Annotated in this window: 65 protein-coding genes; 5 read left to right on the forward strand and 60 right to left on the reverse strand. The window is 69.4% G+C overall.

Annotated features, from left to right (window positions below; all coding sequences use genetic code 11):
• Positions 1 to 579 precede the first annotated feature (579 nt).
• Complete coding sequence (locus ACFWP5_RS32315) at positions 580 to 813, forward strand: helix-turn-helix domain-containing protein (protein WP_384164510.1); 234 nt, start codon at positions 580 to 582, stop codon at positions 811 to 813.
• Positions 814 to 1,220: 407 nt separating this feature from the next.
• Here the strand turns inward: ACFWP5_RS32315 and ACFWP5_RS32320 are convergent, their stop codons facing one another.
• Positions 1,221 to 1,424 carry a hypothetical protein gene (locus ACFWP5_RS32320; RefSeq protein ID WP_384164513.1) on the reverse strand — a complete coding sequence of 68 codons (204 nt, stop codon included), beginning with the start codon at positions 1,422 to 1,424 and terminating at the stop codon, positions 1,221 to 1,223.
• Between the two features lie 339 nt (positions 1,425 to 1,763).
• Here ACFWP5_RS32320 and ACFWP5_RS32325 point away from each other — a divergent pair, with 339 nt between their 5' ends.
• Complete coding sequence (locus tag ACFWP5_RS32325) at positions 1,764 to 2,519, forward strand: GntR family transcriptional regulator (protein ID WP_384164516.1); 756 nt, start codon at positions 1,764 to 1,766, stop codon at positions 2,517 to 2,519.
• On the opposite strand, the gene ACFWP5_RS32330 is transcribed toward ACFWP5_RS32325, so the two are convergent.
• The 34 genes from ACFWP5_RS32330 to ACFWP5_RS32495 all read right to left on the reverse strand — a co-directional run bounded on the left by ACFWP5_RS32330 (position 2,516) and on the right by ACFWP5_RS32495 (position 27,577).
• Positions 2,516 to 4,300 carry a hypothetical protein gene (locus tag ACFWP5_RS32330; protein ID WP_384164519.1) on the reverse strand — a complete coding sequence of 595 codons (1,785 nt, stop codon included), beginning with the start codon at positions 4,298 to 4,300 and terminating at the stop codon, positions 2,516 to 2,518. The genes ACFWP5_RS32325 and ACFWP5_RS32330 overlap by 4 nt on opposite strands.
• 6 nt (positions 4,301 to 4,306) lie before the next feature.
• Complete coding sequence (locus ACFWP5_RS32335) at positions 4,307 to 4,666, reverse strand: hypothetical protein (protein ID WP_384164522.1); 360 nt, start codon at positions 4,664 to 4,666, stop codon at positions 4,307 to 4,309.
• On the reverse strand, positions 4,663 to 5,103 hold the full coding sequence (locus tag ACFWP5_RS32340) for a hypothetical protein (RefSeq protein ID WP_384164525.1): 441 nt from the start codon (positions 5,101 to 5,103) through the stop codon (positions 4,663 to 4,665). The genes ACFWP5_RS32335 and ACFWP5_RS32340 overlap by 4 nt, the downstream gene beginning before the upstream one ends.
• Positions 5,103 to 5,360 (reverse strand): hypothetical protein, encoded by a 258-nt coding sequence (locus tag ACFWP5_RS32345; RefSeq protein ID WP_384164528.1) that lies wholly within the window; start codon positions 5,358 to 5,360, stop codon positions 5,103 to 5,105. The genes ACFWP5_RS32340 and ACFWP5_RS32345 overlap by 1 nt, the downstream gene beginning before the upstream one ends.
• 21 nt (positions 5,361 to 5,381) lie before the next feature.
• Entirely contained in the window at positions 5,382 to 6,302 is a 921-nt protein-coding gene (locus tag ACFWP5_RS32350; RefSeq protein ID WP_384164531.1) for an N-acetylmuramoyl-L-alanine amidase, read from the reverse strand.
• Between the two features lie 13 nt (positions 6,303 to 6,315).
• On the reverse strand, positions 6,316 to 6,795 hold the full coding sequence (locus ACFWP5_RS32355; RefSeq protein ID WP_384164534.1) for a hypothetical protein: 480 nt from the start codon (positions 6,793 to 6,795) through the stop codon (positions 6,316 to 6,318).
• A complete protein-coding gene (locus ACFWP5_RS32360) occupies positions 6,795 to 8,000 on the reverse strand; it encodes a hypothetical protein (protein ID WP_384164537.1) in 1,206 nt (401 codons plus the stop codon). The genes ACFWP5_RS32355 and ACFWP5_RS32360 overlap by 1 nt, the downstream gene beginning before the upstream one ends.
• The gene (locus tag ACFWP5_RS32365; protein WP_384164540.1) at positions 7,997 to 9,091 is read right to left on the reverse strand and encodes a hypothetical protein; all 1,095 of its coding nucleotides are present in this window, start codon (positions 9,089 to 9,091) and stop codon (positions 7,997 to 7,999) included. Before ACFWP5_RS32365 ends, ACFWP5_RS32360 begins: the two co-directional genes overlap by 4 nt.
• Before the next feature lie 17 nt (positions 9,092 to 9,108).
• Positions 9,109 to 9,957 carry a phage distal tail protein gene (locus tag ACFWP5_RS32370; RefSeq protein WP_384164543.1) on the reverse strand — a complete coding sequence of 283 codons (849 nt, stop codon included), beginning with the start codon at positions 9,955 to 9,957 and terminating at the stop codon, positions 9,109 to 9,111.
• Between the two features lie 2 nt (positions 9,958 to 9,959).
• Entirely contained in the window at positions 9,960 to 13,436 is a 3,477-nt protein-coding gene (locus ACFWP5_RS32375; RefSeq protein ID WP_384164546.1) for a hypothetical protein, read from the reverse strand.
• A 27-nt stretch (positions 13,437 to 13,463) separates the two neighbouring features.
• Positions 13,464 to 13,604, reverse strand: a complete 141-nt coding sequence (locus ACFWP5_RS32380) for a hypothetical protein (protein WP_384164697.1) — start codon at positions 13,602 to 13,604, stop codon at positions 13,464 to 13,466.
• Positions 13,577 to 14,089 carry a hypothetical protein gene (locus ACFWP5_RS32385; RefSeq protein ID WP_384164549.1) on the reverse strand — a complete coding sequence of 171 codons (513 nt, stop codon included), beginning with the start codon at positions 14,087 to 14,089 and terminating at the stop codon, positions 13,577 to 13,579. Before ACFWP5_RS32385 ends, ACFWP5_RS32380 begins: the two co-directional genes overlap by 28 nt.
• A gap of 93 nt (positions 14,090 to 14,182) precedes the next feature.
• Positions 14,183 to 14,749: a phage tail protein gene (locus ACFWP5_RS32390; RefSeq protein ID WP_384164552.1), complete on the reverse strand. Its 567-nt coding sequence runs from the start codon at positions 14,747 to 14,749 to the stop codon at positions 14,183 to 14,185.
• Positions 14,750 to 14,786: 37 nt separating this feature from the next.
• A complete protein-coding gene (locus ACFWP5_RS32395; protein ID WP_384164555.1) occupies positions 14,787 to 15,071 on the reverse strand; it encodes a hypothetical protein in 285 nt (94 codons plus the stop codon).
• Positions 15,068 to 15,517, reverse strand: coding sequence for a hypothetical protein (locus tag ACFWP5_RS32400; protein ID WP_384164558.1), 450 nt, complete (start codon positions 15,515 to 15,517; stop codon positions 15,068 to 15,070). Before ACFWP5_RS32400 ends, ACFWP5_RS32395 begins: the two co-directional genes overlap by 4 nt.
• Positions 15,517 to 15,987 carry an HK97 gp10 family phage protein gene (locus ACFWP5_RS32405; protein WP_384164561.1) on the reverse strand — a complete coding sequence of 157 codons (471 nt, stop codon included), beginning with the start codon at positions 15,985 to 15,987 and terminating at the stop codon, positions 15,517 to 15,519. The genes ACFWP5_RS32400 and ACFWP5_RS32405 overlap by 1 nt, the downstream gene beginning before the upstream one ends.
• Positions 15,987 to 16,673: a hypothetical protein gene (locus ACFWP5_RS32410; protein WP_384164564.1), complete on the reverse strand. Its 687-nt coding sequence runs from the start codon at positions 16,671 to 16,673 to the stop codon at positions 15,987 to 15,989. Before ACFWP5_RS32410 ends, ACFWP5_RS32405 begins: the two co-directional genes overlap by 1 nt.
• 3 nt (positions 16,674 to 16,676) lie before the next feature.
• A complete protein-coding gene (locus ACFWP5_RS32415; RefSeq protein WP_384164567.1) occupies positions 16,677 to 16,964 on the reverse strand; it encodes a hypothetical protein in 288 nt (95 codons plus the stop codon).
• A 13-nt stretch (positions 16,965 to 16,977) separates the two neighbouring features.
• On the reverse strand, positions 16,978 to 17,202 hold the full coding sequence (locus ACFWP5_RS32420; protein ID WP_384164570.1) for a hypothetical protein: 225 nt from the start codon (positions 17,200 to 17,202) through the stop codon (positions 16,978 to 16,980).
• A complete protein-coding gene (locus ACFWP5_RS32425) occupies positions 17,202 to 18,494 on the reverse strand; it encodes a phage major capsid protein (RefSeq protein WP_384164573.1) in 1,293 nt (430 codons plus the stop codon). The genes ACFWP5_RS32420 and ACFWP5_RS32425 overlap by 1 nt, the downstream gene beginning before the upstream one ends.
• Positions 18,495 to 18,692: 198 nt before the next feature.
• Positions 18,693 to 19,349 carry an HK97 family phage prohead protease gene (locus ACFWP5_RS32430; RefSeq protein WP_384164576.1) on the reverse strand — a complete coding sequence of 219 codons (657 nt, stop codon included), beginning with the start codon at positions 19,347 to 19,349 and terminating at the stop codon, positions 18,693 to 18,695.
• Positions 19,349 to 19,531 (reverse strand): hypothetical protein, encoded by a 183-nt coding sequence (locus tag ACFWP5_RS32435; RefSeq protein ID WP_384164579.1) that lies wholly within the window; start codon positions 19,529 to 19,531, stop codon positions 19,349 to 19,351. The genes ACFWP5_RS32430 and ACFWP5_RS32435 overlap by 1 nt, the downstream gene beginning before the upstream one ends.
• A 190-nt stretch (positions 19,532 to 19,721) precedes the next feature.
• Positions 19,722 to 20,060: a hypothetical protein gene (locus ACFWP5_RS32440; protein WP_384164582.1), complete on the reverse strand. Its 339-nt coding sequence runs from the start codon at positions 20,058 to 20,060 to the stop codon at positions 19,722 to 19,724.
• Between the two features lie 2 nt (positions 20,061 to 20,062).
• The gene (locus ACFWP5_RS32445; RefSeq protein ID WP_384164585.1) at positions 20,063 to 20,353 is read right to left on the reverse strand and encodes a hypothetical protein; all 291 of its coding nucleotides are present in this window, start codon (positions 20,351 to 20,353) and stop codon (positions 20,063 to 20,065) included.
• Between the two features lie 2 nt (positions 20,354 to 20,355).
• On the reverse strand, positions 20,356 to 22,683 hold the full coding sequence (locus ACFWP5_RS32450) for a phage portal protein (RefSeq protein ID WP_384164588.1): 2,328 nt from the start codon (positions 22,681 to 22,683) through the stop codon (positions 20,356 to 20,358).
• A 9-nt stretch (positions 22,684 to 22,692) separates the two neighbouring features.
• Entirely contained in the window at positions 22,693 to 24,039 is a 1,347-nt protein-coding gene (locus tag ACFWP5_RS32455) for a terminase large subunit domain-containing protein (RefSeq protein WP_384164591.1), read from the reverse strand.
• A gap of 7 nt (positions 24,040 to 24,046) precedes the next feature.
• Positions 24,047 to 24,259 carry a hypothetical protein gene (locus ACFWP5_RS32460; protein ID WP_384164594.1) on the reverse strand — a complete coding sequence of 71 codons (213 nt, stop codon included), beginning with the start codon at positions 24,257 to 24,259 and terminating at the stop codon, positions 24,047 to 24,049.
• Positions 24,256 to 24,681: a hypothetical protein gene (locus ACFWP5_RS32465; RefSeq protein WP_384164597.1), complete on the reverse strand. Its 426-nt coding sequence runs from the start codon at positions 24,679 to 24,681 to the stop codon at positions 24,256 to 24,258. Before ACFWP5_RS32465 ends, ACFWP5_RS32460 begins: the two co-directional genes overlap by 4 nt.
• A 155-nt stretch (positions 24,682 to 24,836) precedes the next feature.
• Complete coding sequence (locus tag ACFWP5_RS32470) at positions 24,837 to 25,286, reverse strand: hypothetical protein (protein ID WP_384164600.1); 450 nt, start codon at positions 25,284 to 25,286, stop codon at positions 24,837 to 24,839.
• 147 nt (positions 25,287 to 25,433) lie between these two features.
• On the reverse strand, positions 25,434 to 25,607 hold the full coding sequence (locus ACFWP5_RS32475; protein WP_384164602.1) for a hypothetical protein: 174 nt from the start codon (positions 25,605 to 25,607) through the stop codon (positions 25,434 to 25,436).
• Positions 25,608 to 25,749: 142 nt separating this feature from the next.
• On the reverse strand, positions 25,750 to 26,106 hold the full coding sequence (locus ACFWP5_RS32480) for a hypothetical protein (RefSeq protein WP_384164605.1): 357 nt from the start codon (positions 26,104 to 26,106) through the stop codon (positions 25,750 to 25,752).
• Positions 26,103 to 26,612 (reverse strand): hypothetical protein, encoded by a 510-nt coding sequence (locus ACFWP5_RS32485; RefSeq protein ID WP_384164608.1) that lies wholly within the window; start codon positions 26,610 to 26,612, stop codon positions 26,103 to 26,105. Before ACFWP5_RS32485 ends, ACFWP5_RS32480 begins: the two co-directional genes overlap by 4 nt.
• Before the next feature lie 8 nt (positions 26,613 to 26,620).
• Positions 26,621 to 26,767 (reverse strand): hypothetical protein, encoded by a 147-nt coding sequence (locus ACFWP5_RS32490; protein ID WP_384164611.1) that lies wholly within the window; start codon positions 26,765 to 26,767, stop codon positions 26,621 to 26,623.
• 3 nt (positions 26,768 to 26,770) lie between these two features.
• Positions 26,771 to 27,577, reverse strand: coding sequence for a DUF2637 domain-containing protein (locus ACFWP5_RS32495; RefSeq protein ID WP_384164614.1), 807 nt, complete (start codon positions 27,575 to 27,577; stop codon positions 26,771 to 26,773).
• Between the two features lie 171 nt (positions 27,578 to 27,748).
• Here ACFWP5_RS32495 and ACFWP5_RS32500 point away from each other — a divergent pair, with 171 nt between their 5' ends.
• The gene (locus ACFWP5_RS32500) at positions 27,749 to 28,030 is read left to right on the forward strand and encodes a hypothetical protein (RefSeq protein ID WP_384164617.1); all 282 of its coding nucleotides are present in this window, start codon (positions 27,749 to 27,751) and stop codon (positions 28,028 to 28,030) included.
• A gap of 58 nt (positions 28,031 to 28,088) precedes the next feature.
• Here ACFWP5_RS32500 and ACFWP5_RS32505 read toward each other — a convergent pair whose 3' ends face one another.
• The 25 genes from ACFWP5_RS32505 to ACFWP5_RS32625 all read right to left on the reverse strand — a co-directional run bounded on the left by ACFWP5_RS32505 (position 28,089) and on the right by ACFWP5_RS32625 (position 39,743).
• Positions 28,089 to 28,235, reverse strand: coding sequence for a hypothetical protein (locus tag ACFWP5_RS32505; RefSeq protein WP_384164620.1), 147 nt, complete (start codon positions 28,233 to 28,235; stop codon positions 28,089 to 28,091).
• 59 nt (positions 28,236 to 28,294) lie between these two features.
• Complete coding sequence (locus ACFWP5_RS32510) at positions 28,295 to 29,464, reverse strand: hypothetical protein (protein ID WP_384164623.1); 1,170 nt, start codon at positions 29,462 to 29,464, stop codon at positions 28,295 to 28,297.
• Complete coding sequence (locus ACFWP5_RS32515) at positions 29,461 to 29,679, reverse strand: hypothetical protein (protein WP_384164626.1); 219 nt, start codon at positions 29,677 to 29,679, stop codon at positions 29,461 to 29,463. Before ACFWP5_RS32515 ends, ACFWP5_RS32510 begins: the two co-directional genes overlap by 4 nt.
• On the reverse strand, positions 29,676 to 30,026 hold the full coding sequence (locus tag ACFWP5_RS32520) for a hypothetical protein (protein WP_384164629.1): 351 nt from the start codon (positions 30,024 to 30,026) through the stop codon (positions 29,676 to 29,678). Before ACFWP5_RS32520 ends, ACFWP5_RS32515 begins: the two co-directional genes overlap by 4 nt.
• Positions 30,023 to 30,220 (reverse strand): hypothetical protein, encoded by a 198-nt coding sequence (locus ACFWP5_RS32525; RefSeq protein WP_384164632.1) that lies wholly within the window; start codon positions 30,218 to 30,220, stop codon positions 30,023 to 30,025. Before ACFWP5_RS32525 ends, ACFWP5_RS32520 begins: the two co-directional genes overlap by 4 nt.
• On the reverse strand, positions 30,217 to 30,348 hold the full coding sequence (locus ACFWP5_RS32530; RefSeq protein ID WP_384164635.1) for a hypothetical protein: 132 nt from the start codon (positions 30,346 to 30,348) through the stop codon (positions 30,217 to 30,219). Before ACFWP5_RS32530 ends, ACFWP5_RS32525 begins: the two co-directional genes overlap by 4 nt.
• Positions 30,345 to 30,710, reverse strand: coding sequence for a hypothetical protein (locus tag ACFWP5_RS32535; protein WP_384164638.1), 366 nt, complete (start codon positions 30,708 to 30,710; stop codon positions 30,345 to 30,347). Before ACFWP5_RS32535 ends, ACFWP5_RS32530 begins: the two co-directional genes overlap by 4 nt.
• Positions 30,711 to 30,734: 24 nt before the next feature.
• On the reverse strand, positions 30,735 to 31,292 hold the full coding sequence (locus ACFWP5_RS32540) for a WhiB family transcriptional regulator (protein ID WP_384164641.1): 558 nt from the start codon (positions 31,290 to 31,292) through the stop codon (positions 30,735 to 30,737).
• 50 nt (positions 31,293 to 31,342) lie between these two features.
• Positions 31,343 to 31,714 carry a hypothetical protein gene (locus ACFWP5_RS32545; RefSeq protein WP_384164644.1) on the reverse strand — a complete coding sequence of 124 codons (372 nt, stop codon included), beginning with the start codon at positions 31,712 to 31,714 and terminating at the stop codon, positions 31,343 to 31,345.
• Positions 31,711 to 32,556 (reverse strand): hypothetical protein, encoded by an 846-nt coding sequence (locus ACFWP5_RS32550; RefSeq protein ID WP_384164647.1) that lies wholly within the window; start codon positions 32,554 to 32,556, stop codon positions 31,711 to 31,713. The genes ACFWP5_RS32545 and ACFWP5_RS32550 overlap by 4 nt, the downstream gene beginning before the upstream one ends.
• 47 nt (positions 32,557 to 32,603) lie before the next feature.
• On the reverse strand, positions 32,604 to 32,954 hold the full coding sequence (locus tag ACFWP5_RS32555) for a hypothetical protein (protein WP_384164650.1): 351 nt from the start codon (positions 32,952 to 32,954) through the stop codon (positions 32,604 to 32,606).
• Positions 32,955 to 33,040: 86 nt separating this feature from the next.
• A complete protein-coding gene (locus ACFWP5_RS32560; RefSeq protein ID WP_384164653.1) occupies positions 33,041 to 33,478 on the reverse strand; it encodes a hypothetical protein in 438 nt (145 codons plus the stop codon).
• 125 nt (positions 33,479 to 33,603) lie between these two features.
• The gene (locus ACFWP5_RS32565) at positions 33,604 to 34,002 is read right to left on the reverse strand and encodes a hypothetical protein (protein WP_384164656.1); all 399 of its coding nucleotides are present in this window, start codon (positions 34,000 to 34,002) and stop codon (positions 33,604 to 33,606) included.
• Complete coding sequence (locus ACFWP5_RS32570; RefSeq protein WP_384164659.1) at positions 33,999 to 34,247, reverse strand: hypothetical protein; 249 nt, start codon at positions 34,245 to 34,247, stop codon at positions 33,999 to 34,001. Before ACFWP5_RS32570 ends, ACFWP5_RS32565 begins: the two co-directional genes overlap by 4 nt.
• A complete protein-coding gene (locus tag ACFWP5_RS32575; RefSeq protein WP_384164662.1) occupies positions 34,244 to 34,687 on the reverse strand; it encodes a hypothetical protein in 444 nt (147 codons plus the stop codon). The genes ACFWP5_RS32570 and ACFWP5_RS32575 overlap by 4 nt, the downstream gene beginning before the upstream one ends.
• Positions 34,684 to 35,184, reverse strand: coding sequence for a hypothetical protein (locus ACFWP5_RS32580; protein WP_384164665.1), 501 nt, complete (start codon positions 35,182 to 35,184; stop codon positions 34,684 to 34,686). Before ACFWP5_RS32580 ends, ACFWP5_RS32575 begins: the two co-directional genes overlap by 4 nt.
• Positions 35,181 to 35,444 (reverse strand): hypothetical protein, encoded by a 264-nt coding sequence (locus ACFWP5_RS32585; RefSeq protein ID WP_384164668.1) that lies wholly within the window; start codon positions 35,442 to 35,444, stop codon positions 35,181 to 35,183. The genes ACFWP5_RS32580 and ACFWP5_RS32585 overlap by 4 nt, the downstream gene beginning before the upstream one ends.
• Entirely contained in the window at positions 35,441 to 36,349 is a 909-nt protein-coding gene (locus ACFWP5_RS32590) for a hypothetical protein (protein ID WP_384164670.1), read from the reverse strand. Before ACFWP5_RS32590 ends, ACFWP5_RS32585 begins: the two co-directional genes overlap by 4 nt.
• Positions 36,346 to 37,236 (reverse strand): PD-(D/E)XK nuclease-like domain-containing protein, encoded by an 891-nt coding sequence (locus ACFWP5_RS32595; protein WP_384164672.1) that lies wholly within the window; start codon positions 37,234 to 37,236, stop codon positions 36,346 to 36,348. Before ACFWP5_RS32595 ends, ACFWP5_RS32590 begins: the two co-directional genes overlap by 4 nt.
• Entirely contained in the window at positions 37,233 to 37,697 is a 465-nt protein-coding gene (locus ACFWP5_RS32600) for a hypothetical protein (protein ID WP_384164674.1), read from the reverse strand. Before ACFWP5_RS32600 ends, ACFWP5_RS32595 begins: the two co-directional genes overlap by 4 nt.
• Positions 37,697 to 38,131, reverse strand: a complete 435-nt coding sequence (locus tag ACFWP5_RS32605) for a hypothetical protein (protein ID WP_384164677.1) — start codon at positions 38,129 to 38,131, stop codon at positions 37,697 to 37,699. Before ACFWP5_RS32605 ends, ACFWP5_RS32600 begins: the two co-directional genes overlap by 1 nt.
• A 192-nt stretch (positions 38,132 to 38,323) precedes the next feature.
• Positions 38,324 to 38,725: a hypothetical protein gene (locus ACFWP5_RS32610; protein ID WP_384164680.1), complete on the reverse strand. Its 402-nt coding sequence runs from the start codon at positions 38,723 to 38,725 to the stop codon at positions 38,324 to 38,326.
• On the reverse strand, positions 38,722 to 39,111 hold the full coding sequence (locus ACFWP5_RS32615; RefSeq protein WP_384164683.1) for a hypothetical protein: 390 nt from the start codon (positions 39,109 to 39,111) through the stop codon (positions 38,722 to 38,724). Before ACFWP5_RS32615 ends, ACFWP5_RS32610 begins: the two co-directional genes overlap by 4 nt.
• A 98-nt stretch (positions 39,112 to 39,209) precedes the next feature.
• Positions 39,210 to 39,458 carry a helix-turn-helix transcriptional regulator gene (locus ACFWP5_RS32620; RefSeq protein ID WP_384164686.1) on the reverse strand — a complete coding sequence of 83 codons (249 nt, stop codon included), beginning with the start codon at positions 39,456 to 39,458 and terminating at the stop codon, positions 39,210 to 39,212.
• A 6-nt stretch (positions 39,459 to 39,464) separates the two neighbouring features.
• Entirely contained in the window at positions 39,465 to 39,743 is a 279-nt protein-coding gene (locus tag ACFWP5_RS32625; protein WP_384164689.1) for an XRE family transcriptional regulator, read from the reverse strand.
• A 256-nt stretch (positions 39,744 to 39,999) separates the two neighbouring features.
• Here ACFWP5_RS32625 and ACFWP5_RS32630 point away from each other — a divergent pair, with 256 nt between their 5' ends.
• Complete coding sequence (locus tag ACFWP5_RS32630) at positions 40,000 to 40,371, forward strand: helix-turn-helix domain-containing protein (protein WP_384164692.1); 372 nt, start codon at positions 40,000 to 40,002, stop codon at positions 40,369 to 40,371.
• Between the two features lie 494 nt (positions 40,372 to 40,865).
• Entirely contained in the window at positions 40,866 to 42,083 is a 1,218-nt protein-coding gene (locus tag ACFWP5_RS32635) for a tyrosine-type recombinase/integrase (RefSeq protein ID WP_384164694.1), read from the forward strand.
• The last annotated feature ends 192 nt before the right edge of the window (positions 42,084 to 42,275 follow it).

Raw genomic sequence — 42,275 nt, forward strand, 5'->3', positions numbered from 1 at the left:
TCTCCTAAAGCCGGTGTCGCAGGTTCGAATCCTGCCGAGGGCACCGCTTGCACAGCAGGTCAGAGTGGGTACGGGCCCCTCGTTCCATTCGAACGGGGGGCCTCTCTCATGATCAGAGTCCACTAAAAGTCCACACGCCCACGTGATCATGCTTGTCACTCACCCATACGGGGGACTGGACTAAGTTCAACAGACACGTAGAGTGTCGGCACGAGAGGGGCAGGTACGTCTCCCCGCGCGCGCCTGAGACACGCCTCTCGCGTACCTGTGTGATGCCGCTGGGGAGAGTGACCCACACAGGCAGAAGGCCCCCACCGCTGTAGTCGGTGGGGGCTTTCTGATGCCCAAGGTAGACCGCCCCGGCACCGATGGGTGCCGGGGCGGGACGCTTTGACTGAGTCGTAGCGTCTAACGACCGGATAGGGCGGAGACACGTACGCCGTCCGGCCGCTTCGTTACCGCGCGCCTGCCGGGGTCTAGGGCCGCAAGCGGTGTACATGGGGTTCCCCTCCCCCAAGATCATTAAATTTGCCTGGCTGGGCAAAGACAACAAGTCATGATCACTAGACCGTTGGGCGGGTGCCCCTTGACCCGATGCCCGACTGGGTACTCCCCCGCCGCAGGGAGATCGGGGCACGCATCCGTACCGCCCGCGAACACGCCGGCCTCACCCAACTCCAGCTCGGCAACCTCATCGGCCGCGACCACCGGACCATCCACCGCTGGGAGTACGCGATCCGAATCCCAACCCTCGAAGACCTTCTACTCCTCGCGGACGCCATGGGTATCCCGCTCTCGGAGTTGGTGAAGTGACCCGCCGCAGGCCTCGGGGGTGGGCGCTGCGGCGGGTCGGCGGCCAGCCCGCAGGGGCCGGGCCGACCGCGTCATCCCGTCTCCGACCTGCTCCGGCTGGAGGCGGAAGTCAGTGCCAGTCGATACAAGGCGCGCGCGTCCATGCAGTAAGAGGTCGGCGTGCAGTACGCACAGGTGCGTATATGGCTGTCGAACACCTTCGCCGCCTCTTGCCGTATGCACTGGGCGCAGGCCCGCGGGTGCCATCGCAGCAGGGCCCGGTCGACAACGCTGATCCGCGGCCCCAACTCGGCCGCCGCCTTGCCGCCACACCAGACGCACCGGTCGCCGTCGATCCGCTCGCTCGGCAGGTCGGCAGCGCACGGCATGGGGAGCATCGCAATGGGGTCCGCGAAGTCCGGATGCACTTACTCGTCCGGGAGATCAGCGAGGGGGACGAGGTGGTGTGTCTCCCGGCAGGGGGCGCACGCGAACAGGCTGCCACCGGGTCCAGACCCCTGCTCCTGGACCTGGATGAGGCGAATCGTTCGGCTCATCCCGTCGTGCCAACTGCACCAGCCGTACCCGGTCGTCGGTTCCTGCTCGGCGTCCGTTGCTTCGGCGTGCGTCACGTGCTCACCTCGTCTTTGATGTCGGCCCAGACCTCGGGGCCCTGCGGCGTGTACGAGCCGCCCCATCGATCGGCCGTGCGTAGGGCGTCGAACGTCTGTTTCCAGCGCTCAACCTCGTTGGGGGGCGGGGCGCTGGCGTGCAGGCGTATGCCGTCGCCAGTGCGGAGCAGGTGCACCGGTCCGGCGAGTGCGCGCTCTAACGCGGTCCGTAAAGCCGCAGCTCTCAGACTTATGGGCATACCCGTTCCCCGCTCTCGTGCGAGAGAGTAACTCTCGTACGAGACTAGACCGAGCGGCACTACTCTGTCACGTAAGTCACATGGAAGGAGGCGCACGGTAGTGAGCACCGAGACGCCGCTGTACCTGCGGGTAGCCGAAGAGCTGCGCGCCCGCATCGAGGGCGGCGAACTGGTCGCAGGCGACCGCCTTCCATCCGTGGCCGAACTCATCAAGGAGTACGGCGGCAGCAACAGCGTTGCGAGCGCCGCCTACAAACTCCTCGTCGACGAAGGCCTCGTCGTCTCACGCCACGGCGCCGGCCACTACGTCCGAGGACAGGACACACCCAGCCTTCTGGTCCGCCAGCATCGGAGGCACAACGAGGACTCGCCCTTCGCGGAAGGCGCGGCCCAGCAGGGCGCGGTGGGAACGTGGCGTCCCGAATCGACGACTGAGCAGGCGAGTGAGACGGTGGCCGCACGGCTGGGCATCACCACGGGCGACGGCGTCATGCACACTTCGTACGTCTACCTCGCAGACGACCGGCCGGTGCAGCTCGCCGAGTCGTGGGAGCCTCTCGCCCTCACCGGGCAGTCTCTGATCGCGCTCCCGGAGCTCGGCCCGTACGCAGGTATCGGCGTGGCCGCGCGGATGCGGGTCATCTCAATCGAGGTAGGCGATCCGGTCGAGCGGGTGCGTGCCCGGCAGGCGAGCAGGCAGGAGGCGCAGGCCCTCGGCATGAACCCGCCCGGCCCGGTCCTCGCCGTTGAGCGCACGTTCTACGACCAGGCCACCGGGCGCCCGGTCGAGACGGCGGACATTGTGATGCGTGGCGACCGGTGGGTGGCCGTGTACGGGCAGGCTCCGCAGGTCTAACTCGCGGCGGCCCACACGTTGTTAGCGTCGGGCGTGTACCCGGACAGCGTGATCGACGTAGGCAACGCCGTCTGCCCCGACGCGCTCCGGCAGAACCGGTACCCGGACGCGGCCAAGTTGGCGTTGCCCGGGGTGAACGCCGCCCCGAGAGTCGACCCGCACGCGAACGTCGGGCTCGTCGTCCCCGCGAACAAGAACGCCGCGTACAACTTCCCGGCCGGCGCCGAGTACGAGGAGAGCAGGTTCATCGCCTTGTAGCCCGCGCTAGTCCACACGGTCGATTGGTCCGCGGTGATGCCGACTCGGTTGCCTGCGGTGTCGTAGTACCCGGCGAGGCACTGGGCTGCGGTCAGCCCCGATCCTGCGGCGCCGAGCACCGCGTGAATCTTGCTGATGGTGGCAGCCTGCCTGAGCACCAGCTCGACGAGGTAGATGAACCCAGCGGACAACGGTGTACCCGAGGTCGATGAGGCTGCCGGGTCGAACGCCCACGCAGTCAGCCCGTGGTCCGAGGGAACCCACTGGTTGCCGTACGAGGCGAGGCTCAGGGCGCCGATCGCCGCGGGGGTGACCGGGTCGGAGCCGCCTGATGCGTGGCTCGCCGCGTGCGCGGTGGGCGTCCTCGCGTCCGTAAACCGGCCGTCGTTGCCCGCGGCCACCGTGCCCGATCCCGTGCCCACGCTGAGCGTGGCCGCGCCACCGAGCCCGAGGCTCGTGCGTGCGGTTCCCGGGTTCGGGAGGTCGCTGAGGTTCGAGGCCTTCGCGAGCTTGCTGCTGTCCGCGTACGCCCTGTCTCCGTGTGGATCAGCGGCCCCCGTGTGGGTGGTCAGCGCGGCCGTTGCGGCGGCCCTATCGCCGTGCGGGTCCGCGGCGCCGGTGTGCGTGGTGAGCGCTGTGGTGGCTGCGGCGCGGTCTCCGTGTGGGTCGCTCGCCGCCGTGTGCGCCGAGACCTTCGCCGTGGCGTCGGCCGCCGCCGCGGTGGTTGCAGCGGACTGCGCGGCGGTCGCCTTCGACTGCGCGCCGGTCACGGTCTCAAGCACGGCCGTGTCCGCGATGCCGTGCACGGTGGTCGTCTGCCCGGCATGCGTGGCGAGCGCGGTGGATGCGGCGGCGCGATCCCCATGCGGGTCCGTGGCGGCAACGTGCCCGGACAGTGCGGACGTTGCGGCAGCACGGTCGCCGTGCGGATCGGTGGCAGCGACATGCGCGGCCACCTTCCCCGTGGCGTCCGATGCCGCGGCGCTGATCGCTGCGACCTGAGCGGCAGTGGCTGCGCCAGCAGCATCGGCCCCCACATCGGCCGCGTCCAGCACGACAACGCCCTGCTCCCCGTTGACCGAGGTGACCAGCCCTGCGCCGCCGTCGCCCGGGTCGCCCTTGTCGCCCTTCGGGCCGGCCGGTCCCTGAGGTCCGGGCGGGCCGGGCACAAGGACGTACTCGCCGTCGTCCGAGCCCGCGTCGATCAGCTCGGACAGGTCGACCGTGCCAAGCGAGTGCGGCAGCGACACGTACAGGGCCTCGCCGCCGCCCGTCTCGACGCGGTACGTCCAGCCCGTCGGGTCGAACCCTGCGGCGTCGGTCGCGACGAGCGCCTTACTCCACTGACCAGCGGCGTCGGGCTGGACGACGACGGGGTCACGTTCGACGACGACGCCCCACTCCGCACCGACGACGCGGTCAGGTACGGGCCGGATCTTCACGGGCAGCGGGCGGCCGTTGCCATCGGCCAGCGTCTGGTGTCCGGTCAGGGTGACGGTCTGCACCCCATCGGGGAACGGCATGGTGGGTCACACTCCAGTTCGGTTGTACTCGTCCACCAACGGGTGCGCAGGATCAGGGTCGATCCCGGCCCGGTGCATCTGCGCGGCCCACCGGTCCGTCGTCCACGAGAACGCCCGGAGGATCGACTCCAAGCGGGACATGCGCCCACGCAACTGCCCGTTCTCCTCGTCCACGCGGGTCACGGTTGCCTGCAACACGGCCAGATCCGCCGACCGCAGCGCGGGTGCCGCCTGTACCTGAGCGGCCGCCTGCGTCGCCTCGGCCGTAGCCGCCGCCGCCCGCGTCGTAGCCCGTGCCGCGAACAGACCAGCGAGCACCATGCCGACCGTGCCGAACGCGGCGACAATCCCAGCCCACAGACTCACGGCGCCTTGCCTTTCCGGGCGGGTCTCGGCAGGTGGGGGACCGAGTATTCGGGCACCGTTGCCGCCCACAAGATGACCCCGACGTGCGAGGTGAGGTACCAGACAGCGACGTACGCGCCGCGCGAGTAGTCGCCGTTGAGGACGGCAGACGCATAGGCGACCGCCCACACGGTGGGGGGAGGAAGCGCGGCCAGGAACCCCAGCCCGTCACGACCGACCCGCAGGAAAGCCGAGCCCGTAGTGACGAGACCACACAAGATCCACAGCCACGCCCAATGACGCAGCGAGCACCAGTGCGTGAGGAGTTCAAGGCCGTGAGGGCTCGGGGGGTCGAAGAGGAAGCTGAGGCCCCAGCACGTCTTACCCACGCCGAGGATCAACAGGAAGATGCCGCGGCGGCCCAGCCGCGCCTTGAGCCGCCGGGCCGCCGCGCACATCAGACGCCGCCGGCAGTCTGCTTCGGGTACTGCGGCGGCCGGGCCAGCCCGAGGAACCAGCCCCACGCCTTCCCTGCTCTCTGCTCCAACAGCCGGAACAGGGCGTAGTAGACGGTGCCGAACCCGGCCGTGAGTGCGGCCGTCAGCGTGGCGTCGTTCATGGTGATGCCGAGCCGGGCCAACTGCACGGCGGCGAACCCCACGAAGTAGGGCACGAGGGTGCGCCACAGGGAGGCGAGCCAGTCGTAGAGGGTCATGATGCCGAGTCCTTCCAGAGGTCAGGCGACGACGGTGAACAGCCCGGTGTTCTTACCGAGCTGGCTGAGGGATGTGGTGCCGGGGATGCCGTTGGCGTCCGTGCCGGTGTAGCCGAGGTGGCGCTGCCACGCGGCGTAGGCCTTGACCGTGGTCGAGCCGAACGAGCCGTCCCCCGCATACGTCTTGGCGAGGTAGCCGAGCCTCACGAGCGCGGCTTCGGCGAGGTTCGTGCCGGCCATGTAGGTGACGTGGCCCTGCTTCGCGCTCGGGTCGGTCTTGGCCGCGGTGATGAGCTGCGACAGGTCCACGCGCGGCTTGGCGGGCGTCGGCGTGCCCGTGCCGCCACCGGGCTTGGTGGCGAGCTGCTTCTTCACGTCGGCGCGGAAGTCGTCCATGTCGAAGCTGGGGTCGATCTTGCCGGGCTGGACTTCCTTGTGCCCGGCGACGGACTTCTCCGTCCACCCGTGCGCCCGGCACAGGGCCGCCGCCCACAGCACCGCCTGGTGGTACTGCGCCTCCGGGTACGGGTCCTTGCCGTTGCCGAGGTTCTCTATCTCCAGCCCGTACAGCACGTCGTTGCCGTCCGCGTTGGCCTGGTTGTCCACGGGCAGCGGCGACTTCTCGGCGCGCAGCGCGTTGAGGACGTCGAGATCGACGGATCCGGCGTGGTTGGTGCGGCCGTGGCCGATCATCCACAGGCCCTCGGTCTTGCCGAGCCAGGAGTGGCAGAGCGGGCCGGGCAGGTCGGAGCGGCCGTTGTAGCAGATCTCCTTGTCGCCGTGCCCGGCAGTGTGGTGGATGAGTACGCCGATCACGGGGCCGAAGGTCTTGCCGGTCGCCGCCTCGCGGTTGTGCGTCGACCAGCCGGCGTGCTCGTGGACGGTGAGGCCCTCGGCCTTCAGCACGGTCAGCGTCGCGGTCGCGGTCAGGGGTGTGGCCATGGGGTGGTCCCTTTCAGAGGAGTTGGGCGTATCGGGGTGAGCAGCCGATCGCACCGCCGCCGCCGTACTTGCCGCCGGTCGTGGCGCCCGCCGTGCGCTGCACCTGGACCGAGACCTTCAGCTGGGTGAGCGCGAGATACGGGGTGAGGTCGAGGGTGAGGGCCGGGAAGACGTAGCTGAACGTCGCCGGAACCGTGCCGGACGCGGCAACATCCGTGTTGAGGAGGACTTGCCAGTTGCCGCCCGTGTTCGTGGCGGAGACGACGTCACCGAGGAGCACGAGGCCAAGGGAGAGCGTGGCCGTACGCGGGGACAGGACCGTCTCCCACAGGGTCACGAACGACGTGGCGTCCTCGTACACCAGGCCGTGCAGCGAGGTGGGGTAGAACGGCAGCTCGTCGCGTTCCCAGCCCGTCCGCTGGAGAGAGGCGAGTCGCTCCTCTACCTCGGCCAGCCGCTGGAGGAAGTTGCTGGTCTTCTGGACCTTGGGCATCAGACCCCCACGCAGGTGAGTTTGATGCGCTCGGGACCGTTCACCGACGTGTTCTCGATGGACACGATGCGCAGCACACCCTCACGCCCGGACGGGGATTGCGCCTCGGGGTCGATGACGAACAGGGCCTCGTCGCCCACGCTGTAGCTGCCGAAGGCGGGGTCGGTGTCCGCGGACACCTCGAAGGTGGGCTGCACTTGCGAGCCGCTCGCGGCGTCGAGGTCGGCGTTCGTCAGACCCTGCACCTGGTCCTCGTCGGTGACGCCGTCGTACGACGCCACCCCTTCGAGGAGCGGCCACCCCGAATCAATCAGGTCCTGATCCACGGCCGTTTTAACGATCTTCGCCTCGCCCGTACCAGCGCCGAGCCCCGACATTTCCGTGACCATCGACGTGCCGTCCTCCGGCCAGTCGTAGGAGAGGATCGACCCGGCGCCGCCGCCCTTCGAGAACACCAGCCCGGAGTCATCAGCCGTACGGCCACGCCGCGGATACCAGGACCGAGCACGGCGGTACCTGGTCGGCGGGTTGTTGTTCGCGATCGGCGTCCACCCGACCTCGATCGCGAAATCAAACCCGTCATCGGCCGCCGCGAGATCAGAGATCGCCTTGTAGATCTCCGGCCGCTCGTACCCGAAGTACGTCACATCGCGGGTGATGCCGTCTGCCGCCGCAGCGAGCGCGCTGGTGTCCAAGCCGATGTTGCCGCCCGGCTGATCGGTGGCGTACCGCAACAGTGACCACACCACGAAGCGTTGGTCGGCATACAGGCGCTGCCCGCCCGCGTCCACGTACGCAGGGTTGATCAGCAGCGATGTATCCGTGGACAGCGTCTTCTTCACGTACCGGTGCTGGTAGTACGACAAGAACTCGGCGGCCTGGATCTGCTTCCCGCCCGTGGCGTCCGTCCGCGTCCAGACGATGCCGCCCCACACGATGACCCCGTCACGGTCCACGTACACCGCAGTCCGCGCCGGGGTGCTCGCGGTCTCCGGGTCGAGGGGCAGCGTCTCGTTGTTGTACGGGATCGTGCCGCCGAGTTTGCCGATCCCATTCAGCTCGAACGAGTAGGTGACCGACGCGAGCGGCAGCTCGGCCAGCAGCGTGTCCGTACGCAGGTCGACGAACAGGTACGTGTACGTGTGCTGCGGCTGAGCGGCGGGCGCAGTCACCAGCGACGACAGCGCCATCAGGTCGACGCTCATGCGATCGGCTCGACAATCAGCTGCCCGTCCGAGATGCGGGTGACCGTGCCGACCGTGCCCGCCGAGGAGACGTTCCACTGAGGAGTGATCGTGAGCGCGGCACCGGGGGACAGTCCGTTGAGCTGGTACGTACGGCTCGCGTACGTACGCCCGTTGACCGTCGTGACCGCGTTCTTCTCCGAACCGGCCATCGTCGAGGCGCCCGACGCGCGCCACGCAGCCCACGCGGTCGACGTCGTGGTGTTCGTGTTCGCGACCGCCGAGCCGATCGTCACCTTCACCGACCCGGACGGCGGGACAGTCACCGTGACCGGAGGCCACTGCGCGGAGGTGAAGTCCACGAAAACACCGGTCGTGCCGAACGAGGCGGGCATGCCGACCTGGTCGGACGTCGACGGCCGGATCTGCTCCCGGACCTGCCGCACCGTGCCCGCCAGCTGCCCGACATAGAACGCGTCCGTGTCGGTGTAGTACAGCACCTGCCCCGGGTGCGGCCGAGGCGGAGCACCCGACGAGGCGACGGGCAGCACGCCGCCCGCAGCCACGCTGAACTGCCGGACATCGCCGATGTTGCCCGCGGCCACGCTCGTCTGCGACGGGGACAGCGAGATGTCCGCGAGGATCTGCGCGTTGGCGGGCAGCGTGCCCCGCACCGTGGCGCCGGCACTCGCCGCGTACGGGCCTTGGACAATCTCCAGTCGCCACTCCGAGGCGGACCCGGAGAGTTCGGCGTCGTAGACCGAGGCGACGACAGTGTCCCGCCGGAACTGGCCAGCGCCTCCCGCAGGTTGCACGGTCAGGGTGACGTCGCCGTCGTTGGCGCAGATGTATGTGCCTGCGCCGCCGGTCTCGTGCTGGTCGATGAACGCGAACCCCGCGCTGACGATGACGGTCATGTTCGGGGTGGAGGCTGCGCGCACCTTCAGCTGGTAGTTGGTGTAGCTGGGCTTCACCCCCTGCCGGATCCGCATCGGGGTGGACTCGTCGACTGCGAACCCCGGGTAGCTGAGCAGGCCCGTCAGGGCGAGCCGGTCGTTCCGCGCCGGGTAGCTACCGGCCTGCATCCACGCGGGGGGAGTGATCACGGTCATCGGTGGATCTCCTTCCTCTACAGGCTCGTGTCGCGCCAGGTGACGGTGAGCAGGGACGATTGGCCAGGGGCGCCCGGCAACGCGCTGCCTCGGTAGGCGAGTTCGTTGGAGCCCGGTTGGAGTAGCGGCCACGAGGAGCCGCCGCGCACCCATGAACGGCGGGGACTGGTGCCCATGAGAAGCACCGCCCGCGAGCGGGTATCGATGATCAGGAACTCGCCCACCTGCAACGAGGCGTCCAAGGTGAGATTGGCGCCCGTGCCGACCTGCTCGATCGCCGGGTTCGCCACCGGGCCGTCGATGCGCAGCACCGGAAACGCGGGACTAGCACCCGAGTTGACGGCCGTCACCCGCCCCGAGGTGCCCGCGCTGCCGTACGTCCGGGGGTGCGTCAGCGGGTACGTACGGCCGGCCGCCGGGCTGTAGGCGGTCGTCGATGCGGACTGCTCGTCGAGGCCGTACAGGTACGGGTCGGCGCAGTAGATCTCAAGGGCCGCGTCGCCGAGCCGCCACAGGTATTCGGCGTCGTACGGAATCGACCTCTTGCGGACCTTGCCGTAGACGAGGACGCCCTGATCGAGGAACTGCAACGGTGCGGGCTGGTCTTGCGGTTGGGTCGCGTTGCGCAGGGCGATGCTCAGGGCGCGCAGGTCGTCGGGGTCTTCACCGCGCAGGCCGAGGCCGAGCTGAATGGTGCGTGCCCCGGTGTAGTCGGGGCCGGTGTAGTCGCCGTGCTGGCCCGGCCGTTCGACGTCCTCGGTACGAATGTCCGGCAGGTCGTCGAGCCCCGAGACCGTTGTCACCGCGTACTGCGTGCCGGGGCCGAACATTAGGGGCCCCCACTGGATCTGTCCGAATGCTGCCACGGTCACCGCCTCCCTACGAGGCCCTGCCAGGACAGCGCCCGCAGGATGCCGTCCGGCGACGCGTCCGAGCCGTACAGATGGAAGTGGTTGTTCTGGTCGCCCACGCCAGCGGCAGCGGAAACATCAGCGAGCTGCGCCCCGGACGGCACGGCGAACGCGTTGCCCGTGATGTCGAGGGCGCCGGCCGCCATCGAGCGGGCGGCGTCCCGAACCTTGGCGGTCATGGCCTTGAATCCGCCGCGCAGGCCCTCGCCGTCCATGACGGCAATGTCGTAGAAGGCGCGGGACGGCGAGTGCGTCTTGTGCTTCTTCTTGACGGTGTTGAGCATCCCCTCGGCGATCTGCTCCATGATTTTCTCGATCGCCTTCTCCTGGGACTTCAGCCCGGCCACGAGGCCAGCCGCCGCCTTGATCCCGGCCCCGTACAGGGCGTCGCCCACCGTGTTGCCGGTCGCCGTCGCACTCTTGGCGAGCTGCGCCTGAAGGTCATTGATCTGCTTGAGCTGCGCTGGGGTCGCCTTCGCCAGCGCAGCGGCTGTCGCCGAGCCGCCCTCAACTCCGGCGTCCGCGATCTCCTGCAACAAGTCCGAGCGCAGCCCGGCCTTCTTCAGGGCGGCGATGTTGGCCTGGAACGCCTGCGACGCCTTCAGCGCCTGCTGCAACCCGACCGTGATCGACGTGACGCTGTTGACGTCACTGTGCCCGGTGGTGATGTTGGCCTCTTGGAGGATCCCCGACGTGATGTCCCCGGCAGCCTTCGACCGCGCGGCCACCAGGTCGTCCAACTTCTTCTGCGCGGAAGCGAGTTGCTTGAGGACGCTGTCCCGGCGCGTGACTTCCTTCTGGAGTTCGGCGGTCGCCTTCGCCAGGGTCTTCCCGACGCCGCTCTTGACGTTCGCAGGCAGGGCCTTGGTGATCGAGGCCAGCTTGGACTTGAGCTGCGCGGTGGTGCCGTCGATACCCGCTATGAAGCCCTTGATCAGCAGCTGTCCGGCCGGGGTGAGGATCTTGGCATCCTTGGCCTTCGGACCCTTCCAGTCCGTGAGCTTGCTGGTCAGGCCGCTGAGCGTGGACTGAACCGCGCCGATCTTCGATTTGATGCCGGAGATGAACCCGCTGATCAGCGATGCACCCGCCGCAACGAGAGTGCCCCCGAGACCACCGAGCGCAGATTTGGCCCGGCCCGGCAGACCAGACAGGAGCTTGACCGCATCCGACAACTTGCTGCGGATCCCCGACACCAACTGCGAACCCGCCGAAACGGCAGCTGACTGAAGCCTGCCGGGCAGCGGAGCGATAGCCGCCACGACCCGCCCCGGGAGGGCCACGAACAGGGTGACCGTCGCGTTGATGACGTTGCTGAACAGCTTCTGCGCCGACTTGAAGGCCCCGGACACATCGCCCGTCAACAGCTTGCTCAGCGTCTGGAAGGCGGGGATAACGATGGTGGTGATGACCGCGGTCACCAGCCGCGTCAGCATCGTCGCGAGCTGCGCTGCACCCTGGACCAGTGGGGCGATGGCCGGGCCCAGGTGGGACAGGATCTCCGTGGCGATCGTCGCGAGCGCGGTAATCAGCGGGGTCGCTGCGATCAGTAGCTGCGCGAACGAGACACCCAACTGCGTGAACGACGGCGAGAGTTGCACAAGGAGATCACCGAGGATGCCCAGCCACACGACCAGGTTGTCCGCAAACACAGCCGCCAACGGGGCGATGATCGCGGGCAGTTGAGCGAGGATCGGCGCGAGGGTGTTGGTGAGAATCCCGCCCACCTGCGTCACCACCGGGGCGAGCGCGATAAACACCGTGTTCAAGGCGTCCAGCAGCGGAGTCAGCGCGGGCAGCACCGCCGCAACCAACTGACCCAGCACGGGCAGCAGCGGAGCGACAGCAGTCACCAGCGTGCCGACCGCGCCGGCCGCGGTGACGAGGACTGGGCCGAGGGCGTCGATGATCGGGGAGAGCGCGTTGCCCAGCGCGGTGACGAGGGTTTGGATCGGTGGGCCGAGCTTGGTCAGGACGGGTGCGATGACGCCGAGGGCCTGACCGAGGAGCGGGGCAACGGTCGTCGCGATCACCGACATGGTGGAGAACAGGGCCGACAGCCCGGACTGCACCGCCGGTGACGCAAACGCCGTAGCGAGCGCACCGGTGATCTGCTGGAGGGTCCCGATGAACCCGCCGCCGTTCGCCTGCGCCGCCGTGAAGATCGAGCCGACGATCGAGAACACGTTCCCGGCGACATCGCCGATACGGCCGAGGAGATCGACGGCCGTGTTGATGGCCTTCTCCATGCCGCCCGACGAGAACGCCTTCGACAGCCGGTCCGCGACTTTGTCGGCGACCGACGCCGCCCCGGTCGTCAGCTTGTTGAACGCGGGCGCGGCAGCAGCACCGACCTGACCGACCGCCGTGACAACCTGCCCCGGAACTCGGACCAGGTTCCGCATGCCCTTCGTCGCGCCGTCGATCGCCTTGCCGAGGGTGCCGGAATCCGACAGCGACAGCGCTGCCCCGCCCACGCCCTTCGCCATCAGGTTTACGGACCCCGCCGAAGCGACGAGGCCACGACGCAGGATCGGCAACGTCTTGGCAGCGAGTTTGTCGAGGACCGTGTCCAGGCCGGAGAAGGCTTTGTTCTGGACCGTCTGCTGTACCTCGTGCAGCTGCGGGGCGAGGGAGTGGACTTCCTTCGCGAACGCGCGCGCGTTCGGCGCCAGCTTCTCCAGCGCCTTGTCGAAGTCCTTGGCCTTCGACGGGTCGAGCGCGGCCGTCAGTGCGTCGCTCATGCCGACCGCCGCCAACTTGACCGCACCAGAGGTCAGCTGAATCCCGATCAGACCGGTGACCGCGACCCCGGCCGCCGGCGCGACATTGGCCAGCGTCGCCACGATGTTCGCCACCAGCGGGACCGCCGTGCCGATCGACGCCGACGCCTTCGCGAACCCCAGCCCGATCGTCTTACCCGCCGACGCGCCCGAACTCCCGAGACTGCCGAGGAGCCCACGCAGCCGGTTCGGCCGGTCCTCGTCGATATCGACGTTCACGTGGACGTCGGTGTCGTCCACCTGCCGGGTAGCGGCGAGCAATTCGTCCAGCTGCCGTGAGGCCTGCCGAGTGGACGCCTGAACGTTGACGTTCGGGTGCTCATCACCGAGGCGCTGCAACTGCGTCTGCAACGTCTGGATCTGCCGGAGCGCGTCCGGCAGCGCAATGTCGATACCGATGCGCTGCGACTGGAGTTCAGACAGCTGACGGTGGACGCGGACCAAGTCGCGGTCGAGGTCCGTTGAATCGCCGTCGAGGTGGACCTGCGGCAAGTTCCGCAGCAGCGCGTCCAACTCGTTGTTGACGCCACGGCCCAGCGCGGCGCCCATCGAGGAGCCCTGCCGGGAGGCGTCCGCGATCGCCCCGGACACGCCATCGAGGTTGACCGCGAGGTGCGAGACGAGGTTCGGCAGGTTGATGTTGTCAGCCACGGGTCACACCTCCTCGGGGCGGGGCCACTACATAAGGGCCATCTCCATCAGGCCGGGGCCTGTGGTGGGCTGGGATCGGTCGCCGCCGGACTGGTGGGCGGCCTGGTGCTGATCGGCGAGCGTGAGGAGCTGCGCCGGTGTCATGTCCCAGAAGGCGCCGGGCTGAATGTGGAGGGCACCAACGGCGAGGTAGTAGTACTCGGCCCATGGCCAAGCCCCGGGGTCACGGTCTCCACGGCCGCCGGGGCTGCGTCGTTTCCCCGTGACTCCAGCGCGCGGGAGAGGGCCGCGTTGAACGCTGAGGTGTAGTCGCCGAGGCGTCCGGGGTCGAGGAGGTCGTCGAGGTTCGCGCCGTCCGTACGGCGCCGGTACACGATGTCCGAGACGGTGCGGTTGCCCTTGGCGTCGACGTGCTCGCGGATGTGGGGCTCGAAGCCTCCGGGGCCGACCATGCCAGCGCCGATCATCTGCGCGAGCGGGCCGAACGCGGCGCCTTGGCCGGTCGAGTCGATGGCGTTCTGCACGTTGCCGACCGAGCCGAAACGCGCTTCGAGGAGGGCTAGGGCGCGGAAGCTGTAGCGCAGTCCCACCTCGCTGCCATCGGTGAGCGTGATCGTGCCGCCCTCTGCGAGGAGGTCGAGTCCTGTGGTCATGGTGGTGTCCCTCTGTGAGTGCCGGGTTTCGGCCTGCGGGTGGGGAGGTGACCGGGGCGGGCGCGCTGAGCGAGAACGCGCCCGGCCCGGAGATCAGGCGATCGCGGCGGCGGTCTCGTTGATCGTGGCGCTGATCCACTTGCCGTTGGACAGCAGCGGGTCCGCGTCCGCTGTGAAGGACACGACGCGGAAGTCCTCCTGTGCGAAGCCCAGATCGGGGAATGCGCTGAGCGTCAGCTTGTGCAGCGTCCAGTGCAGGTCACCGCCCACGACATCCACGCCGTTCGGCGGGGTGACGCCCTCCAACTTGAAGGGCGGCAGGGTGGCCGTGGTGCTCGTGAGATCCCACACGGACTTCTGCGCCGGGGTGGTTCCGGAGTCGGTGACGGTGCCGCCGAGGATCGCCATCAGAACGTCCAGCGAGACCTTCGCGTGGTCGATCTTGACCTGGATGTTCGTGAGAGAACTGTTCGTCGCCAACTTCACGTTGTCGCCGCGCAGGGTCTTCGTCTCGATGTCTCCCGAGATCTCCATCGTCTGGATACCGGGCACGTCGATGAGGGCGCCGTAGGTCGGGGACCCGGTGGCCGGGTCGGCGGTCAGGGCCGCGATCTTCGCGTCCTGCACCGAGTAGAGCTTCGAAACGTGGGAGAGAGGCATCTCGTGTTCCTTCCTGGTGCCGGGGTCCGGCCCGGGGTTACGGGGTGATCGGCGGTGTCGCGGGGGCGGGCTCGGGGACGGTCTCGATGCGGCAGTTGGGCAGCTGTGGAGGGGGCCCTGCGTCCTGGGGGACGATCAGCCCGTCGACCACCAGCCAGGCGGTGCCGGGTTGTCCGTCGTCGCCGTGGACGCTGAGCGTTCCGTGGTCGACGTCGGCGAGTGCGAGGCAGCGGCCGACGATGGCGCCGGGGCGTGGTGGCCAGTGCGGGCCGAGCGCGGTCACGGCGTCCTCGCGGTCCATGCGGACGTGGGTGATCTTCACTGGGGGACCACCTCCGAGCGGCGCAATGTGCGGTGCACGAGGACCGTGATCGACTCGCGGATGCGGTTCTTCTCCACGGGGAAGCGGTCGATGTCCTGCACCCGCACCGCCGTCACCGGGGAGGGAGATGCAGGCAAGGTGCAGCCGTTGAGGGCGGCGGCATACACCTCGGCGAGGCCGTATCGTTCGGCGTTCTTCGCGACTCGGACCGTGGTCTTCTCGCGGGCGGGCTGAATGAGGTCGACGGTGATCGTCTCGACCACTTGGATTTCGGCGTCCGGGTCGCCGTAGTCGCCGTTGCCGGACGGGCTGACGGCGAGGTTCTCCTGCTGCACCACGCCGAACGGCGGGGCCTGTCCCTCGCGGGGCCCCTCGCGAAAGAACGGCACGCCGAACCCGAGGCCTTCGCAGAACGCCTTCACGGCGCCCTCTGTCGTCGCGGCCATCAGCGCCGCCCGATCTGCGAGGCGTGCGCCCGCCAGAAGATCTCGGTCATCTCGACAGCCGGGCGTAGGAACGGCCGCGCGGGACGTGCCTTCTGATGCACCTTGGCCACCGGGTAAGCGGCGCCCGGCCAGAACAACGCTTTCTTCGCGCTGGGGAAGATGTCGCGTTCCGCAACGCCGTACTCGATCGCCGCCGCGTAGTTGACGTTCGTGCCGACCACGTAGCCGAGCGACCGCCCGCCGCCCTCCGTGCGCGACACGATCGAGGACCGCAGGCGACCGGTGTCGACCGGGGCCCGGCGGCGTGCCTCGTTCTGCACGTCGATGCGCGTCCGGTCCACAGCACGCGCCACCTCGGCCGACATGCCGCCGAAGAACCGGCGCAGCCCGCGCTCGTACTCACGCGTGTTGATCAACTGCCCCGCCTGCGCCCGCATCTGCGGCCGGAACGAGCGACGTACCCGCACCATCAGATGCCCCCGATCAGCGAGACACCACGGTTGAGGTAGCCCGCCAACAGGGCGTCGACCTGCGTCGAACCCGTAGACGCTGCCGGGGAGACGACGTCCGACGACGCGTCGTCGTCGGAGTCCTCAATGGCGACGTTGTTGCCCTCGTCGTCCACCTGAAGCGAGGAGTCCTCAGCGGCGTCCGCATCGGACGGCCGGGCCTTCGCCTGCATGTCCGCCGCGAGCAAGGCGTTGCCCTGCCCAACCAGCAGCGGCGCAGCGTCATACCCGAAGGAGCCGAGCACCTTCACCTGCCGGGCACCCCACCGCTCCCACAGTCCGAGCCACCCGCCGGCATAGGACTCGGCACCCACCACGAGGTCGTCGTAGCCACCCCACGACAGGTGCAGGGCGTCGATCTGTCCGAGCACGTCAGACGACGTCACCCGGTACGCAGACGACGGGATAGACGGCCCGTCGCCTGCGGCCAGAACAGGCATGACCGAGGCGATAGTCCGGACGCGGCGCGGGAGGATGACCAGTCCCCCCGGCGCCACGTCCGCCACCACCACCAGGTCAGTTGGTTCGAAGAGCTGCCACGTGTAGCGCGTGATCTGCTCGCGGGCAGCCTCGATCCACGCGGCGACCTCGGCACTCGTGCCAGTCACTCCCGCGTCACGGGCCTGCACCTCGGAGCAGTACGCCATGCGTCAGCCCTGCTCGCCCTCGGCCGACTTGTCGCCGGCCTCCAGCTCGCGCTTGACGCCCTCGGTGATGAGCCCGCCCTTGGCGACGATCTGCCGGGCGAATCCGCCGGGGTGGGTGTGCAGGACCGGGCCGACCTGCTCGCCGCTCCCGGCCGAGTCGAGGGCGCGGTAGGCATCGTCAGGTGCGGCCTGGCCTACGTCCCAGCCCACACCGCCCGCGTACTCGCGGGTGGACACGACGGCCGCGTTGGGCTGCTCGTCTGCGGCGTCCGCAGTCTTACGTGCTGCCATGGATGATCAGCTCCTAGGAGATGACGCCGCGCGTCCGCAGAGCGGTGAGCAGCGAGTTGAAGGCGTTCGCGGCTGCGGTCAGGTCAGCGAACGGGACCGCGGCGTTGGCGATGACGGGCTTAGTCGTCCCGTCCATGAGCGGCAGCGAGGTGCCGATGACCTGCAGAACCTCGGTCTCCTGGTTGGTCACCTTGGTGCCGCCCTTGGCGAGCGTGACCTGCTTGACGACGCCGGCCATTACGGCAGCGCCGCAAACGTGATCTTGACGAACGCGGCCGGGGTGTGGACGGCCACGTTCGCGCGGCGCTCGGCGAGGATGACCAGCGTGTTCGCGGTGAAGTAGTCCGCGTGCGAATCGGTCATCAGGATGGTGACGCCCTGGCGCTCCCACAGGGTGGCGCCCATGCGGTAGCCGCCGAGGAGCGCGGTACCCGCGGTCATCGCCACGGAGGTGACGACGGTCAGACCCCAGATGCGCATGGGCGCGCCGGAGTCGGTCACCGAAGTGATCACCCGGAATTGCCCGTTTGCGTCGGTGTCCAACTCGATGTCTTGCCAGTCGATCGGGTTGAGGACCAGGGCGTCCGGCGGGTAGAGCGCCAGCTCACCCTGGGTTTTGGCCTTGCGGATGGTGATCAGCTTCGAGTCCGTGTTACCGGACGGGGGCTGGTAGGCGCCGATGCCGGACGTCGTGAGGATGCCCTGCATCTGCGTGGTGCCGTTGCCGGTGAGGATCTCGCGGTCGAGCTTGTACTCAAGCCCGTACGTGAGCCTCCCGTTGATGTAGCCCATCAGCTGGGAGTTGTCGTCCGCGGCCTGACGGGTGATCGGCACCCAGTGCGCGACCGTCTTGAGGCTCGTGCTGATCAGGTCGAACGTAAACGGCCCGCTCTTCGGCTTGTCGCCACCCTCGGCCACGACCGCCGCCGCGTTCCACGTCGACTGCGGGCCCGACGTGTCCCGCATGTACTCCAGCGTCGTCCCGTCGCTGACCTGCCTATCGAGCAGGCCCGCGATGAGCAGCGGGAAATCCGGGTTCTGCGGGATGATCCCCGGCACCCGAGTGTTCTGCTGCGGCTGCGTGCCTGTGGTGACCGTGCCGGCCGGGGCCGCACGGAAGTCCATGCCGTCGACCGAGAACTGACCGCGCTTGCCGCGCGCCCGGAACGTGGCCAGGGCCTCGCTGCGGATGAACGCCTCGGCGACCGTGAGCGGGTGCTCGTTGCCGTTGGCGTCGGGCTGCATGCCCGGCTGCACGCGGGTGTCCGGGGCCGGGTCTCCGGCCGGGAGCTGCGCGGCCTGGAGGGCACGGAGGCGGGCGTCACGCTGGTTCGCTGCGTCGATGTCCGCGGCTACCTTGTCGGCGCGCGCGAGGAGTTCGGCGGGGTCGCCCTTGTAGTCCGGGTCCTGGAGGTGCTTCACGATCTCGTCGCGCTGCTCCAGCAGGGTCGGTGCGCCGCCCTTGATGGGGTAGATCGGTCGGCCGTCACGACGGCGACCGATGGGGCGGATCTTCGCGAAGTTGCTCACGAGGGTCCTCTCGGTCCGTGGACGGCTCGCAGCCGCCCAGATGTCTGGGGGTCTGCGTCCGTCTGTCACGGCCGGTGGATCGCGCCCGGCATGCTCACGGCTTATACGTCCGGTGCGAGCGGCCCGGATGTGGGGAGGGTAGATCGACTGCGGGTGTGCGTGTGGGTGGGGGCTGCAATTCGCGGCGGCCCCCGCCCGTCACACGCTGGTGGTGGTCAGCCGGAGTAGCGCCGCCCGGCGTGCCCGCCGCTGCATCTCGACCTCGTGCGCGACCGCCGAGTCCCGGCCGTGCTCGCGGTCATAGTCGGCCAGCCGCTCGGCGAGGGTCGGCTCACCCACGGTCTCGGTGTACAGGGCGCCGAGCGCGGACCGGACGGTCTTCAGCTTGCTGCCGGGGACGGCCGCCATGCGCGCGGTGATCTGCGAGACCTCGATCAGCCGCGCGCTGCGGATGTTGTCCAGCACGTCGGCGCGGTCCTCGTCGCCCATCTCGGCGAGCTTCTTCCACTCCGGCAGGTCCGTGCGTACGAACCCCACGGACAGCTCCCGCGCCGAGCCGGACCGGGCCATTGCGCGCTTGTCGCGGCCGGACTGCGTGTCGTCGTACGCGCCCGCGATGTGCAGCAGGTTGGGCTGCTCGTCGGCGCGGAAGGTGCCGATCGGGTCGTACGGGCTGTGCATGAACAGGTAGGCGTACGACCCCTTGTCGATGCCGCGCTTGAAGACGCCCGGGTGGAACGTCGTGCCGTAGCTGTCCTTCTTCCCGTACTGGCAGGCCACGCCGTCGAAGGTGCCGTCCTGCCCCTCGTCGACACGGAACTCATGCTGCTGGAATACGCGGAACTCGATCTCCATTACCGGGTCCTCCTGCTCCTGCACGTCTGCGCGTGCGTCTTGGCGGGCCGCAGGTCTGCGGTCTGCGTCACGGCCACGACGTCGGGCAGGTCGTCGCGCGTCAGGTCGACGTCCGCCACGGCGTTGATCCGGGCTGGCTGCTGCACGTGGCAGTACGGGCACTCGATCATCAGGACGTTCACCGGTTCCTCCTTGCTCGGCAACGCCTGTTGCCGCAGTCGACCAGGTTCGGGTTCGCGAGCTGGTCCGTGATGCTGGCCGGGGGCGGTGATAGGGGCAGGCCCAGCTCCCGTTCCAGCCGCGCCGTGACGGAGTACGCGGCACGGTCGTGCGTGTCGCAGCGGCCAGCGATGGCCATGAGCAGCCGCTTCACTACCGGGCCTGCTTGAGGGCGTGCTCGGCGTAGACCTCGGCCACGCCGTCCATGACCGCCCGGTGCGACGGGCTGAGGCGCGGCGCGTACCGGTAGACCGCGCGGCCCTTCTTGTCTCGGCCGTCGTACTCGTAGACCACGCGCCCGTCGCCGAACGTCATGTGCTTGGGCAGCGAGCTGTCCGCGTCCGGCCGTACGACGATGTCCGCCTTCCCGTCGAACGGGCCCCGGCGCACCTCGTGGAACGGGACGCCCTTCGGGCAGTAGGCGCCCTCGTACTGGGCTGTGCCTGCGGGCTGGAGGATGGCGCGGACTTCACCGCGCAACAGCGTCGCCACGGTCAGGCCCCCACTCGCGGCGGCCAGCACCACGTGCCGGGCTCGGTGCCTTCGCTGCGGGAGGGAGCGAAGTAGTTGGCGGGCCCGTCCAGCCACACGCTGAGGTTCACGTCCGGGTGGACCGGGTGGTCGTTCACCGAGGTCACCATGGCCGCGTACGGCTGGCCGAGGCGGGGCTCGTTGAACTGAGCCGAGACGTCCGGCGGGTTGTGGCTGAGCTGGTCAAGGATGCGAGCTACGTCCTCCTCGGACAGTAGGTAGTGGACGATCCGTCCGACGGTGGGCAGGGGCATGGTCAGGACTCCTCGAACGAGTAGGTGAGAGCGCAGCGGCATTGGATCGACTGGCTCGCGGGCGCTGTGGGATCGGCGGGCCACCTGCTCTTCGTGAGGGTGAACCGCTTGTTCATCGCGGCCGTACGGCCGTTCTCCTGCCGGTGCGTCTCCCGAGTCCGCTGGTCCCCGGTGGCGAGCCACGTCTTGGTCGTCGCCCCCGCGTCCAGCGCGGCCAGGAACGAGGCCTGCGAGTAGCCGCCCACCGACTCTGTGCGGGCGATCATCGTTGCCCGGAAGTCCCCGAGGTTCGCGAACGTCCGCTGGATACGCGCCCGCAGCTCCGGCACCGACTCGCCCTCGGCTACACCGTGCGCCAGGATCTGCGACCGCAACACCTGCTCCGTCGTCGCCGTCACCTGCCCGGCCAACTCCTCGATCCGGTCGTCCAGCGCCCCCGCTACGTTCGGCTCGTCCAGGTCGAACGAGCCCGTGATCGACGCACCCCCGCGCTTCCACGCCCGCTCAACAAACGGCCGCAATGCCTCGCCCGTACGACGGCGCCAGTACCGAGGGTCGAAGAGCTGCCCCACCTTGATGCGCTCCTCCCACCCCTCCGGGCCGGACGCGACCTCCATGTCGGTGAGGCGCGCGGCCGGCACCTCCTCCGGGTCCGGGGGCGCGAGCACGAGCTGCTGCTCACGGGCGAGGGCGGCCGACTCGGTACGCACCTCGGTCAGCCACGCGGCCGACCGCTCCGGCTTCTTCATCAGCCGGTCGAAGTCCCGCAGTACCCGCTCGGCCTGCTCGCGGGCGAGGACCTGCACCGCTCGGCGGCCGGCGCGCTCAAGCTCGTCGTACGCCGCGTTGATCTCGCTGAGCGACGGTGACGACGGGGCGTCGTCCGCTCGGGACAGACGGGGCGTCGGACGGTCGTCGACCTGCGGCGGTGTCGCACCGAGGAGACGGCCGAGCACAGCCTCTACCGCGCGTTCGACGACGACCCCAACGTCGGGCGTCGGCGGCTGGAGACGGGACCAGTCGACATCCCACGACCGCGCCGAGTCGGCGGCCGGGGTGCCCTGCACGGGGGCGAACTGGGCCCTATACGGCGTGAGCGTGTGAGCGCCGAGCCCGTTCGGCAGCGGGTCAAGGCCGAGCGCCGCACGGGCCTCGTCGATCATCAGCGTGTCCGCGTACACCGTGGCCCGGGTCCGGTTGGCCACGGAGTCCTGCGAGTCCTGCAACGCGTCCACGCCGGACAGGTCGAACACCGCGTCTTCGGCATCCGAGGGCAGCATCCGCAGGTCGATCTCGGAGCTGACCATCTCCAGCTTCGGCTTGATCGTGTCCGACCACAGCGTGGCCTTCGCCGCGGTCCGGTTCTCGTACGTCGTGCCGCCGACGAGGTAGTCCCGGGGAACGCCGAAGGCGAGCATGACCTCGTCGGCGTTGGCCACGCGGGATTCGAGGTACTCCATCTCCTCGGGGGTGAAGGTCATCCGCTCAACGGCGATGCCCTTGCCGCCGGCCGCCCCGCCTCCCGAGCCGGGTTGCGAGCGGACGAACAGACTCTTTCCTGCGTTCCCCGGGCCCTGCATCGAGGAGCGCCACGCGGCGACGGTCTGGTTGTACTCGTTCTCGCCCATGTCGCCGAGGTAGACGATGTTCGTGGGCCGTGCACCGTTGGCGTACGAAGAGCGCTGCCACTCGCGGGCGAAGGCGTCCATGTCGACTGCGTGCCGTGCGGCCTTCCACGGGGCCAGGCAGCCCAGCGGGTCGAAGGGGTGCGGGTAGCGTAGCCAGATCATCTCTTCCGGCAGCACGGGGACCTGCGTCCCGTCAGCCCGGCGGATGATGAACCCGATGATGTTCGCGGTCGTCGGCCGCTGCACGATCGGCTTGTCCACCACCACGTCGACTTGGTCGAACACGAGGTGGATCTCGGTCGGGTCGCCGAGGCCGGTTTCGCCGCGGTCCTGCCAGATGAACGCCTGTCCGGCCAACTCGGCCTGCATGAAAGTCAGGTACTTCAGGGCGCGGGCCGACATGAAGGTGTTCGGCCGCTTGTTGAACAGGTGGGCGACCGAGTGGCCTTCGATGAACGAGCCGTCCGGCCGGGCCACTTCGAGGGGCACGCTGCTCGCGTTGCTGGCGATGGCGTCCGCGCACCGGTACGCGACGGCGCTGTTGGAGAAGCCGCGGGCCTCGGCGTCGAGGGACATGGTGAGGGACTGCTGTCCGCCGATCGAGGCGACAGTGATGGGCATGCGGTCCCGCAGGGTGTCGAGGCCCATGCCGGCCCGCGTCTCGGCGGTTCGGCGTAGGGCTCGGTTCCTGTAGTGGCTCACGTCGTCCTCCTAGGCGACCGCAGCGGTGTTGCCCGCGGGCGCGAGCATGAGAGATGTGAGGGCCCACACCATGGCGTCCAGTCGGTCGGGGCTGTCCCGGCCGGGAACCCACGTCGTCAGCTGCGTCTCAAGGTCAGGCAGGCTGTTCACGATGTGCCCCGCGTTCTGCGCAAACACGGCGGCCACGGGCTCGGCGCGCGTCGCCTTGCCGCGAGTGGCTGTGACGGTGTCGTAGTTCACCGTGGCGTCAATCTGCCGCAGCGTCGTCCCGATCCAGTCGCCGCCGTTGTTCGTCTCGGCGATGACGACGTCGGCCTTCCACGCGTGGTACGCCTCGGCTGCCTTGCGCATGCACTCCTCGGGCGACATGCGGCCGGACAGATCGTCGAGGACGTAGCCGTGCTGGCGGACGTAGCCGTTCTTGTCCGGGATGTACGCCTGGCCGAGCCCGGCAACGATGATGCCCATCTCGTCGGACTCGTCGCCGTCCTTCGCCGCGGGGTCGATGGCGACGACGATGCGCACGAGGGGCGGTGCTGCGCCCACGCGGGTCCGGTCGAGCATGAGGCGCTTCCACAGCGTCCCCTCGATGTCCTTCAGCAGCTCGCCGTCCAGCTCCTGCGCCTCGGTCGCGGTGCCGGCGTGCCTGCGGATCAGCTTGTTCCGCTGCTCCTGCGGCAGGTGGATCGCGTCGCGGGTGCGGCCCTTGGTGACGATGACGTCGGCGCGCTCGGTCAGCTCAATGATCTCCGTGCGCGGCTTGGGCGTGGTGCTGCCGATGTAGTGCGGGTTCGACCCGAGGCGCAGGCCCATCTCGCTGTGGGTGATCGCGTCCTTCAACCGGCGCTGCGCCGCGACCTCTTCCATCCACACGAGGCAGCGGTTACCGCCAGCTCGGAGACGCTCGACGTCGTCCGGGGTGTGGCTCCCGAATAGTTTGGCCTCGGCGCCGTTGGGCCAGCGCGCGAACGTGCCGCCGGCCGTGGTGCGCAGGACCACCCGCGGGTCGTGAGCCCTCAGCCCGGAGGGGCCGTTGACGCAGGACTCGACAGCGTCTCCCTGGGTCGGGGCGATGATGGCCATGCGGTGCCCGCCCCTCAGCCGCGGATCGCAGGGCGGGCCGTTGACGTGGGCGACCATGTAGCGGGCGCAGCCGTCCGTTTTGCCGGTGCCACGGCCGCCGAGTTGCAGCCACCAGCCGAGCGTCTCGATCTCGTCGGGCGGGACCTGCCACGGGTACGGCTTCCACTTCCCCCAGCGTTTCGCCCACAGCTTCGCCGCCAACTCCTGTTCGAGCAGCTCAAGCTCGGCCGGGGACAGCCCTGCCAATCGAGCGTCGAGGTCGGCGGCGTGCACGGGGCGGCTACTCCCATTCGTAGACGGTCTCGTTGGCGTGGCGCGTGTGCGGCAGCCGGAAGTCGAAGTGGTTGAGGAACAGCTCGCAGACGATCGACGGGTCGCGCGGGTACACCGACGTGCACGGCTGATCGGACTCGGCAGGAGGCGTGCTGGTGTCGGGCGGGTCATCGACTACTGGGTCGGTGGGCGGCGGGTCTCCGGGGGTGGGCTCGGTCATGCGTCCTCCAGCTGCGCGATCTCGTCAGCGAGGGCCTTGACCCGCGCCGTCATCTCGTCGGTGATCGTCACGTTCTGCTTCACGGGGGCGTACAGGCCGAGGAGTTTCGCCTCGTGGTCCATGGCCTTGACGATGGCTTCGCCAGCTTTCGAGGCGGGCAGTCCGCCCTTGCTGACCAGGGGCATCAGGCCGTCGATGACCTGTTGGCAGGTCGCGAGTTGCTCGCCGACGTAGGCGCCGAACGCCTCGGTGGCTTCCTGATGCAGGCGGACCCGGCCGCGCTTCCACGCCTGGTAGGTGTTCTTGACGTCGGCGTTGATCTCGGCGGCGATGTCGCGGAAGCTCATGCGGTCGCGGGTGCGCAGGAGCATGACGCGGTCCTCGCGTTCGCGTGCGATCTCTTCGTTGCGTTTGGTCGCCATGCCGTCACCTCCCTGGTGGGGAAGGTACGGAAAACGCGCGCGGCGGGATCTTGGGGGCTGCAATTCGCGGGCATGCCACGGCCCCCGCTGGAGGTGACGAACAGCGGGGGCCGGGTGCGGTTCCTACGCGCGAGGCCAGTCTAGGCCGGGGTGGCTCAGCAGGCGTCGTACTTCCATGTGCCGCCCTCACGCGCCCACGGCTGCGACTCCTGATCAAACTTCGGGAGCCCGGCCACCTTGTACGTGACCCGGGCCAACGCCCCCGACACCTCGGCCTGCACGTCGGTCGCCGCGTGGTCCGGGCCGTAGTCCGCGGCGGCCTGCGCGATCGCGGTGCTGTAGTCGGCGGCCGTCACCTTGCCCGCGCAGCGCTTCGACAGCGTGGCGTACGCGGTGTCTGCGTCGCCCTTGAAGTACGCCGTGGTGTACGCCTTCACGGCCTGCGTGACGAGCGCGGCATCGGCGGGCGTGGGTGTGATGCTCGGCGCCTCAGCGGTGGTTGGTGCCGTCTCCGGCTTGGCGTCGTCGTCCGACGAGGAGCAAGCGGTGAGCGCGAGGAGCGCGGCGGCCGTGACGGCGAGCAGGGCTGTGGTGTGGTTGCGCATGGTTCCCCCCAGTGCGGTGTGGTCTGCCGGGCATGGTGGCACAGGGGTACGACAGTGGGCATGAGCGAGGCCCGCGCCCCGGGGGAGGTAGCGCGGGCCTCTCTGTCCCTGCCCACTGTAGGGCGAGGGTGTGACAGCCAGGTTTGATCAGGGTTCGTAGAAGTCGTCCGGGTCGGGGAACCCGTTCTCGTCGACAGCGCCTTCGTAGTTCATAGCGTCGTTGTCGGACGGGTGCGGGTCGTCGTGGGGGTCGCGGGCTAGCGGCCTGGTCGGTGGATCGTCTTCTGCCGGGTCGGGGTTCTGGGTGGCGGGTTCGCTCATGGTTTCAGTCTCCTGGGGTGTTGTGCGGGAGTCAGGCGGTTGGCTGGTCTGTCACGTTTTTGTCAGTGGCCGCAGCCGGGGGCGGTCCACCATCCGCAGGTGGCGCAGTAGTCGAGGCCGAGGCGGCCCAACAGGCGTGTGATCATTCGCTGTTCACCTCCCTCTGCACGACGTGTACGTGGGTGTGGTTGGGCCGGTCGGGCGGGGCGCTGGTGTAGATCAACATCCCCTTCTGGTCCTTGACCCCGACAAGCTCGTGACCTGCGCATTGGCGGCAAGAGGGGCGCTCCACCCCCGGTGGGGGAGCGGGGTTAGCTGTACGGCGCACGGACCGCCACAGCGCGACGGCACCGACCACCCACACCGCCAGCACCCCCGCTGTGACCGAGACGGCGAACACCACCGCAGTCACGACCCCGGCGAGCACCACCAGCACGCACGCGCCGGCCGCACGCGACCGCTCCTCAGGCTCGGCCTCGGCCTGCGTCCGGCTGCTCACCGGACCGCCGTATAGACGTGGTCCCCGAGCCAGTTCGCGGACAGGGCGAGCGGGACGGCGGCGAACCCGGCGACGCCCGCGCTCGTGCCGAGGGTGATGCCGCACCATGTGCCGCGCTTGATCTCGTCGCCGTGCTTCGACTTCTTCGCGGCGGCGACGATGGCCACGGTCATGATCAGGACCAGGGCGCGGCCGGGCCACGTCAGCGTGACGAACGAGGCGCGCGCGGCCAACTGCTCAGCGTTCCCGCCGACACCCCAGACGAGGGCCGCGTCACCCAGCCAGTCGGACAAGCCGAGGACCGTGCTGGAGATGAGGCCGATGAGGCCGCCGACGCCGAGGGTGGTGAGGCAGCCGTACGCCCACGAGAGGAGGAACGGCAGGAGTTCCGAGGCGTGCTTGACGGGGTCCTTCATGAGCTGCTTGCGGCCAGGCCACCAGGTGACGAGCTGGTGGACGAGGAGGCAGAGGCCGACGGTGACGCCGCCGTAAGTCACATAGTTCATGGGGTCCTTCAGCGGAGGACGGCGACGCCGAGCGCCGCGCAGGTGAGGATGAAGGCGCAGGTGCCGGTGACGGGGGGCACGGTGCGGATGTCGACCAGGGCGAGGCCGAGCAGGGCGGCGAGGGCCGCGAGCGCGAAGAACACGGCGAGCCACACGGCTCAGCCCGCGCGGTGCAACGGCGACGGCCGGGCGGGCAGCTCGGCGAGGCCGGGCTCGTGCTTCTCGATCTCGGCGCGCAGGACCCCGCGCAGCGTCGAGGCGCCCGGGGCGGTGAGGTTGGAGGCCTCCAGCGCGGCACGCATCTCGCCCGTAGTGGGCCGGAACCCTTCGTCGTACAGCGGCCGGAGGATGGCGCACCGTGGGTCGCTGTAGCGGATGGCTGGCCGCTGCGGCTCGATGGCCGGCCGCTCCGGTCGCTGTTCCTCGTCGACCGGGGGCAGCTCGGGTGCCTGCTCCGGCTTCGGCGGCATGGCCTGCTGCTCGACGCGCTCGACGGTGACGACGGGCGTGGCCTGCGTCGTCTCGCTCCGGGTGCCGAACCAGACGTGCAGCTGCCGCATGAGCGCACCGAACGCGAACAGGGCGGCGACCGGGGGGACGGCGGCGACGACGTACTGAAGCGCGGGCTTGTCGGTGCCGACTCCGGCGACGTTGAGGCCGATGGAGCCGAGGGCACCGATCGCGGTGAGGCAGATCGCCCACCAGTCCACGGTGCGCAGGTAGGAGGCGCGGAGGATGAGCAGCTCTCCGGCGAGGTAGAAGAGGTCGAGGACGGCGGGCCAGGCCCACGCCCTCGCGGGGTCGATGCCGAGGCCGTTGTGTGCGGCGACGTCGTGGAGGTGGTGGTAGCTGAGCCAGAAGGCGATGCCGGTGATGGCGGTGATCAACGTGGCGGCGCCGATGGCGAGGCCGAGCCCGCTCGTAGCGTCGGGCGTGGGCGGTGTGGTTGGCTTCTGCTCAGCCATGGAGGTGTCATCTCCTGTGGTCAGAGCCCCGTTCGGTGTTAGCGCACCTGCGGGGCTCGTTCGTTGTGGGGCGTCGTCACCCCGTCGTCGTGTCGGGTAGCCGACACCGTGAAGGGTAGCCGACACCAGCGTCTATGTGCAGACCTACGCTCGCGCGGGGAGGTGACGGGTATGTCCGACGAGGTGGACGAGGCGCGCGAGGCTGCGGATGCGGTGCTCGCCGCTGTGAAGGTGGCGTTGCGCGGGCTGGAGGCGATCCCGGATGCGGCCGTGCGGGCGCGCGCTGCTGGCCTGGTGTTGCGGGAGTGGGCGGGCGAGAAGACGTTGCCTGCGGAGATTCGGCGGCAGGCGGTCGACACGCTGCACGAGGGTGGGATGGACTTCCCGGAGATCGGCGCGGCGATCGGTACGGACAGGTCGCGGGCGTGGCGGATCTGGAAGGGCTTGCCGTAGACGACGACGCCCCGTCTGCCGCCGTCGTCGTGACGGGGCGACGGGGCGTTGACGTGCGTCAGCCGTCGAAGCCGGGCGGCTCGGTCCGGTAGTTCTCCTCGGACTGGTTGATGCCCTCGCAGTAGCAGAGTGGCGAGTTGGGGTCGTCGTGCTGCGGGCACTCCTCGTGGTGGTCCGAGGCGGTCGTCTCGTCGGTGTCGGGCATGGTCGGTGCCTCCTGGTTGGTGGTGAGTTGGGACGGTAGCGGTCGGCGCTGACAGCGGGTCAGTGCTCGTTGCCGATGATGCGCGGGTCGGTGTGCTGGTCGACGATGTCCGGCCGCTCCGTGGTGGGCTGCTCGGGGCCGTCGAGGGCGGCGCGCAGCCGGTCGTGAACGTGGACTAGCCCGGGATGGTTGTGGCGGGCCCACTTCACTGCGGCGCGCACGCGCTCGATGGCGGCCCCCCGCTCCCGTGCCACAGCCTCGGCCTTCGCCACCGTGTCGATCATCTCGTCGACCACGCTGACGTCGCCGCCCTCCTCCTCCAGCATGCTGCGGGTGAGGCGTAGCTCCCGCTTCGTCTCGCGCCACTGCCGGTTGCGCATGCGGAGTTGGGCCCACAGGTTTTGGACCTGGGTGGGGTCGCCGCCCGCCGCACGCAGGCCGGACCGCAGCGTGCGTAGGTCCCGCTCGGCGGACTCAGCGCGGTGGACCGCGTCGGCCACTAGGTCCGCGTTGTGGTTGGCGTCCTCCTCGGCGCGCTGGAGTGCGGGCACGAGGGTCTGCACGTGCCGCTTGTTCCCGGCCGCCACGGCGCGCGCGGTGTCGGCCTCCCGCATCTCCGTCTCGACGTGCAGGCGCAGCAGAGACGCCTCGTCGGCGCTGAGTCCGGTCCGTTGAGCGCGGGACAGCAGCACCAGCAGGGAGTCACGGCGGGTGCTGCGCAGCGCGTCGTCGTCGGCTGCGCGGGCGTGCTGCACCTGCGCGTCGATGAACTCGCCCACCATCCCGGCCAACTCCTGCTTCTCCTCGGCGAGCTGCTTGCTGAGGGGATGCCAGTGGGCGACCTTCACCGTGCTGTCGGCCAGTGGGTAGACGGCCACGGTGTCGGACCAGTGGTAGCCCTGCTCGTCGATGTGGTCGCCGTGGTGCTGCCCGGCACGGATGCAGTCGCGGGCGCCTGAGGCGTGGCCGTGGTGCTGCGCGCTGCACGTCGTCGCGGGCGTCGTCGGCCCGTCGTCGGTCTCTCGCGCCGGGGGAAGCGTGTGGCCCAGTTCGCAGCGTGTGTGACCGGGCTCTCGGGGGCCGAGGTTGTAGCAGCCGCAGTCGCCTGATCCCGACGCAACACCTTCGACGACGGGCGTCGTCAGGGCGTCGGCGATGCGTCGGACCTGCGTCGTCAACGCTTCGGCGGCACGGACGACGGCCTTCGCATCAGGGCTCGGCTGGCTCATCGCTGCACACCACCCATCGCGGTCTTCATCGCACTCATCAGCCAGACGAGGGCGACCTGCTCGGCGGCCGTCGGCGACCACCCGCGCTTCTCCAGCTCGGCGCGCATGCCGTCGGCGGTGTCGAACACGGGGGCCAACGACTCGTTCATGGCGAGGAGCCCGTTCGTCATCTCGTGGCGCAGGCGCGCCATCTCCTCGGGGGGCGGCGTGGTCACAGGGTCTGGTCCTTTCGGGTGCAGGTGGCGGGATCGTGCTCCGTGCCGGCGGTCGCCCACCACGTCTCGCAGCAGGAGGCAGCGGCCACAGCGATACGGACGGCGTCTTCATCGGCGTGAACACGGGCGAGGGCGCGGTTGTCGGCGTCGGAGCGGGCGAGGAGGTGGCGGTACTCGTCGAGGAGCCACGACACGTGGACGATGGCGAGGGCTGCGCCTATGGAGGCGGCGGCGAAGAACGCCGTGTAGCCCCACGCTTCGGCTTGGTAGCTGACGAGGGCGCAGCGGAACAGGCCGACCGCGAGGATGGCGTAGAGCACGCTGAGGGTGTAGCTGGTGCGTCTCATGGGCTGACCTCGATCAGGGGCAGCGGGGTGTGGGCGGCGATGGCACCGTGCAGCTGGCGCAGGCGGGCGAACGCCTTGTCGTCACGGATGCTGAGGCGGCGGCGGGCGGTGACGCTGAGGCGTCCCCAGCAGGACGGGCACGCGTACTGGCCGGTGCGGCGGGTGTTGGGGCAGGAGGGGCAGCGCAGTGTCATCGGTGCTCCGGGTGGCGGTGGTCGTGGATGGCGGAGGCGACGGCGAGGAGGAGGCAGAGGGCGCCGAGGGCGAGGCAGGCGAGCCCGGCCATGAGGAGGAGGCCGGGGCCTGCGGGCAGCGGGTTCACGGCTGCGTCTCGCTGGGCCGGACGGGGCAGTCGGGGGCGTGGTCCATGGAGATCCACGGCTCTGCGATGTAGTCGCAGGTGCAGCGCGACAGCTCGGCGACGGTGCGGGGACCGGTCTCGTCGGCCCACCCGCGCACCTTCGTGGCGGCAGCCCGCTGGTAGATGCGGGTGAAGCCTTCCTTCTGGCCCTGTTCGGCGTCGGTGGCGAGGCGGTCGGCGGTCTCGCGCAGTACGGCGGCGCGGGTCTCGCCGCTGCGTTCGTTGGCGCGGACGGCGGCCTCGAAGCGTTCGATGGCGTCGATGAATCCGACGACGAACATGAAGGGCTGGAGGGCTGCGCGGGCGTTGTCCAGTTCGGACACGGTTGTCTCCTTGGTGGTGGTGTGTCAGCTGGCGATGGCGAGGCTCTGTGCGCCCACGTGCGCCCCTCGCGGGGCTTCGATGACCTCCCGGGCGTCCCACGCGCCACGCGCCCGCTCAGCGGCCTCACGCTTCTTGCCGCGCTGCTCCTGCGACCGACGCGCCTGCGCGGCCTTGCACGGCACACACGCCTCCTCGCCCAACCGGCGGTGCATCCAGTAGCCGCGCCTTGTCCCGCCGGCCGCGTGCGCCTCAGCCAGCAGGCGACGCCGGTTGTCTCCCACGGCCTCGTCGTGCGCGGCCTGGCACTCCGGGCACACCTGCTCCTTGCGGCGCTTGTGGATCTGGTACGCCCGATCAGTGCCGCAGCCCATCGCGCGGGCCTCGAAGTCCACCCCGCCCCAGATGCCGTACCGCTCCTCGTTGGCGAGTGCGTGTTGCTGGCAGGCGAGCAGCAGCGGGCAGCCGTGGCACTGGCGGGCGGCGTACTGGCGCTCGGTCGGGTCGTTGCTGAAGAACTCGGCGGTGAGGGTGCGGCAGGGGAGGTTCGGGGTGGTGGCGGTGAGGTCAAACAGGCTGGTCATGGCGTGTCTCCCCGGGGGTTGGTCGTGGGGCGGTTGGTCGGCGGTGCAGGTCAGGCGTTGTGGTGTTCGTCGTGCGGCTCGTCGGGGAACTCGGCGTTGAGGTGGTCAACGTCGGCTTGCGCGACGGCCAGTTCGGCGGCGGTGAGGGGCTGCTGTGTCTCGCGGGGGTCGTACGGCCAGGCCGTGTCCCGGGTCCCCCAGGGGGCGACGTGGCTGCCTCGGTGTCCCATGGCCCGGGTGCAGCGGGTGTCGGTGGCTGGCGGGTAGAAGGCGCCGCAGGCGGGGATGCGGGCGCCGGTGGCGATCCAGTCGGCGATGTTGGCCCAGCTCCCGTCGTGGGCCTTGATGACGAACTCACCGAAGGCGGCACGGAAGGCGTCTGCGAGGGCGAGACGCTCGGTGGTGTTCGGGTCGGTGGTCATGCGCTGTGCCTCTCTCGGTTGGTGGTGGCGAGGTGGGGTTCGCAGCGGGCGTGCACGGTGCGGTCGGGGCGTCGGGGGTCGGGCATGATCCGGCGGTCGCAGACGGGGCAGATCGGCCACGTGGTGTGGTCGTTGGGGTTGGGTTCGTGGGCTCCGGTTTGATCACGTGAGCCGTCTACTAGGTGAGGTTGGGAAACAAACTCAGCCCCGTCATGGGAACCCCATGGGTAACCCCCTGGGGTGTACGGGGGGCGGTCCCCCGAACCGTTCGGGGGGCGGTCCCCCGTTCTCGTTCGGGGGGCGGTCCCCCGTTCTGACTTCTGTTCAGGGCCCGGAAGTTCAGGGGGCGGTCCCCCGTTCTCGCCGTCTTCCAGTTCGGGGGACCGCCCCCCGTTCTCCTCGGTCCACGGAGCCGCCTTCCGCTCGGCCTCCCGACGCTGCCGGGCCTCCTCGCGCTCCTGCTTCACGCCCTCCAGATAGGCGACCGCAGCGGCCCATTCCGGGAACGGCGTCGGCATGATCACGTACAGGGCGGTGCGGCCCCGGCGGCGCTCTCCAGCGACCTTCACGACCCCGGCACGGATCGCTGCCTCCAGCCGGTCGCGGGCATCCTTCTCATCCGCCCCGGCCGCCCGCGCGATGGCCTTGATGGTCATCGGCTTGCGGTCGGCGAACCGGAGTTCCCCCGATGCGCTGGCCATCGAGCGGAGCGCGTAGAGCAGCGTGTGCACGTGCGCGCGCTTCAACGCGGACGGCATGCTGGGCACCCACTTCCAGGCGAGGGCGTTCCCGAACGCGTTCGGGACGCTCCCGCTGGCGGGGGCCTGCTCGTCAGTGCTCAACTCAGGGCTTCTCTCGGTGCAGTTGGGCCAGTGGCCGCGCGGGTGGGTCAGCGGTCGGCGGCGGGTCTGGCCGCGAGCTTGGCCAGCTCGGTGATGACCGCGCGGATGGTGGCCGTGGTGTGCCGGTGCGGGTACTTCGCGACGTGCTGCGCGATCGACGTCCACGCAGTGGTCATGTCGGGTGCGGCGAGGCGGTCCACGGCCTTCTGGAGGCACGTCACAGCGCCGTCCTCGTCCTCGGCGTGCAGCCAGCCGAAGGGCACGAGCTTGACCATGAGGCCGTTGCGCTCGTAGCCGCAGCCGTCGCACAGTCCCGCGTCGGGGTCGTGCAGTACTTCGCCCGTCCATGTGGTCGCCGGGGTGGCGTCGAACTCGGGAAGACTGAGTGTGATTTGCAAGGGGTCCCCCTGGTCAGGTGTGTTGCGGAAGCGTTCCGGCAAGACCCGCCCGGGGTGCCGGCAGTGCTGGCCCCGGGCGGTGCGGGTCACCTCACGAACTCGTCGCGGTTCGCCTGCTCCTTGCGCCGCTTGTGCTCCGTGAGTTGGCCCTCGGTGGGCTTGCTCGCGGCCATCTCGGCGAGCGCGTCAGCGGGGCGCATCGGGCCCCGGCCCACCTCGTCGAACGTGCCGTCGATCTGGCGGCCGCGGTACATGGCGCGGCGGGCCTCGACGAGGGCGTGCGCGTCCTCGTCGGTGCGGGCGACCTCGCAGCCGGTGACGCGCAACTTGACCTGCGGGGGCTTGTCCTCGCCCTCGGCGTGGCCGGTGTAGCTCTTGCTCGTCAGCTCGACGAGGGCGTACACGACGGTGCCGGGCTTCTCGAACAGGCCGCGTCGCTGCTCGCGGGTGAGGCTGGCTTCGACGAGTCCGGCGGCCGAGTCGAGCTTGACCTCGGGGTTGTCGGCGGGTGTCAGCTTCGGCATGTGCTGTGCCTTTCCGTGTGGGTGGTACGGGGTTGGGGGCCCGGTCCCGCCGTGGGGGTCGGCGGGACCGGGTGACGGCCGCGGGCGTGGGGGACGCCCCGGGGGCGCGGCCGTCGCGGTGGTGGTCAGAGAGAGTTAGCGATGACCTGCGCGAGGCCTTCGATGAGGGCGCGGCGCACGTCGTCGTCCAGGTCGGGAGCGAAGGCGAAGTGGATGCGCGCGATGGGCTTCTCGCTGGCGCCCACGGTCAGCACGGAGCCGCTCGGTTCCATGCCGTCCGCGCCGAGGTCGACCGCCCACTTGGATACGTCGGCCGCGCTGCTCAGCAGGTCGTCGATTCCGCGCTGCGCCGCGTCGAAGTCGCCTTCGCCGAGCTGGTCCCACTGCAAGGCGCCACGGCTGGCGATCTTGTGGCCTTCCATCCGCTCGCCGATGCCGGAGAAGTCCGGGTCCTCGGTCGCGGCCTTGTGCTGGCGTGCGGCCTCAACACGGAGGTCGTCGGGGGTGTACGCGTGGTCGGTCATCGTGATCCGTTCTGGTGGTAGGCCTCAGCCGCATCAGCGACCTGCTGAGCGAGGGCTTCTTCAGCGCACGTCTTGTGCGCGTGCTTGCCGTGGGAGTCGCGGAGTTGGGTGGGGACGTCGCAGTACCGGCAGGGGCGCGGGCCGTCGTAGTCCCAGTGCGTCGAGGCGTTCCAGTTGAGGAGCGTCCCGGGCACGTACTCCGGCTCAGCCTTCGGCGGGGCGCGGCGGCGCTGGCGGCCGGTCACTCGGGCGTCCCGAAGATCCCGGCGTACAAGGCGTTGACGCGCTTCTCCCGCACACGGTCGGCCCGGTCCTCGTGGTGGCCCGGCTTAGTGCAGTGCTCTCGCCCGCAGGACGGCAGGGCGTAGCCCTCGGGGTCCCGGCCGTTGGCAATGTGAAAGGCGATCCGGTACGCGGTGTGCAGCTGGCCACCGTGACGCAGGATCGGAGTGCCGGCCGACGTGTGCCCGGTCCACTCCATGTGACCGTCGTCCGTCGGCTTCACGCGCCGCCAGAACAGATCTTCCGGGGTGGCTGCGGGCTTCCGGCCGGGCTTGGCCTTCGGTAGGCCGAGGGCTACGCGGGCAGCAGAGACGCCCTTGGCGTCCACGTGCAGTTCCCGCGCGATGGTGCGGTCAGGCAGGCCCGCGTGGAGCAGTTCGGCGACGTCGGCGCGGACCTTCACGAGTGCACCGCCCCGTAGCCGAGCGGGTCTTCGCCGGGCTCCAACCCGCTGATGACGAGGACCAGTTGCCCGCCCTTCACGACCTTGCCGAGGCGCATGTCCGGGCCGACGACCCGCGTGTGGTCGTCGTCGTCGAACAGGCCCGCGTCGACCAGGCCGTCGACTGCGGCCTTGAAGCTGCCGTACCAGTTGGCCGGGTCGCGGCGGCGGCCGTACGTGGACGGGCAGAGCACGCCGAGGATGTGCCCGCGGTCGAACAGAGGGCCCGGCTTGGCGGCGGCGAGTGCGTCCACGAGGGACGGGCACTCGCTCACGGCCTCGACGGCGGCGGTGCGGATCTTCGCGGTCAGCTTGCTCCGCTCCCGCTGATGCATCCGCTGGTTGGAGTTGATCAGGTCGAGGCCCGCGGGGAGGGGGATGACGAACGGTCCGGGCCGGGGCCCGGCCGCCGTGGTGGCGGCCGGAACCTCGGGATCGAACAGAGTCGGCGCGCTCACTCCGCACCGCCCGGCGGCGTCGGGTCGACGGTCACCGTGCGGCACGTCCAGCACTGCCGGCCGCCGAGACGCAGGAACGCGTGCAGCGTCTCCCGCTCCTCGGCCGGGCACCACGCCATGTCGTTGACGAGGGACTCGGTGGGCCGCATCAACACGCGCAGCGGGACAGTGTAGTCGGGGCACGGCGTGTGGGCGGTGCCCTTGCGGCGGTGGCCGGGGCCGGTCTGCACGATGCGGCGCAGACGCGCGAGCGGGCTCACGACGACGCCCCCGGCTGACGCGCGGACGGCCACTGCTGCCGCTCCCCAGTGGGCGCGTGCTCTTCGGTCGACGGCGGCTGCTCGTCGTGCTGCTGCCGGATTTCCGTGACGGTGACGCGCTGCGGCGGGAACTCCTCGTCGATCGTGATCTCACCGCGACGAATGGACTCGGAGATGATGGAGAGCTGGCCGAGGTCGAGGTTCGTCCACTTCTCGGACTTGCGGCCGGACCGGTTCTCTTCGAGCTGTTCGACGGTGACGCCGAGACCTTCGAAGTGGACGATGCAGTCGGCGACGCGCTGCGCGAGCGGCTTGTCTCCCTGCCCGTTCTCCAGCGTGTTCGTGGCGATCGTCTTCGCCTGCTCCCGGAACCAGTCCGGCAGCACACTGAAGATCATCTCTCGCAACCGGCGAGCGCCGTTGTTCGAGTTGTTCTCGTAGACGTCCCGCGGGTCTTCAAGCCGCGTCGAGCCGTCCGTCTTTGTCCACCGCGAGTGCGGCACGATGAATGTGGTCGACGCGCGCTCGTTGGTCTCCAGGTCCCACGCCCACGCCTGCATCTCGGACTCGCCGTTGGCGTCGTCGCGGCGCAACTCGTGGACTCCGTAGTGGATGTTCGTCCAGCAGCGGGCGAGTTCCTTGGCGAACTGGATCGTCTCGCCGGACACGTTCGACTTGCCGCGGCTGAAGCGGAAGAACGAGCGGACGGCGAGGGTGTGTTGTGCGAAGCCCGTGCGCATCTTCTGGACGGCGAGGGCTTCGTTGCGGGGGAACTGCCGGGCGACGACGACGGCTGCTTGTACCTCGGCGACCGCGCGGCTCTGCTCGACGGCCGTGCCCTGCCCGACGAACGCCGGAGCGGGTGCCGGGGAGGGGGCGAACTGCTGCTCTGCGGGGTAGTTCACAGGTACTCCAGGGAGTCGCGGGTCTCGGCCCAGCCGGGCAGGGAGAGGGGCACCACGTCGTCGCTGTAGCCGGGCCAGTAGCCGGTGGCGGTGCAGCGGGCGAAGGTCTCCAAGGCGCGCCGGTTGCGGGCGGCGCCGATGCGGCGTGCGGTCGCGTTGACCTCGACGACGGTGATGACGTAGGGGGCCGTCTTCTCTTGGCAGACGAAGACGAACGCGGCGTCTTCATCCGCGATGCCGAGAGCCTTGGCGGCGGACCGGTACGTGTCGTCCTGCTGGTGGTAGCCGTACTCGTCGATGTCCTTCGCGAGCTTCTCCGGGTCCGCCGACCTGCACGTCTTGTAGTCGGGGATGATCAGTCGACCCGTGCGCGGGTTGGGCAACCAGTCCAGGCGGGCCCGCCGCATCACACCCGTGCGGTCGTCGCGCCAGAACAGGGACTGCTCTGGGGTGCCGTGCTCAGGGTCGAATAGCAGGCTCGCGAAGGGGTGGCGGCGCAGTGCGTCCGCCATGTCGTGGACCTGCTGGTGCTCGGCGGCCTTCAGCGGGATTGCCCCCGCCGCGCGCGCCTCGGCGACCTCGGCCTTCGCTGCCTTGGTGTCCCACCGCTCGTGGTCCACGATGCGCAACGCCGGGCCGTTGCCGAGCACCAGCTTGTGGGCGGCGTTGCCGATGTCCCACACCTTCTTGGGCTGCTGCGGCTGGGTCTGCTGGTACCGGAAGATCGCCGGGCACGAGGGCGGCAGAAGCTTCCGCGCACCGCTCGACGACAGGGCGTACCGGTGGGAGTGGTACGTATCGTTGTCCATGTCGTAGATGCCGGGCTCGGTGATGGGGGCCGGGCCGGCGGCCGAGGTGGTGGCCTCGGCCTGCACGGTGGTCGTCATCGGGCGTCTCCCGTTGGGGTGTAGTAGCGGCGCGGCGTGCCGTCGCCATGGCGGTTGAGGTGGCCGTCGCGGTGCAGCGCGGCGAGGTAGCGGCGGGCGGCCATGCGCAGGACATGCGTGCCGAGGAGCCGGTGCCACGTGTGCCTGATGCGGCCGGTGGTCCACTCGCCGCCCTCCGCCCGGATCGCCTCCAGGAGCAACTTCCGGGAGCCGCGCGCCGGGTGGGCAGGGCTGGGGTCGCTGCCGAGCTGGTAGAAGCGAGCACCGCGGTGCTCGGCCGGTACCAGGTAGGCGCGCCGGGCCAGGTCCCGCAGGTCACGACGTGCGGTGTTCCTACCGGCCGTGGCCCACTCGCCTGACTTGGCGTAGATGTTCAGTGCTCGCTTGGTGGTGACAGGGCCGCCACCGAAGCGCCGGATGGCGGCGAGGAGGTACTCGCGGCGGATGGTGGTCTCGGCCATCAGGCGTCACCGCCTCGGCGCTTCAGCGTGTAGAAGCGGCCGTCTCCGGCGCCGTGCTGGTGCAGGTGGCCACGGCGGTGCAGCTCGGCCAAGTCCCGCCGGGCGGTGCCGCGTTGCGTCGTCCCGCCGTGCTTGCGGCGGAGTTCCTGCAAGGCGCCGGTGGACCACTTGCCGCCGTGGGTGCGGATGGTGTCGAGGAGCTGCGCGAGCCGGGCCTCGTAGCGGTCGACCTTGTCGGGGGTGGCGTCGGCCGCGGGGCGGCTGCTCTTCCCCTCGGCCTCGGCGTACGCTCCGGCCGCGTCAATGTCGTGCTCGACGATCAGCTGCCGCACCTGCGCCATGTCGCCGTGCTCGGCAGTCACGCGGATCACGTCCACGAGGCCGCGCAGCATGGCCAACTCGCCGTCGTACGCCTGCTCGTCACGGGCGCTCATCGGTGGCCTCGCATCCAGCGACCCAGCAGCGTCGGCAGGTCGAACAGCGAGTAGAGGAAGAACACCGACCAGACGACGGCAGCCCAGAAGATTCCCTCGGTGGCGCTCATCGGCTGTCACCACCGGACGGGATGCGGACGGCCCACACGACGCAGGCGACGGCGAACACGGCGGGGACGGCGAGGAGAACGATCACGACGCACCACCCAGCCCGCCGAGCGCGGTCAGCGTCTGGCAAGGCCACTGCTCGGCGTCGTGCTGGCAGTGCTCGCTGTCCGGGTACTTCACGTGCAGTGCACGCGCCGCCTGAACCTGCTGGTCCTGCCCGGCGAGCAGCGCACGCAGCTTCCGCACCTGCGGACGGACGTCGTCCGTGTCGGCCTTGTCGGTCAGCGCGAACGCGATCGGGTCCTCATCGACCGAGTGGTCCGACGCCGCGAACCGCGCCCGCAGGCCAGCCAGTTCGGCCGCGGTCTCCGGCGTCATCAGCATGCCCGCCGAGTCCAACGCGAGCGCGATGCCAGCCGCCGTCCTGTTCTGTGTCAGCGCCGCGTTGATTACGCCCGCCGCCGAGTTGATCAGCTTCGTGTTCACGCGGCGACCTGCGCGGGGGTCTCGCTGGCCTGCTTCGGCTCGTCGTCCTCCACGGGCACAGCCACCCCGTGGCCCGTCACCTCAACCACAACGCCGTGGAAGGAACCCTGCGCCTTCAACCACGCGTTCCCGCTGCTGTTGCTCTTCAGTTCCACGTCCGAGGCGGCGATCCCCAGAGCAACGCGCCACACCTCGAAGTCCTGCACGGACTCCATCTGCATGCACAGTTCCACGGGGCTGGAACCGAACTGGCGGTGCATCCGCAGGTATCCGCCGGGCAGGTGGCCGAAGGCGGCGATCAGGGCAACGAGCGCCTCGGCGGCGGGGAGCTGCGCGCTGACCGGGCTGAGGACTGGGGTGATGCGTTCGATAGTCTCGGTGGTCATCGGTGACCTCTCGTTTCTGTGGTTGGTAGAGGCGCCGGTCAGGGGGTCGCTCAGGCCGGGAAGTCGGAGCGGCCCTCAGGCGCGTTTCGGGGTGGGGGTCAGGCGGTGCGCTGCGCGGGGATCGGCGCAGCCTCGGGCTGAGCGGCCATCCACGTACGGACGGCGTCCAGGTCGAAGCGGCGGCCCCGGAACGACGTCGGTTCCACGGGGCACCCCTTCTTCACCCACTCGTTGACCGTCCAGTTCGAGACCCCGTAACGGGCCATGAGCTGCGCGGTGTTCAGAAGCGGGGACAGTCCGGTGGGGCGGAGCGTCTCGGAGCGCTCAGCGAGGGTCTGAGTCGCCATAGGGGTTCACCTTTCCACTGTGTCAGTAGAAACTGAGGGCATGTCGAAGTGCCGTTGGAGGGGTTCCCCGAGCGCCGTGGTGACGAGCCACGCCGTACGGAGCCGGCACTTGTCGGCCGCTGTCTTGCCGCGGCCGGTGACCTTGATGACGGTCGAGAGACTGACGCCCTGCCCGCGGATGTCGACCGCCTTGGTCTTGGCGGCGAGGTCGGCTTGGGTGAGCCCGGAGCGCAGCATTGCGTCTCTGAGTGGCTTGCCCTTGCCCTTGCGGATCAGGTCGGTCATGTGTGCCTCGCGCCAGTTGGGGACTGCGTGACGCCCTGCGGCGTCGTTGACACATTTCTACTGTGTCAGTGTCGGTGAGGTCAAGTGAGTTGGCGTGAGTTTCGGTGAGTGTGGCAGTAATCGAAACCGTGTTCTATCGTGGGGGCATATGACACGGGCGACGGCGCGTGACGGGGAGGTCGCGCGCCGCGTACGGAACGCGCCATGCTTCTACTTTCACTTGCAAAAGTAGAAGATCAACATGCACTCTTAGCACGTGGCAGACCAGGATCGCACCGAAGATCTGGCGCAGCTTCTCGCGCGATTGATGATCGAGTACGACGTCAACGCGAGCGAGATCGGGCGCCGCATCGGTGTCGCCGCGTCCACGGTCAGCAGTTGGAAGAACCGCACCAGGGCCGGGAAACGGGGTATCCGCCCCGCAACGATCGACGCCCTGGCGCGCGAGTTCCCCAAGTTCACCCGCGACGAGATCGCCGCAGCCGCAGGCCGTGAATCCCCCGGACCCCTCGACTCCGACGCGGACGCCCGCATCCTGCGCCTGTACCACGGGCTGACCGAGGATCAGCGACGCATGAAGGAGATCGAGATGGTCGCCCTCAACGAGGCGAACCGCACCGGACAGTAGAGGGCGCGTGCAACCATTCCGAGCCGTCGCGAGTCTCCGCTAAACGGACTCGCTCACTCTCAGTGAGTCTCGGTCAACAACATGTTCAACAGTGGTCGATTTTCCCACCACTTGGGGGTACGGTCGGACAGACGTACCGGTGCTCCCCCATCGGAAACAGGCCTACAAACCTGCAACTCCGGGGGTATGCATGTGCGTTCGTGTTCAATTCGCTCCGCCCGACAGCCGCCCAGCCTTCGATGCCGACGCGCGCGTGATCATCATCCCGGGCCAGCTCTCCCCCGCACACACAGTCACCCTCGTGCGAGCCATTCTTCGTGAACTCGTCGTGCCACAACCCGAGTTGGGTGCACGCTGCTGGTGTGGGGAGAGCGTCGACCTGCTCCCCCACGTACCTCACCAGCGAAGGAGCGAGCAGGTGGTGAAGCATGGGGCGTAGGGCCTCGAACAACCCGCGGCAGATCCGGTCAAAGGTCTGTGGCTGCCAGGAATGCATGGAGACCTACCCGCCTGGCGACAAGTACGCAGCCCGTACACGCCGTCGCGACTGCATCGGGCCGTGGCAGGCCCGCTACCGCGACCCGTCCGGGAAGCAGAAGTCGAAGAACTACCCGATCAGCGAGGGCGGCAAGCGCGCGGCCGAAGCGTTCCTCGACGACGTACGGTCCCGGGTCCGCCGGCGCGAGTACGGCGACCCGAAGCGCGGTCAGATCACGGTGGCTCAGTGGTGGGCCATGTGGTGGCCGGCGCAGCCTAAGAAGGCGGTCGCGACCGTCAACCGGAAGGAGTCCAGCTGGCGGGTGCACATCGAGCCGAAGTGGGGTGACTGGCGGTTGTGCGACCTGGAGTACATCGCCCTCCAGCAGTGGCTCACGTCCGAGGTGGTGGGCTACCACACGCGTCGGAAGGTGCTGGAACTGCTGAACCAGATGCTCCGCTCGGCCGTGAAGGACGGGAAGCGAATCCCGTTCAACCCGGCCGCCGAGGTGGAATTGGATGCGGCGCCGAAGAAGGACCCCGAGGACACCCGGCCGCCGACGCGCGAGCAGTGCCGTCTCCTGCGCGAGCGCATCCCTTGGACCTACCGGCCGCTCGTCGTCTTCCTTGAGGAGACGGGCCTGCGGTGGGGTGAGGCAACTGGTCTGCGGTGGGCTCACGTTGACCTGGAGGGTGAGCACCTCAAAGTGAAGGAAGTGCTCAGCGACGACAAGGGGAAGCTCTTCCGGAAGGCTGCGCCCAAGTCGGTGGCCGGGTTCCGCACGGTCCCGCTCACGCCTGAGGCCATCGAGGCGGTTCGAACGATGGCCGCGCGGTTCAAACCGACCGACGTGGTCTCACCGCTCGGGGATGGCCGCACCTTGCACGAGGAAGAACTCGTGTTCCGCGGGCCCAATGGGGGCGCGATGAGCCGGCACAACTTCCGGCGCATGTGGATCCCGGCCATTCAGGCTTCGGGCCTGGCCAGAGAGGTGAGGAACGAGGAGACGGGCCGTACGGAGTGGTGGCCCCGGGTGCACGATCTGCGGCACGTGTTCGCTACCCGGCTGAAGGATCTGGGCATCCCGGAGAAGGACGTGCAGACCGTCATGGGCCACGACCGCGGGTCGAAGGTGACGTGGCTGTACCAGCACAGTGCGGAGGATGTGGCCGCTCAGGTGCTGACTGCGATGGTCCCGCCGAAGGACCGTGTTCGAATGCTGAGGGCGGTGTAGGGGGCGGAGTCCACACGGAGTCCACAACACCCCCTCATTGATCCTCATTGATACTCACTAAGACTTGACTTTGCTGGTCAGCCCTCTGCCGATTGAGGCTCACCGAGGTTCATTCAGCCTCACCGATCCTCATGATCGCTTTACGTTTTCTCCTAAAGCCGGTGTCGCAGGTTCGAATCCTGCCGAGGGCAC

The organism is Streptomyces sp. NPDC058469, assembly GCF_042721125.1.
Lineage (GTDB): Bacteria > Actinomycetota > Actinomycetes > Streptomycetales > Streptomycetaceae > Streptomyces.

Excerpts from the sequence above, each read along its gene's own strand:
- ACFWP5_RS32330 (WP_384164519.1), bottom strand. The coding sequence starts at position 4,300 with ATGCCGTTCCCCGATGGGGTGCAGACCGTCACCCTGACCGGACACCAG.
- ACFWP5_RS32340 (WP_384164525.1), bottom strand. The coding sequence starts at position 5,103 with ATGTGCGCGGCGGCCCGGCGGCTCAAGGCGCGGCTGGGCCGCCGCGGC.
- ACFWP5_RS32345 (WP_384164528.1), bottom strand. The coding sequence starts at position 5,360 with ATGACCCTCTACGACTGGCTCGCCTCCCTGTGGCGCACCCTCGTGCCC.
- ACFWP5_RS32350 (WP_384164531.1), bottom strand. The coding sequence starts at position 6,302 with ATGGCCACACCCCTGACCGCGACCGCGACGCTGACCGTGCTGAAGGCC.
- ACFWP5_RS32355 (WP_384164534.1), bottom strand. The coding sequence starts at position 6,795 with ATGCCCAAGGTCCAGAAGACCAGCAACTTCCTCCAGCGGCTGGCCGAG.
- ACFWP5_RS32360 (WP_384164537.1), bottom strand. The coding sequence starts at position 8,000 with ATGAGCGTCGACCTGATGGCGCTGTCGTCGCTGGTGACTGCGCCCGCC.
- ACFWP5_RS32365 (WP_384164540.1), bottom strand. The coding sequence starts at position 9,091 with ATGACCGTGATCACTCCCCCCGCGTGGATGCAGGCCGGTAGCTACCCG.
- ACFWP5_RS32385 (WP_384164549.1), bottom strand. The coding sequence starts at position 14,089 with ATGACCACAGGACTCGACCTCCTCGCAGAGGGCGGCACGATCACGCTC.
- ACFWP5_RS32390 (WP_384164552.1), bottom strand. The coding sequence starts at position 14,749 with ATGCCTCTCTCCCACGTTTCGAAGCTCTACTCGGTGCAGGACGCGAAG.
- ACFWP5_RS32400 (WP_384164558.1), bottom strand. The coding sequence starts at position 15,517 with ATGGCCGCGACGACAGAGGGCGCCGTGAAGGCGTTCTGCGAAGGCCTC.
- ACFWP5_RS32405 (WP_384164561.1), bottom strand. The coding sequence starts at position 15,987 with ATGGTGCGGGTACGTCGCTCGTTCCGGCCGCAGATGCGGGCGCAGGCG.
- ACFWP5_RS32410 (WP_384164564.1), bottom strand. The coding sequence starts at position 16,673 with ATGGCGTACTGCTCCGAGGTGCAGGCCCGTGACGCGGGAGTGACTGGC.
- ACFWP5_RS32415 (WP_384164567.1), bottom strand. The coding sequence starts at position 16,964 with ATGGCAGCACGTAAGACTGCGGACGCCGCAGACGAGCAGCCCAACGCG.
- ACFWP5_RS32420 (WP_384164570.1), bottom strand. The coding sequence starts at position 17,202 with ATGGCCGGCGTCGTCAAGCAGGTCACGCTCGCCAAGGGCGGCACCAAG.
- ACFWP5_RS32430 (WP_384164576.1), bottom strand. The coding sequence starts at position 19,349 with ATGGAGATCGAGTTCCGCGTATTCCAGCAGCATGAGTTCCGTGTCGAC.
- ACFWP5_RS32445 (WP_384164585.1), bottom strand. The coding sequence starts at position 20,353 with ATGCCCCTGCCCACCGTCGGACGGATCGTCCACTACCTACTGTCCGAG.
- ACFWP5_RS32460 (WP_384164594.1), bottom strand. The coding sequence starts at position 24,259 with ATGACCGAGCCCACCCCCGGAGACCCGCCGCCCACCGACCCAGTAGTC.
- ACFWP5_RS32465 (WP_384164597.1), bottom strand. The coding sequence starts at position 24,681 with ATGGCGACCAAACGCAACGAAGAGATCGCACGCGAACGCGAGGACCGC.
- ACFWP5_RS32470 (WP_384164600.1), bottom strand. The coding sequence starts at position 25,286 with ATGCGCAACCACACCACAGCCCTGCTCGCCGTCACGGCCGCCGCGCTC.
- ACFWP5_RS32475 (WP_384164602.1), bottom strand. The coding sequence starts at position 25,607 with ATGAGCGAACCCGCCACCCAGAACCCCGACCCGGCAGAAGACGATCCA.
- ACFWP5_RS32485 (WP_384164608.1), bottom strand. The coding sequence starts at position 26,612 with ATGAACTATGTGACTTACGGCGGCGTCACCGTCGGCCTCTGCCTCCTC.
- ACFWP5_RS32495 (WP_384164614.1), bottom strand. The coding sequence starts at position 27,577 with ATGGCTGAGCAGAAGCCAACCACACCGCCCACGCCCGACGCTACGAGC.
- ACFWP5_RS32500 (WP_384164617.1), top strand. The coding sequence starts at position 27,749 with ATGTCCGACGAGGTGGACGAGGCGCGCGAGGCTGCGGATGCGGTGCTC.
- ACFWP5_RS32505 (WP_384164620.1), bottom strand. The coding sequence starts at position 28,235 with ATGCCCGACACCGACGAGACGACCGCCTCGGACCACCACGAGGAGTGC.
- ACFWP5_RS32510 (WP_384164623.1), bottom strand. The coding sequence starts at position 29,464 with ATGAGCCAGCCGAGCCCTGATGCGAAGGCCGTCGTCCGTGCCGCCGAA.
- ACFWP5_RS32520 (WP_384164629.1), bottom strand. The coding sequence starts at position 30,026 with ATGAGACGCACCAGCTACACCCTCAGCGTGCTCTACGCCATCCTCGCG.
- ACFWP5_RS32525 (WP_384164632.1), bottom strand. The coding sequence starts at position 30,220 with ATGACACTGCGCTGCCCCTCCTGCCCCAACACCCGCCGCACCGGCCAG.
- ACFWP5_RS32540 (WP_384164641.1), bottom strand. The coding sequence starts at position 31,292 with ATGACCAGCCTGTTTGACCTCACCGCCACCACCCCGAACCTCCCCTGC.
- ACFWP5_RS32545 (WP_384164644.1), bottom strand. The coding sequence starts at position 31,714 with ATGACCACCGACCCGAACACCACCGAGCGTCTCGCCCTCGCAGACGCC.
- ACFWP5_RS32560 (WP_384164653.1), bottom strand. The coding sequence starts at position 33,478 with ATGCCGAAGCTGACACCCGCCGACAACCCCGAGGTCAAGCTCGACTCG.
- ACFWP5_RS32565 (WP_384164656.1), bottom strand. The coding sequence starts at position 34,002 with ATGACCGACCACGCGTACACCCCCGACGACCTCCGTGTTGAGGCCGCA.
- ACFWP5_RS32595 (WP_384164672.1), bottom strand. The coding sequence starts at position 37,236 with ATGACGACCACCGTGCAGGCCGAGGCCACCACCTCGGCCGCCGGCCCG.
- ACFWP5_RS32600 (WP_384164674.1), bottom strand. The coding sequence starts at position 37,697 with ATGGCCGAGACCACCATCCGCCGCGAGTACCTCCTCGCCGCCATCCGG.
- ACFWP5_RS32605 (WP_384164677.1), bottom strand. The coding sequence starts at position 38,131 with ATGAGCGCCCGTGACGAGCAGGCGTACGACGGCGAGTTGGCCATGCTG.
- ACFWP5_RS32615 (WP_384164683.1), bottom strand. The coding sequence starts at position 39,111 with ATGACCACCGAGACTATCGAACGCATCACCCCAGTCCTCAGCCCGGTC.
- ACFWP5_RS32620 (WP_384164686.1), bottom strand. The coding sequence starts at position 39,458 with ATGGCGACTCAGACCCTCGCTGAGCGCTCCGAGACGCTCCGCCCCACC.
- ACFWP5_RS32625 (WP_384164689.1), bottom strand. The coding sequence starts at position 39,743 with ATGACCGACCTGATCCGCAAGGGCAAGGGCAAGCCACTCAGAGACGCA.
- ACFWP5_RS32635 (WP_384164694.1), top strand. The coding sequence starts at position 40,866 with ATGGAGACCTACCCGCCTGGCGACAAGTACGCAGCCCGTACACGCCGT.